This window comes from Alteribacillus iranensis, assembly GCF_900113025.1.
Taxonomy (GTDB): domain Bacteria; phylum Bacillota; class Bacilli; order Bacillales; family Marinococcaceae; genus Alteribacillus_A; species Alteribacillus_A iranensis.
In genome coordinates this window covers 1-57,671 of the sequence record NZ_FONT01000006.1, presented here as the reverse complement: position 1 = coordinate 57,671, position 57,671 = coordinate 1, and the positions used below count along the sequence as shown (strand labels likewise).

The following is a 57,671-nucleotide window of genomic DNA, read 5'->3' as shown; positions in this document are numbered from 1 at the left end:
AAACTTAACACCAGACCCATTAGGCAACTCTCCAAGTGGAATATCTACTTGAGACAATGCATTTCTGATACCGTCCGCGTCTAAACTTTCAGCATTTGGTAATACTTCGGTAAACATAACTAATGCTGCGTTAATAACCCTCCACGTTTGTCCTGTTAACTCCGTACCATGTTCTTCCTTCCATCTTTCTGTAAATTGTTCCTTTAATTTGATAGCTTCTTCTGTCAAAGCTTCTTCATTAGGATTTGAAGGTGCATCGGCTACATAAATCCCATTAGAATCCTCACCTAATGCTTCACCAAAATCAGATAGGGCATAACCACCTGACGTAGTGACAATTGCTTTCGGTTTGAAATTCAACTGCTTTGATTGTTGAATAAATAAGATGGCATCGTTAATGTAAGAAGTTGCAAAAACAATGTCCGGCTTCAATTCTTTATATTTATGAATTGTTGAAGACAAGTCATTTGTTTCTGAGTTATAACTATCAATTGATAAAAGTTCAATTCCCAAATTCTCTGCCTTTTCTTCAATTGACGTTGCTACTGCTGTCCCAAAAGAAGACTCTTCATGCATAATTACTGCAGTTAACTCATCAACCTTCACACCAAAATCAGGCGCCAAATATTCATTAGTGAAACTTACAGCTGCATCACCCTGCATCGAAGCAGATTCAGTAACCCGAAAAATATTTTCAAACCCTCTCTCCGTAATTTCATCTGAAACTGCATTTGACTCTACATATATTGTTCCGTTTCTTTCTGCTACCTGTGTTGCAGCAATTGATAACCCACTTGAATATGTCCCCATGATAAGAGGAACTTTTTCTTGGGAGATAAGACGATTTGCTTCACTTTGTGCAGCAGTCGCATCAGGTGCATCGGCTTTCACTAAAGATATTTGTTTACCATTTATACCACCGTTTTCATTCACAACGTCTGCTACAAGTTTAATGCCATCGTAAGATTCATTACCAAGCAAAGCTAAGGACCCTGTGAGCGGAAATAAAGCTCCAATTCTAATTTCATCACCATCTTTTTCTCCTGCGCTAGCTTCCTCATCACTCCCTTGTTGGGAACTACATCCAATTAGAAAAGCCCAAATAAACAGAGTTAAAAATATAGCTTTACTTTTCAAATCTTTTACCCCCATTCTAAATTTAAAATATTATTGTTCTTTGGATTATAAATCCACTTTCTTCACGATTATAATGATTATTTTGTCTGGATAGTATAAAAATAGAGTAAAATGTTAAAAATCGCGACCTCTAGCATGTGCCACTAACCAATAGTAATCAAATTATATATACGCCCCTCCTTTTTGAATTATTAGAATTTTTTATATTTTATATATTATAGTACTTTGACTATCTGGTCAACATTTATTTTAAAAATTTTAAATGTTTAATAATCTAGTAAAAGACCATCCATAGAAGAATATCTGTGGATGGTCTTATTAATAAGATAATTATTTTAAATACGTTCTCGGGTTCACAGAATTAGACTTAGCACCATTCCAAGGGCCTTCGTGCACCTCAAAGTGTAAGTGAGGTCCTTTCGACGCTCCCGTATTACCCATGATTCCAATTTGGTCTCCTTTTGAGACACGTTGGCCTGCTGAAACACTTGAGGATGACATATGAGCATATAACGTAGTAATTTGTTGGCCGTTAATGTTGTGAGAAATCATTACCGTATTGCCGTACCCATTCATATAAGATGCTTTCACGACGGTACCGTTAGCTGCTGCCACTATTGGGACATTTGAACGGCCACCTTGTCCAATATCAATCCCGTGGTGCATCCTTCCCCATCTCGGACCATATCCTGATGTGATAGATCCGGTTGCAGGTTTCATAAGCGTACTCCCATTATCATGAGGAACACTTGCATTTGTGTTAAAATCCTTTGTTTCTGACTTGCTTCCTTGAGATTGACGTTTCTTCTCACGTTCTTTACGTAATTCTTCTTGGCGCTTTTCATAGGCTCGTAGTTCTTGTTTTGCTGCTTCTTCTTGTTGTTTCAGCAATTCTTTTTCATCTTCTAATGTTAAAAGCACATCTTGCAGTACTGTTTCCTCTTCTTCCAAATCACCAAGTATGTCTTGTTTTTTCTTTCTCTTTTTTTCTAGTTTATTCTGTAACCCTTCCAGTTCATCTAAGTTTTTTTCTAAAGACTCTCGTTCTTTTTCTACTTCTTCTTTTGCTTCTTCTAAGCTTTCTTGATCACGAATATGGGCTTCAAGTATGTCACGGTCCTGCTCAGCGATTATGTTCAAGGCAGATACCCGGTCTAAAAAATCACCAAAGCTTTTGGCTCCCATTAGAACTTCTATGTAATCGACAGAACCCCCATTTTGATACATCGCCCGCACTCTATCTTTCAAGAGTTCATCTCGCTCTTCAATCCGCTCTTCTAACTTGGTTATACGATCTTCAAGCTCCTCTATCCGCTCTTCGGTATCTTCAATTTCACTTTCCTTGTCTGAAATATTATCATTCGTTTCGGTTATCTGTTCATCCAATTCTCTCATATCGTCATGGATTTTTTTAATTTCTTTTTCCAGCTGTTTCATTTCCTTTTTTGCTTCTTTTTTCTCAGACTCATTGCTATTTTGCTTTTCTTCCAGCTGCTTTAATTTATCACGTAAATCTGTGTTAGCCTCAGCATTGCTTCCAGTATAAGCGGCTGAACCAGAAACTACGATGGTTAGTGCCATAACTGTTTGTATTAACTTTTTTTTCATTCCTCCGTCTTCCTCCTCAGTACTATGAAAACTAGCTCTCTGTAACAATTGTTTTACTTAAACTTTTAGGAATTTGCGTACGGAAGTAAGACTTCCCCACACACCTACGAATACACCGATTGCAAGCAATATTAGTGAAACTTGCAGAGATAATGGAGAGGCAGGTAATAATTCTGCAAAATCCAAGCTTAGACGACTAGCATAATTGTTATAAACGTAATAATATCCGCCCGTCACCAGTGCTAATGGGATAATCGACCCAATGACACCTAATAAAATGCCTTCGATAAAAAAAGGCCAGCGGATAAACCCGTTCGTAGCACCGACTAATTTCATGATTTGAATCTCTTTTTGCCTGGCAACGATTGTTAGTTTGATCGTGTTTGAAATAAGAAACATTGCCGTAAACATTAAACCGAGGACTAGTACGATACCCATCGTTCTCATGACGTTTGTAACCTTGAATAATTGATCGACTACTTGTTTTCCATAATCAACTCTGTCAATGTCATTTAATTCTTCTGCCTGCAAAGCTACTTGCTCAGTTAGCTGCGGGTCGGTTGCTCGTAAAATAAACGCATCATTTAATGGGTTCTCATCACGGAGAGACTCAAATACTTCTCTATTGTCCTCTCCTAAACTATCAATAAGCTGATCCAATCCTTCGTCCTTACTTAAATATGTAATGCTTTCCACGTGATCTAGTTGTTCTAAGTCGTTTCTTAATTCTTCCTGCTCTTGTTCCGTTGCTGTAAGGTCTATGTATACACGTACCTCTACGTCTTCCTCTACACTCTCTAGGAAATGATTTAAATTTAAAATGAGCAGTAGGAAAACTCCAACTACCATGAGCATTACTGTTACCGCACTAATGGAAGCAAAGCTCATCCAACCATTTCGGCCAATATTTTTGAGCCCTTCTTTCCCGTGACGGACTAGAGTTCTACCTTTCATAACTGTAGGACCCCCTTAATTCGTCACGAACGATACGGCCTGATTCAATAACAATCACACGTCTTTTAATGGTGTTTACAATTTCACGGTTATGAGTTGCCATAATAACCGTAGTTCCACTGCGATTAATTGTCTCTAACGTCTCCATTACTTCCCATGACGTATCCGGGTCGAGATTCCCTGTAGGCTCGTCTGCAATGAGGACCCGGGGATCATTTACGATAGCTCGGGCAATGGAAACTCGTTGTTGTTCACCGCCTGAAAGTTCATCTGGAAGAAAACGTGCTTTGCTTTTTAATTTCACGATGTCCAATACTTCCATGACCCGTTTTCTAATGATGTGCCGGGGTTCTTCAATTACTTCGAGAGCAAAAGCAATGTTTTCATAGACAGATAGTTTTGGCAGCAGTTTAAAATCCTGAAACACGACGCCAATTTTCCGGCGTAAGTACGGAACATGCTTGCTCTTTAATTTTGTAATATCAGAACCTTGAATATGTATGGACCCTGATGACGGCAGTTCCTCTCGATAAATCATTTTAATAAATGTCGATTTTCCGGCACCACTTGGTCCAACTACATAAACAAATTCACCTTTTTCTATCAAGATGTCTATGTTGTTTAACGCATTCACCCCATTGGAATACGTCTTGGAAACATTATTCATTTCGATAATTCTCATCACGTCCTATTACTAGTAGGAAACTTTCATCCATTTAGTTGAAAAAAATCTCTTTATGTCGTAATCCGTCATTATTATATCATCTAATAGAGGAAGAATAGAGATAAATTGTATTACGTTTCTGTTTCAACCATTTTTCATTTGAAAACTGAGAACAGGGAATTTAATTTTTATTTACAAGGGAGTTACAGAAAGGTAACAAACTAAACGAGAGGGATATTGTGTGTAGAAAAAGAAGGAGAAAGGAAAATTTATGTTTCACAAAGCCATAGGAACCTAGAGCTGTGTGGCTAATAAAAACCACACATCTCTGGTTCCTTATTCAAATTACTGTTCAGATACCCATTGCGCAACCATGTCTTTTTCTTCGCCTTCAACAAGACCAGCTGGCATTCCATTTCCGCCATTTTCGATCATTTCTGCTACTTGATCCTGAGGTGTCCCTGCAATCGCAGGTCCACTAGCACCTTCCAAGTTTTCACCGTGGCATGATGCGCAGTTTCCTTGATAAACCTCTTCTGCAGCAGCCGCATCATACGTGCCGCCGCCTTCTCCACCATTACCAGAATCTCCAGCACCTTCATCTCCGCCGCCTCCACAGGCGCCTAAGATAAGTACACCGCTTCCAGCCATAGCCATAAGAAACTTTTTCATGATGAACTCTACCTCCGATCATTGTGTTTTAATTATTATTTTGATTGCTGGTTGTACGCCCCTATTATACCCTATCTTAAATGGATTAAAACCTTACCAAAACTTACCTAAGCCGTTGAGTCTCAAGGATTATGGTACTTATCAGGAAAAATGTTTCAATTTCGTGACTTTAATAAGCTTTCACCATACCGCCTTCAACTAAAACAGTTTGACCGGTCACATAAGTGTTTGCGCCTGAGCCAAGGAATGCTACATGCTTAGCAAATTCCTCTGGATGGCCATAACGTCCCATGGGTATAGACGATGCATTATTCTTTCTGATTTCTTCAAAGGTTCTTCCCGTTTTTTCTGCTTTAATTTCATCCAGGTCTCTTGTGCGATCTGTAGCAATTCGCCCTGGCCCCACTGTATTTATCAGAATACCATCCGGTGCAAGTTCTGTTGCTAAAGTTTTAGCTAAGCCGGCAATCCCCATTCGAAAAGTATTCGAAAGAATAAGTTGTTCAAGTGGTTCTTTAACGGAGGAGGACGTGATATTCACAATTCTCCCTTGGTTCTTTCGCAGCTCTGGCAAAGCAGCCCGTATTGCCCGGATCACACTAAATAATACTAACTCAAATCCGTATTTCCAATCCTCGTCTGCCATGTGATCAAAAGTACCAGCCGGAGGACCTCCTGTATTATTTACAAGAACGTCAATCCTTTCCATCTTTTTCTTTGCCTCTTCCATTAACCCTTGAATTTCCTCGGCTTTTGTGAGATCGCATACTTCCCAAAAAACAGGCTGTCCGCTTTTTTCTGTAATGTCCTGCGCGGCTTCTTTTAGTCTTTCCCTAGACCTGCCTGAGATCATCACTTGAGCTCCTTCTTTAGCAAATTCAAGTGCGGATGCTTTTCCCAATCCTTTACTAGAAGCTAATACGACGACTCCTTTGTCTTTTAACTTGAGATCCATTTTGCGCCCCCTAAACGGATTGTCATGTGTTCATCGTACGACGTAAATACTCATCAATAAAGCGGTTAATTTCTCCGTCCATAACAGCGGAAGTGTTACCTATTTCCACGTTCGTGCGATGATCTTTCACCATGTTGTAAGGATGAAAAACATAGGAACGAATTTGACTTCCCCAGCCAATTTCCTTTTGTTCCCCTCTAAGTTCATCCACCTCTTTTTGCTGTTCTTCAATTTTAAGCTGATACAGCTTGGCACGCAGCATTTTCATCGCTCGCTCTCGATTTTTAATCTGAGAACGTTCATTTTGACAGGTTACTACTGTGTTTGTAGGAAGATGGGTAATACGCACCGCTGAATCTGTCGTATTAACATGCTGACCTCCAGCACCGCTTGAACGATACGTGTCTATCTTTAAATCTTCTGAGTTGATTTCTACTTCCACGTTATCATCAAGTTCGGGCATCACGTCACACGACACAAAAGAAGTATGACGACGTCCTGAGGAATCAAACGGTGAAATTCTTACTAAACGATGAACTCCCTTTTCTGCCTTCAAGTAACCGTAAGCATTATGACCCTTGATGAGAAGAGTAACACTTTTAACTCCTGCTTCATCACCCGCTAAAAAATCGAGCGTTTCAACTTGAAAGCCTTTATTTTCTGCCCAACGTTTATACATGCGAAGAAGCATGGATGCCCAGTCTTGTGACTCTGTTCCTCCCGCTCCAGGATGTAGTTCAAGGATAGCGTTATTTTTATCATATGGCTCGCTCAGCAGCATCTGCAGTTCGTACTCATGCAGTTTTTTATGGAGCTCTTTTATTCCATCTTCTAAGTCTTGCATTAAATCTTCATCATTCTCTTCTTTTACGAGCTCATAGGACACTTCCAAGTCTTCAAGCAGTACATTTACTTCTTTGAAACCATTTACTGTTTCTTTCAACACGTTTGATTCATCGATTACTTTTTTTGAAATGTCCTGGTCATCCCAGAAACCTGGCTCTGTCATTTTTTCTTCTAGTTCAGCGATTCTTTCCTCTTTTTCAGAGAGGTCAAAGAGACCCCCTGAAATCCGCTAATTTTGCAGCCATTCTCGAAAGTTCATTTCTAATCTCTGCCATATCCATTTATTCATCACCTCGGAGTTATTACATGAATATACTTACTGAGCTTCCTGCCTGCCATGACAGTGCTTGAATTTTTTTCCACTTCCGCACGGACAAGGTTGGTTGCGACCTACGTTTTCCGTCTTCCGAAACGGGCGCTTTTTGGCATTTTGACGCTCCGTATTGTTACCGTGTACTGCTTTTCCCTCTGCTACTTCTTTTCGTTCTAAATTACTTTGAACCTGCGCTTTCATGACATAGGTAGAGACTTCCTCTTCTATAGCGTGAACCATTTCTTCGAACATATTGAAGCCTTCAAACTTATATTCACGTAACGGATCATTTTGACCATATGCTCTCAAATGAATCCCCTGGCGAAGCTGGTCCATTTGGTCAATATGATTCATCCACTTTCGATCCACGACACGAAGCATGATGACTTTCTCAAACTCACGCATTGTGTCGGGCGTCATTTCTACCTCTTTTTCCTCATATCGTTCGTTCACTTTTTCTAGAACAAGTTCGATTATTTCTTCAGGTTCTTTTCCTTTTATATCTTTTTCTACGATATCTTCCTCTGATAGTACCGTGCCTTTCAAATAATTTACTAATCCTTCCAGGTTCCACTCCTCAGGAACAATGTTTTCGGGCGTATAGGAAGCTACAGCACGCTCTACTGTTGATTGGACCATATTCTTTACGATTTCTTTTAAGTTATCTGTTTCGAGGACTTCCATACGCTGAGCGTAAATAATATCACGTTGTTCTCTCATTACGTCGTCATATTGAAGGATTTGTTTACGGGCATCAAAATTATGGCCTTCAACACGTTTTTGAGCTTGTTCGACCGCTCTAGTAACAAGTTTACTTTCTATAGGTTCATCTTCTTCCATGCCTAACCTTTCCATCATGCCTCGCATGTTGTCAGAACCAAACCTGCGCATCAATTCATCATCCATTGAAAGGTAAAACTGAGAAGCTCCTGGGTCACCTTGACGGCCGGAACGACCTCTAAGTTGATTATCAATCCTTCTGCTCTCATGACGTTCTGTCCCTAGTACGAATAATCCTCCCAAATCTAGTACAGCATCACCAAGCTTTATATCCGTTCCACGTCCAGCCATATTTGTTGCAATCGTAACGGCTCCTCTTTGACCAGCATTTTCAATTATTTTGGCTTCGTTTTCATGATTCTTCGCATTTAAGACGTTGTGTGGAACTTTACGCTTCTTTAATAAAGTGGACACTAGTTCGGATGTCTCCACACTTGCGGTCCCTACAAGAACAGGCTGTCCTGATTGATAAAGCTCTTCAATCTTATTAACTACCGCCCGGAATTTAGCTTCATTTGATTTATAAATCAAATCAGGCTTGTCATCCCGAATAATTGGTTTATTTGTAGGTATGGCGGTAACATTCATTCCATAAATATTACGAAATTCTTCCTCTTCCGTTTTTGCCGTACCCGTCATACCTGCTAATTTTTTATACATGCGAAAATAGTTCTGAAAAGTAATCGAAGCAAGTGTCATGCTTTCTTTCTGGACTTCAAGCCCTTCCTTAGCTTCAATAGCCTGGTGAAGGCCGTCACTAAACCTTCTCCCTTTCATTAAACGTCCTGTGAATTGGTCTACGATGACTACTTGACCTTCTTCAATAACATAATCATCATCACGATGCATAGCCGCATGTGCTTTCAATGCCTGATTAATATGATGAATTAACTGAACGTGTTTTTGATCGAAAAGGTTTTCAACTTTAAAAGCATGCTCCGCTTTATTTACGCCTTCTTCCGTCAATTGAACGTTTTTTGTCTTCTCATCATACGTATAGTCTTCTTCTAATTTCAAGTGACGAACGAAAGCATCCGCAGCTCGGTACATTTTTGTAGATTGTTCTACAGATCCTGAGATAATGAGAGGCGTACGTGCTTCGTCAATTAAAATCGAGTCTACCTCGTCGACTACCGCATAGTAGAGGGGGCGCTGTACCATTTGCTCTTTATAAAGGACCATGTTGTCTCGTAAGTAGTCAAACCCAAACTCATTATTTGTACCATATGTGATATCCGCTTGGTAAGCTGCGATTTTCTCCTCTTTGCTCATTCCTTTCTCGTTCAAACCAACCGTTAAACCTAAGAAACGGTAAACTTCTCCCATCTGTTCACTGTCACGTCTAGCCAAGTAGTCGTTCACTGTGACAACATGCACGCCTTTCCCTGTTAAAGCGTTTAGATAAACTGGCATTGTTGCCACTAATGTTTTCCCTTCACCCGTTTTCATCTCTGCAATATCACCTTCATGAAGGACAATTGCTCCCATAAGTTGCACGCGAAACGGAGTGAGTCCTAACACACGAGTTGCCGCTTCCTTTACCACTGCATATGCCTCGGGAAGAAGCTGGTCTAATGTTTCATTGTTTTGGTACCGCTCTTTAAATTCTTCTGTTTTCGCACGCAGGTCGCTATCAGACAGCTTTGTCATTTCGTCTTGATAGCTCTCTATATCATCTACTTTCTTTTGAAGCTTTTTAATATTCCTTTGGTTGGTATCACCGATCACTTTTTTTAATAAGCCGATCATGTTTATATCATCGCCCTCTCTTAGCGTATCATTTAAATCCATGTTCAAATGGCCACTTCACCTTCATGTCCATTCAAGGGTGATACGTATCATGTATCCGTCAATTTTTTTGGAAATAAATATCGTATTCGTTGTTTATTTTATCAGTTTCCTTACATGCTTACAAACGAGGAAAGGCCCTTACACGTGGTAATAGAAAAGCTGCCTGCTCACGCAGACAGCTTTTCTATTACGGATTTTTTGTTTAAACGAGCAACCTTCTTACTCTGGTTCAATTAGCCCATAGCGCCCGTCTTTTCTTCTATAGACAACGTTTGTGTCCCCACTCACCGCATTAGAGAACACAAAGAATGTGTGACCTAACATATCCATTTGCAAAATAGCCTCTTCCGCGTCCATTGGTTTTAAATTAAAACGCTTCGTACGGACAATAGAATAATCATCGATCTCACTCTCAGGAAACTCAGCATTGGTGGGAGCACCGTTTACAATTTCATCATTTAGATCTTCAATATTATCTTTAAACATGTAACGGACACTGCCTTCTTGACGAAACTTGCGATTCACCTTCGTCTTATGCTTACGAATTTGTCGTTCAAGCTTTTCGACGACTAAGTCAATTGCAGCATACATGTCCGGGTGAACTTCCTCAGCTCTCAACAATAGTTGAGGCATCGGTATCGTCACCTCTATAATATGTTCCGTGTTTTGTACTTGCATCTTCACATGTACATCAGCCACGGGAGTCGTATCAAAATAACGCTCTAATTTTCCTACTTTCTTTTCCACGTAATTCTTAAGAGCCGGAGTCACCTCTAGGTTTTCGCCACGAATATTGTATTCCATATAAGTAAACTCCTCCTTTCGATGTTTATATTATTCTCTATTCTCCTTATTAATCCCTTCTAAAACCGAAATTTCGTCAAATTTTCTTCACACTCTCTCCTCTTCCTCATACTAATTTTCATTTTTCAACCAACATGAGAGTCATGTTTTTGAATTTCGATGTTATTTGACAGAAAAGGTTGAAAATTTTTATAACAATTATACAATATGAAGTATAGTCATCATACCTTCCAAGCAGCTGTTTCAGCGATTTCTTATTTCCTCACACATATTGCTTAAGCTGCTTACACTACCTCAAGTATTGTCACACAAGCATGGATCTAAGACTGACCCATGCTTTTCCTCCTCTATCCATAAGTTCCCACTTATGATACTATTTTTATGATGTCTCATCTTTCTTGAGACTGAGCATCCAATTAGTATGCTCCTAGAGGAGGAAATTTTCCATGCGCCCTATTTTAGCGGTCTTGCTGGGGTTCACTCTCACCTTCACTCTTTTAGGCTGTGAATCTGAGGCAGAAACGGAAGAAAGTGGCCAAGATTCAAATCCACCAATAAGTCAGGATAGCCAAGAAGAAGAGCAGATCAGCAGAGGTCAATTAATTAATAACTCCATTCAATCAATGAAAGCGATGGAGAATTACACGATTGAAACGAATATGAACCAATATATTCAACTAGATGAAAAACAATTTTTATACAACAAGTATCGGTCTACGACAGACGTAAATTTAGATCCTATCCACTACCATGAAAAGGCAAGCATCTACACACTCGAACGTAACCATGATACAGAGACTGCCGATGACACTACTCGTTTAGAACGTTATTTTACAGACAAGGGCATCTTTATTTTTGATTCCAATGAAGCACGCTGGATCAAATTTCCAGATGAGTTCGCATCTGATTTACAGTCCCTTGACAAGTCTTTTGAGAGTCCAGAGCGAATGTTAGAAATCATCGAAGCATACGCAGAAGATATGCATATCGAGGAAGGAAAAGACCATTACCGAATTACTGCCGGTGGCAGCACTCAACAAATGCAGGAAATCGCTATCGAAATGATGGGATTAATAAATACAGATTTTTCTTCAGGAATGGAAAATCTTATGTACATGTCTGGGATTAAGCAATTAAATTATGAAATACACATTGATAAAAAGACGTTTTATATGAAGAAAATCAAAATGAATCTTCGTTTAGATATAAATAGTGAGCAAGAAAATACTTATGCCTCTGATTACGTGTTTGTCACGCGATTCTCATCTATCAATGAAACCGAAGAGGTCACACTTCCTCCAGGTGTTCTGAAGGAAGCTGAAGAAATGGAGTTAGAAGAGTTTCAGGGCTTTGAAGACATGGAAGAGTTCGACACTATTGAAGGAATGGAAATCGAGAAGTTTCAAGAAGAGATAAAAGAAGCCGATCCTGCTTCAGAAAAAGAAGAAAACAAGTGAGACAATCTAATAGAAAGTAAATCAAAGTGTGAATAGTAGTGATCTGGCTCGCGAAATATGCGCTGACTTCCACGTTGATATGTGTATCATGAACAGAACGTCTTTATACTTGGCAAAGGAAACCTATCCTATCAAAGGGTGTCCAAGCTGCTACATGCTGACATGAGATAGTCTTCCATGAACACTGCAAAGTTGTAATCGAGTAGGAGGGGGTGACTAACCCCCGACCTCTCACACCACCGAGCGTACGGCTCCGTACTCGGCGGTTTCATCTAAGTCCAACGATGAGTTTGATATCTTTTCCATAGACTCTTTAACCCTTGACTTGCCCAGTATTGGTCATCAAGGGTTTTGTGAAGAATGGGACTTCCGGCAATTCGCCAATAGGCTTTCCGTGAGTTTGCCCATTCCCAGGCCTTAGGCCTTGGGACACCGAATCTCCGAAGCATCTTCCCTTTTGTCTTCACTTTCTTCCATTCCTTCCACCGAATCATTCGGAGCCTGCGACGAATCCAACTATCCATGTCTTTCAGAATACTCGGGGCATCAGTCAATTGATAATAACCTAGCCAGCCAACGAGGTATTTATTGAGTTTCTCCAAACGGTTTTTCATCGCGATAGATTTCCTCCGGCTTGTTAATTCCCGGACACGTGTTTTGAACCGTTTAATACTCTCCTTAGCTATTCGTATCTTTGGACTCTTTCGGTGGCTAGTGAAACTAAATCCTAGAAACTTTCGTTTCCAGGGGCGGTCCACTGCACTTTTTTTTTTTCTCATGGTTCACCTTTAGCTTGAGTTTCTTTTCAATAAAGCGGGTAATGGAATTCATCACCCGTATTCCAGCTCGTCTGGAACGCACGTAAATGTTACAATCGTCCGCATATCTTACGAAACGCAGACCTCTTCTTTCCAGTTCTTTGTCCAATTCGTCCAGCACAATATTGGAGAGAAGCGGGCTTAATGGGCCACCTTGCGGGGCACCTTCCGTATTTGGACGAACCAGTCCATCTTCCAATACTCCTGCCTGTAAATAGCGACGGATAAGACGTAGAACCTTCTTATCTTTAACGCGTTCACTAAGCGTTCTCATCAATCGATCGTGATTGACTTTATCGAAAAATTTCTCAAGATCCATGTCTATAACCCAACGGTAGCCTTCTTTCATATAAGACTTCGCTTTCCTTACCGCATCATGCCCTCGTCTGTTCGGACGGAATCCATAACTGTGGTCGGAAAAGGTGGGGTCATAGACTTTGGTGAGAACCTGTGCAATGGCTTGTTGGAGGAATCGATCCGTCACCGTTGGGATACCCAGTTTCCTTTTACCTCCGTTCGGTTTAGGTATTTCTACGCGACGGACGGGTTCAGGAGCGTAGGTACCCTTTGCGAGCTGATCCCGAAGGGACGACCAGTGGTTCATGAGGTGCTCTCGCAGGGATTTTGCGGGCATTCCATCTATTCCATGGCTCCCTTTATTTCTTTCCACTCTTTCGAGTGCTTGATGTACATTGTAGTAATCAAGGATTTCCTCCAACATGATATCTCTCCTCGTGAATGACCGATCTTCTTGTGTGGTACCATCTTTCGGCCCTTCTAACGTCCCCCGCGGGATTCACCGCATCCTCCGCTAGGAAGGTTTTCATGTTTCTGCTTCATCAAGTGGTACGTACGTAAAGTTGTCATTCTCCTTACATGATTCAGCCCTTCCCTGTTCTCTAGAATAACAGGTACTATGGCCTCGGCTGACTTCTGATCGTTCAGCGGCCTCTTTCGAAGCCGGTTACCGCAAGAGTACAGCGTGCCGATCAGACCTCCCCGGGTAGGTGCACAAACTTCCTCTCCATGTACCCGCCTCATTTACTGCCCTTCCCTTTGGTCGCTCGGACTTCGACTTGTTTTGCAGCCTCACCCAAGAAGGACAGCCTTTTATGAGATTCGTGTTCCTCGGGTCGGAGATTTGCCTCCAGCTTCCTTCAGATTCCACCTCACGGTGGACACCCTTGCCTTTGGCTAACGGCTACAGCAACCTTCACCGTTCGGGACTTGAACCCTAAAGCGTGTGCGCATGCCGGGCACACAAAAAAGACCGAACTTGAGGAATATCTCAAGTCCGGTCTTTTTAGTTTCCTGTCGACTTAGGTTCAAGTGTGTCCCCTGTAGCAACAAGCTGACACAGGGCGACCTTTTCTATTTAATTTTTCTTATCAAAAAAAACGCCATCAACGGTGGGACCTTCATATGGTAATTCATACACTCGCTTCGATTTCTTTTTCTTCTTTAATTGCTGTATATCCATCCTCATCTCATTTTTGGTACCTTGCATCCTTTGATGGATTTCCTCATTCATTTTCACCAATTCACGCCCTAATTGCATCTCCGCATCGCTATATTGAGCGCCGCTTTTCATTTTAGTCAACAGAGTAGCTCGCTCTTCAAGCAAAGCGTTCATCCGAGATAGGTAAGACTCCCTTTCTTCTAGACTGTCAGCTAGAGGAACAGATACATGTTCATGGAGAGCCTTCGTAACAAGATACAACTCTTTAAGCAAAGCCATACTACACTTGATCCTTCTGCCCGAAGCGCTGCTGACGATCCAATTTAATAATTTCCTTCCAAGTATCCCTGAAATCCAGCGTCAAATCACGTGCTTCTTGTAATGCTTTCTTATCATTGTTGATATTTGCGTCAATTAACCTTCTATGGATAAAATCATAAAGCTGATACATATTCTTCCCTGTATCTGTATCTGTCTTCAATGTGATCATTAACTCTCTAATAATATCTTGGGCCCTCATGATGAATTTATTTTTATGTTCCATATTCTTATCTGATAATGCTTTGTCCGCTTTATCGATAAATTTCAAACACCCGTTATACAGCAATAATGTCAAATCCCCACGAGATGCTGTCTGAAGTGCATTCTGCTTATAAGCATCTGTTTGAGAGATAGAGGTATGAGGGCTACCTTTTACACTCGGCTCGGGAGTCCTCTCGTAGTTGCGATAAGTTTCAGTGGCGGAAGGGGGTTTATTATGTTGTGTGTGTTTTTTATACTCTTCGGCTTTCTGCATATTTTGTTTATAGATAGTTTGCGCTTGATGTGAAGCCATTTTACTCTCTCCTCACTTTGTCTGGTGTGCTGTACCAGGAGTTAACAAAAGCCTGATTGAAAGACGCTTATTGATAATGTTAAGATCCGTTACCTAACATTTGCTGCTGAAGAAACGACGCTTGTTCATTCGCTCGCGCCATTGCCTTTTCCATAGCTGTGAATTGTCGCCAATACCTATTTTCAATGTCCGTTAAGCGTCGTTCAAAATCTGTTATTTGGTCTTCTATATTGTTCAAATTTCGTCCTAAAGTGAATTGATGGTTTTGTATTTTCCCTTTCGCACCACCTGCTCGTTCTGCAACTCCTTCTATTGCTTGGTCTAGAGAATTACGTAACCGGCGAGCAATACCCTGTTCCTCTCGGCTTTCCCCGTCTGCCGCAAACAGCTGATACATAGCATCTGGATCTGCCTCAATTGCATCTTTTAGTTTTGTTTCATCAATTTCCAGCTTCCCGCGATCCATATAATTACGAGTGGTTGTAATTCCAATGGTAGTGAGCTGTTTAAAATCCGTTTCGTAGTTATGCTGCACAGCTCCATAGAGGTCTAACCGAAAGGTGTTCATAAAGCCTGAAAGAAGTCGATCATTACGGACAAGTCCACTTTTTGCTTTTTCTTCCCATAGTTCAATTTCTCTATCACTCAGCTCTTTTTTTTGATCATCTGTAAGTGGCGGGTAGTCACGATGACGTTTCTCCCCCAACTTTTCGTTAATGGTGTCGAGCATTTCATTGTATTCATCCACGAATCCTTTGATCGTTTCATATACAGTATCCGTATCAATAGATGACCCAATGGTTACTGCTTCATCCTCATTAGCGTCAAATGTCTCTTTTAAAGTAATCGTCATTCCATCGATCGTAAACGTGTTACTATGACGTTCCGTTCTCAAGCCATTAACAGTAAAAATCGCATTTTTTCCCTCTCTTTCTTCCACGGGGTCCCCTGTACTGTTGTACATATTGATGAGCTCATTAAAAAGCGTCCCTTCAAAAACCATTTCATTTCCATTTTGGTTAAAGTCCCCTGTCTCTGAACGGGTGAATGCAATTTGACTTGTATGTTCATCGTAGAATCCACTTACTCCTACTGAAGAACGGTTTATGCTTTGTAATACGTCTTGCATTGTTTGATTTCCTTGGACAATGATTCGATCACGTACGGCGTTTCCGTCTTTGTCATAGGTAGTCACGTCACCACTCATATAATAGGAGTTTTCCTCTGCGTCCTCCGTAAAATAAGTAACTGATACCTTGTCATTTATCCCGAGCGCTTCATTAAAATGGAGAGTTATTTCATCGTCTTTTATTTCTACTTCCCCATCTTCTGGTTCATAAAGTTCTCCGTTCACTTTGATGACCATGTTATCTATATCATCGATTATCGCTGATCCTTCGCTTTGTATCTTATAAGTGTTCGTGTCTTCACCTTGTATAGTCTCTTTTTGTACTTTTCCTGTCTTCCACATCGTCGAAGATGTAACAGAATAAAGTTCTTCATTCGGTGGAAGTCCTTCTAGACTTCCGCTTGTTTGAGAAGCTGCTGTTGCTAATTGTTCTACGCTCGACACACGGTAATTTGCATTACTCGCTGTTGCTGAAGCTGTAACAGAAACTCGATCTTCGTTAGAGGAAGAACCCGTACGTGCGCCCATATTCGAACGTCTCATGACAGAATCAAATATATTGTTTCTAAAACTTTCAAATAAGCGATTCACCGAACGATATTCTTCCATTTGCCACTCAATGGTCTGTCTTTTTTGGACCATTTTATCCATTGGCATCCGTTCTGCTCTCATTAAATCGCCAACAATCTGTTCAATATCCATTCCTGACGCAAAGCCTGAAAGTCTCACTCTTCCTTTACACCCTCTCTCACACTATCGAACTGCAATATTATAAATGTATTTATTCATCAGTTGTTTTCTAGCTTAGAAATTATATCGGCATCATGCTATAAAACCTTTATACAACAAGATACAAAAAGAGGCATCTTCACCTCTGAAAATATATCTTTATATTTTTTCGTCTATAATAAGCCCTATATGTTCGAGCATAGAAGCTATCATATCTAAAAATTTTTCAGGAGGAATTTCCCTTATTACTTTTTCCGTATCTCGTTCAAGCACTTGTACATAGATTCGATCAAGATCTTCATGAATGTGAAACTTCAACTGAGTAAAAATCGACTCCATCATTTGGTTCATGCTCTCCACTTGTTCCTCAAGATTCTCTTTGTTAATTCGTATGTTGTTCTCTGTCTTATTTTCCGCAATTTTATTTAAAGGCATCGTTGTTACCATTATATCTTCACGTTGATGAAGCGCTCCTGTGTTCTGTACTGTTTGCATTCTATATATCTCTCCCACAAACATTTTTGTTATTTCTATTTATATCGGTATTTACCATGGAAGATGTAAGAACTTCTTTGCTTATTAGCAATAATCAGTACAAAAGTAGATAGAATGTTATAAATAATCTAATATAAAGGAAAATTGTAGTGGTTAATTCTACCTATTGAGGTATAATTATAGTTAAAGAAAAATTTTAAACAAAAAAAACAGAGGAAGAAGGGGTAAAACATGGAATCAGTAATGGTAGAAGATTATATGGTAAATCATCGAACAATGGCACTTATCCCTGTTTTCAAAGGGGAATCAAAAACGAAAATTTATGAAGTGGGAGGGAGTGTGCTCACTACAAATGTATCACCTATTCATATTATGAAAAAAGCGTGCCTTGAAAGAGGGTCTTCCTTACAAGGGAGATATGATGCAGTGAAGCACAAGCTCGGTTTCAGACAAAGGTTGCCGGTTCCTGTCGACCAACAGGAGGGGATTTATGCTTTCCCGATTATGTCAGCAAAAAAGCCTGAAAATATATGGTTATTTTATGATCATGTGGATCGAACCGTCTGCGATGAGAACGGATCTATCATCATTTTTTATGATGGACAGCAGCTTTCTACTAGTATAAGCTCTTACATTATTGAACAGCAGATTTTAAAAACAGGACGCTGCAAAACCATTTTTCAACAAAAGTTTCGAAACCCCATCCATTAAATATTACAATTTATGTAGAAATAAATAATTATTTAAAGATAACCCAATCCTCTTCGATCGCACGCTTGACAGTATGAGTGCGATCTTTTGCATTCATTTTTTTAGCTATATGGCTAACATGATTGTTGACCGTGGCTACTGATAAAAAATATTCTTCTGCTATTCGTCTGTTACTCTTTCCCTCTAGTATCTTTTCAAGGATGCGAGCTTCTGCCTGCGATAATACAGTTAAAGCTTTTTCAGTGTCCAGTCGTAGATCTTTTTCCTCACTTTCATGCTCAACCTCACTTTTCATCTCTCGATATTTTTCGATAAGATACGGCTGAAATAAAGGGTCGACATACACATGAAACGATTGAGCTCTTTCAAAATGCTTTCCCCACTGTTTCCGTTCACGATCTGACGCTAATATAATAGATACGGCTTCTTCTCGAAACAAACTGTCTACAACTTGAATGTCGTTCACAGAGACATTCACAGCGAGCCGAAAGGAAGACGGGACACGCCTGAGTTCGTAGGCCTTTTGTATGAGTGTGTCTTCATCACAGACACTATAATAAACACAATCTTTTTTTAATCCGAACTCTACACAGGAACACACTTGTTGTGAAGTAATTTCCTCTACTTCTTTCCCATGTTGGTTACTAAGTTTTGATAGAAATGAAGTGTTATCTTTTGTATCCAGAAACAAAATCGGTCGTTTAGCTACAGTACTCTTTGTTAAATTAGCTTGTATCACAGATAAATCCCCCCGGTCAAAATTACATTTAGTGAGAAAAGATATAAAAGTAACACTTCCCTTTCAGCCTATTGTTTGTAAAATATTACCTTTATTTAAATCGAATAACAAGGAACAAGAGTACCTATTTATGTCTTACTTCCAACTAGGTCCTTGTTATTGGTGTGAGTCGAATAGATCACTCTCTAATTTTAATACAAAAAAACCGGAGTCTGGCTCCGGGCTACGAATTGTTTATTTGATTGGTGAGCTGTTTTAAAATGTCAAGATTACCGGTTTCCGCAGCTTCACTATTCTCTTTCTGAATACCCAAATAAATTTCTTTTCTATGGATGTCTATATGCTTAGGTGCATGTATCCCCAGCTTTACTTGGTCACCTTCGATATGAAGCACTTTTACTTCAATCTCTTCGCCGATTTTAATCGATTCATTCGTCTTCCGTGTTAATACTAACATTATCTGTCCCCCTCCATTCCCGATGCTGACCTTTCCTCTTGTGGGAACAGATAATGTTTGGGACTGTATATAGAGTCATTCATCACATATTGTTTCGCAATTTTTTTTGGGGAATTTAATATAATTGGAGCTTGTAAATTGGCTGTTGTTTTTTTAAAAGGATCTTGTACCGTTAATACGGATAACACAGCCACATCCTCTTCCTTCTCGAGGGAGAGCTGCTCAATCACGTTATCAGATAATACCACCTCATAATCAGGGAAGAAAGAAAAGGGATCTGTCACAATAAAGGCTAGTGGTGAAGTATGTATGGACTGTAAAATATGAAAAGCAGTTTCTTGTCCAAAAGGCAATAAAACAAACTCTCTTTCCTCTTCAAATGCTGGAAGTCCGTACTCGAAAACAATAATGTCTTCCTCTCTTATATTCACTTCTCCAAAATGTTTTGTATGTAATTTCACAATGAACCACCTTTAAATACGTTTATTAAAAAACTCCCCACCGACATGGAATTCGATGCTCGCCCTTTGTCTTACATCATATGATACGTCCCAGCGCGGCACGTGAATCTCAGGTTCATTTTTACGCACGTGAATCGTTGGTTCCTTTCGCTCTGTTTGTAAAGTAACATCACCTTTCTGTACATGGAATGATACCTTAAAAGCATGCTCAGGAATAAATCCAAGGACCGTATCATGTTGGAATAATACACTTCCTTTACTCGCCAATCTCGTTAACCCTTTGCCGCCGCCAGCATTGTTTTCAATGGTCTTCAAAATTTCGGCTTCCTTCATTTGTTTACTTATATATTCTTGGGCCGAACGCATTCCGTTTTGATAGAAAGAAGCTGCATTTTTTAATACCGGAACAAGACCTGCATCCTCACGTGCGTCTGTTTGGTCTATAAAAACTTTCACAGCATCGGTGGATATTTCTATTGTATCTGCGTCCTGATGTATCTGAAGGTCAGCTTGAGGCTGTTTTATTGTCAGCGAAGGAGTGCTTATCCGGAAGCCGAGTTTAGCGCTTTCTGTCATAACTGAAACTTTTGCCAACTCCACTCTACTGCTTCCTTTCTATATCCGAGTATTACTTTTACCTTAGAAAATCCAGAAGTGTTGGTTGTATAATGCGTGCCCCTGCCCCTAGGGATGATCGTAATACATTTTCTTGCGACATTAAATCCATAATTACTTTTTCCATATCTGCATCTTCATTTTCAGACATTATTCGCTCAGCCATCACTTGCTGTTCACCTAATCTAGATTCCATCATTTCCAAACGATTGACTCTTGCCCCGATCTCCGCGCGTTCATTGACAATATCATTTATTCTATCATCCATTTTCTGAATAAGCCCTGTGAATTCTTCCCCGCTAGCGCCTTCATCCTCTAATGTACTTTTCACTTCCAACAGATCAGTAAACAACGTATCACTGAAAACACGAGACGGACGAGAATTTACTGGTATCTCAATTCCTTTCATTAATTCAATAGACACATCTTCCTCATTGTTTGATGTGGTTGCACCATCATCATGTAATGTAACAGGAGGCTCTGTAGTATTTGTCCCATTGAAAATAAATTTATTGTTAACTTTTGTATTGGCTACCGATTCTACATGTTTCATTAATTGATTGACTTCTTTAGCAATATTGCTTCTTTGGCCTTCTTCATACGTATCATTGGACGCTTGTACAAGCAGCTCTCTGACTTTTTGAAGCGCTTGAGTGGCCTGATTTAACGCAGAATCCGAGGAATCCAGCCAATTGTATGCTTCTCCTAAGTTCCTTTGAAACTGCTCTACTTCTATATGTTGTGTTCGGTAACGAATACCATTCATCGCCACTACGGGATCTTGAGACGCTCTAGTAATCTTTTTCCCAGAAGAAAGTTGATTTTGAAGCTGACTTATTTTTTCATAGTTTTGGCTCATATATTGTAGAGACCTTTGTGCCAGCATAGACTGGGTTACCCGCATACTCCTTACCTGCCCTTCTCATTATCTTCCGACGATACCCATGTTATTTATAATACGATCCAACATCTCATCAACCATGGTTATATTCCGTGCTGCTGCGTTAAACGCATGCTGAAATTGAATAAGATTAGTCATTTCCTCATCGAGCGAGACGCTGCTGACTTGCTGGCGGTTAAATTCAATACTTTCTTTTAAGTTTCCCGTGTTATCTCTCATCTGTCCCGCTTCCATTGTTTTTACTGCCAAATCTCCAATGATTCCTTGATATGTACCCTGCACATCCACTTTATCCTTTACAGCCGCGAGGTTTAGTGCGTTGGAACCATCACCTGCGTATCCTTCATCACCCTCGGCAGTCTTAGAAGCTGCGGCGATGTTTTTCAAGTCTTCCATAATCTCTTCAGAAACTCTAATAGTTGCTGATGCATTCGTTGCATTGTCCGTATTAACCATATCAATTCCAGAATAAAAGTTAACTTCATCACTTCCGTCCAATCCAACTCCGGATTGGTGTACTTTATTAAATTCAACGGCGAAATCATGAACCATCTCATCAAGATCTTTCAATAATTCCGGATACACACCAGATACACCATCACCAAAATCATAGCCGTATCCTTTTACTAAAGCCTGTATTTTTCCTGGAGAACTATTTATCAGATCATCCAATTGCGTATTACCAAAAGCAACTTCACTGACAGAAGTCGCGTCTTCACCGAATGTAATACTTAGAGACTCATAACTTCCTGACTCACCATTGATAACCATGACCTCCTGTGTTTCGCCGGCACTTTCTGTTGTCAACCTGTCCCCTTCTTCATTCAAAAGAAAAATATCTACCGTACCTTCTGCAGCAGCGACAGCTTGTCCTTTACTTTCATTTCGTTCTACTTCAATATTTATCATTCCTGACAATCGGTCGATCAGTAAGTCACGCTCATCGTACAGTTTATTCGGTAAATGACCATGAGGTTCAACGCGCGCAATCTGCTTATTTAGTTCGTTAATCTGTTCAAGCATCGAATTAACTTCTTTTTGAGTAGTATCCATCTCTTTTTTCAAATCTTGTCTGTTCGCCTCAAGAGAATCCGAGATATAATTGAACGTATCAGCTAATGCAACGCCACGCTGTCTAACTACAGATCTTGCTCCTTCGTCCTCTGGATGGACAGAAAGATCTTGAAGAGATTGCCAGAAACGATCTAGAGTCCGCCCGATACTATTATCTGACGGTTCATTCATCAAATCTTCGATACGTGTGTAAATATCGTGACTCTTCTCCCAATAACCGGCCTGTGCGTTTTCTCCGCGAAATTGAATATCGAGGTAATTTTCACGGATGCGTTGTACAGAATCTGCTTTCACGCCAGTACCAATTTGCCCTGGAATACGTGGAGCATTCCGTCCAGGATTAGGGAATGGGGTTTCTTGAGTGAAATTTACCCTTTGTCGAGAGTAGCCTTCTGTGTTTGCGTTTGCAATATTGTTTCCGGTCGTATGAATAGCAGCTTGATGAGCATTCATAGCCCGTCTAGCTGTTTCTAACCCGTGGAAAGTGGAATACATAAATGTTGTCCTCCTGAGAATAAAATCCTTTTTAAGCTTTCGAATCAAAGACAGAGTATCCTTTTACGTTTTCTCCTCCCTTTGATTCCGGATGAGTATAGTGAACCGCCTCTGGATCTGGCTGAATCATATCCATCGTCATTTGAACAAAATGAAGGGAGTCCTCAAGTAACATCCGATTCATTGCTTCTCTTTCTCGCAATCTAGTCATTTCTAAAAGCAGATTCTCTTGCAGCTTCACTAGAGGATTCCGGTATCCTTCAGGGAGATATTTCACGAGTTCACTCACTGTGCCTTCAGGGCAGTTATTATCTCTTTCCTCTAAATATCGAAGTGTTGCTTTGTGCCTGGCCCTTTCTGTCTCTTCCATTTTCCGAATAAGTGTACTCTCTTCTTTTAATAGGGAGTGTAACTGGTGGATGTCATTCCTCTTAATTAGATCCGTTTTTTTTAGAGACAGTTGATGGAGTTCTTTATGCTGCTGAATCAGGAGGGCCATCGATTCAAATATTACTTTTACCGACATACATTCCGCGCTTCCTTCCCTCTAGGTATGGCTAATTCTATGACATAAAAGTCCCAATAAACATGTGAAACAGCAATAGCTCTTACGCTTTTCCATTCCAATATTCATAGAATTTACGCGCTGTTTCCTTCGTGTCCATCTTATATTCTCCGGCTTCAATTTGTTTTTTCAGCTCTTCTACTTTGTCTTTTCGCTGTGTTGAAAAATCACTCTTTTGCTGCATTTGTTGAGCTTCTTTGGATATCTCTACCTTATCTGTTTGTTTGGAAGTAGGATTGTCATTAGTACGATAATGATCCATACGTTTTTGGTACAAGTTACCTGCAGAACCGAGTGGATTAATTTTCATTTGCTTCACCTCCAAAGATCTTACCTTTTAGCGAAAACCGAACTTCACTCCTAGTTACTCATTATATCGGATGACAATTAAGTTATTTAACCCCTACATTCGACTCATTTCAGTCGATCCTGGAGAGAGTGATACGTTTTGTTTTTCTGTTTTTCCCTTTCGTTTAAGCGTCTTTTTCGTTCTTTTTCTATTTCTTCTCTTTTTAAAGTTGACTGGATCCCCTGGCTGCATGTATCGCAAATTCTTCCTTCTTGTATTTCTCGTCCGCATGATTCACATGGGTATGCCATGTTTGGAAGGTGATGAAGATGAAGTCGTCCTTCTTTAATAAATTGGATAATATCTGTTTCAGCAACTCCCGTTTCATTAGATACTTCCAACATGGTCGCCTTTCTGTTTTTCTTTTTTCTTATATACGTATATACGGTTTGAAATTTTTCTTCTCTCTCTTTGAAACATGACTGGCATATGGGGCGAATCCCCTTCACAAATAGCTTGCTACAGCGAGGACAATTGTCTAGGTCATTCATTGTTCTCTTCCCCCTCCCTACGAACCTCTAAATAGAGTAATAGCACGTACACTTCTAGCTCCATGAGATTTTAATTCAGTTGCTGCCCTTCTCAATGTAGAGCCTGTGGTATATATATCGTCCAATAACACTATGTTTTTAGCTTTAATTGTACTCGAACATTTCGTGTTCACCCGAAAAGGATTTTCTGTTGCCATCATTCGTTCATATCTTGTTTTTTTGCTTTGCTTTTTCTCATCCATTAAACGCAGAAGCATCGAGGATGCAGCAGGGGGTATTTCCTCCCTTTTCTTACCTTTCATACGGGTCAGTATCATAGAAAGTTTTTCTACAAGACTTAAAGGCTCTAATAAAAAGGAAAGGAGAAGTTCAGATTGATTAAACCCTCTTTCTAACATTCTTTTATCACTAATAGGGATAGGTATCGGCAAGTGATCCCAATACTTCTGTAAGTATAGACGCCGTAATTCAGTTCGGAAAATTAATGCCAATATTGCATCGCCACGGTATTTCCATCGACTAATTAATTCTTTAGCACTTTCATTGTACACGTAAAGAGACAGGTTATGCTCAAGAGTGTCTCCCATGTTGTCCTTTTCTCTCCACCTTCTACAATCCAAACATTCCACATGTTCTCCACCTATCGATAACGGACGAGAGCAACGAACACAACAATTTTTTGGGAGCGGCTGAAGTAAGCTTTTGCACGAAAAGCAGAGATATTGGTGAGAAGCATTAGAAATGAATGATTGCCAACTAGTTCTTGTTTCTACTTTTTTACTGCACCATAGACAATGATCGATTCTTCCATCTAGACTTGCTTCTAAGTTCATCGGCTTTTTGTATTTCACTTTCCTTCCTCTCTCCTATTCATTTTCACTATATGTTGGCAGGCTTTTTTCATCGCTTTTGTTTTACCAAAGTGGAAAAAAACTACATCTCCATGTGGTTTACTTGAGCTCCTCCCTGCTCGTCCCGCAATTTGGACCAATGCACTCTCTGTAAATATGTTATCTTCCGAACCAAGCACAGCTACATCCACTCCCGGAATCGTTATCCCGCGTTCCAAGATCGTGGTAGTTACAAGTAATGGTACGACCCCTTCCCTAAATTCCGACACTTTTTGGTGTCGCTTTATGTCTTTGCTATGGACTCCTTGGATATGAGGGTTTTTACGCTTCAGTATGCTAGTTACTTTTTCTAAAATTTCAATTGTTGGAACAAAGAGAAGAGCAGGAATACCATTTTCTATTCGGTGAGCACACCATTTTTGTAAAGATTTCGGAAGGCGCATATGGTTCAGATCTTTTTGCCAGGAACCAGACCATTGGAAGCGAGGAACAGGGAGTGGGTGACCATGGAAGCGGCGTGGAATCACAACGGAAGAGAGATCCTCATTTGCTACCCGCTGCTTTATGTCCTCAGATGGAGTGGCCGTCAGATAAATAATCGATGCTTTATTTTTCTTAGATTTATAAACAGCGTGCAAAAGAGAGTCATCAGCATGAAAGGGAAAAGCATCTACTTCATCAATAACAACCACATCAAATGTGTCAGTGAACCTCATCGTTTGATGGGTAGTGGCTATAACAAGAGAAGCAGGAGGATCTTTTTTAGTTCCCCCTCCATATAAACCATTGATCGGTATATTAGGAAATGCCTTTTGCATTCGCGGCATCAATTCAAGGACTACATCGGTCCTAGGAGAGGTTACTAACACTCTTTTCTTCTTTGAAAGAGCAAACTGTAATCCAGGAAACAAGATTTCTGTTTTCCCCGCCCCGCAAACAGCCCAGATCAATAGTTCTTGTTCTTTTTCAATTGAATCTTTTAAAGCCTGAGCCGCTTTCAGTTGTCCCTTTGTCAAAGTCCCTTCCCATTTCAGGTGGGGGTGGGGGGAATTTACTGGAGATGGACCGTTCCATCGTAACAACGGTGTGCAAGTGCTAATCTTTCCCATCATTATGCAATGACGACAATAAGTACACAGCGAGCCGCAGGAGGAACAGGGAGCTCTTCCAAACATTTTTGGATTGTCTGTATAACAACGATGGCAGCGGAATGTTTTATTTAGAGGAAGAAGTCCGGACCGGATGGAGACAATGCCAGACTCAAGCAGGGGGTGAAGGTCTTCCCATGTCACTTCTAATTCATTTAATAACAATTCTTTTCCGTAGAGCTTGTTTTGAATGGAATGGTAGAGAGGATCGTTGAATGAACCGGTAGAATGGTCACTGTCAGGGAGAGGAAGTTGCGGAAGTGAACTAATAACAGAAGGTCCTCGAATGACTTCCATTGACTCTTTGCTACATGTCTCAGGTAAACATATCGTACTGTTAAGGGAAGGTTTAAATACATGGACAAAACGTATCGATATCACTCCTTTTTATGTACCGCCAGTAGCCGTAAAGAAAACGAGCTAAAGGCTGCATCTAAGAATTTTCTTCCGTCGAACTACAGGCACGAAGAGGATCCGTTTACTCTTCAGTATGCATGCTCTTACCGTGTCCAAGAATACATCAGAATCAGCTTGTAAACGAGAAATCTTTCTGTTTTGGATACAGCTTCCCGCATAAGCTATTCTTTGTACCAAGCAATTCCAAGACTTCCTTCCCCGACATGTGTACCAATGACCGGTCCGAATTCGCCTACATCTATAGTTACATTGTCGTATTGATTTAATAGCCTTTTCTTTACATCTTCTGCTTTCTCCAACCGATTAGCATGAATTACGGCAGCTCGTATGGGGACGCCGGTACCAGCATCCTCTTCAAATAGCGATAAGATACGATTGATGGCTTTTTTCTCTGTGCGGATCTTCTCAAACGGTGCAATGGTCTTTTCTTCAATATGTAAAATGGGCTTAATTTTTAATAGACTTCCCACTAAAGCCTGAGCGCCATTTAATCGACCACCGCGTTGAAGATGGGTTAAGCTGTCTACCATAAAATAAGCTCTCATGCTCTTTTTCATTTCTGTAAGTCGTTTTAATATCTCATGAACCGTCGCTCCCTCTCTTGCCATTTTAGCAGCTTCTACTGCGTAATATCCTTGAGGAGTACAACTAATCTCGGAATCAAATCCATATACTTCCACTTCCGGTACTTCTTGTCCTGCCGTCAAAGCTGTTTGATACGTACCGCTCATACCGCTAGATAAATGGATGGTAATAATTTCACCATAAGACTCACCAAGTTGAGAAAAGACTTCTATAAATTTCCCTATCGACGGCTGAGAAGTAGTTGGCAGCTGATCCGTTGAGCCGAGTTTCTTATAAAACTCCCCTATTGATAATTCACTTCCTTCTTCATAAGCATTATCCCCGAACACTATGCTCAACGGGACAACCGTGATGCCATATTCATCAATGATTTCTTTCGGAAGATAAGCTGTACTGTCTGTAACTATCGCTATACTACCCATTCGTTCAGCCTCTTTCTATATTTAAATAATTTCTCTTTTACTTTCTCTCCTATCTTTCCTCTTATCATAATTTCTAACGCATAGAACTTCAAGAGATTTCCTCTTTGAGAAAACATTGCTGTGGGGTGCATCATAAGTGCTATTTTTAACTATTTCCCGCATTGCTGGTTAATAGCCGAAAGCAGGCGGGTAAGGAAACATATAAAAAGATGAAAGAGAGGTGCCAAGATGGCTGGCAATGATAAACCTTCCACTCCGTCAGAGAAAGGAACACTTAGAAATTATGTCATAGCAGGCAGTCTAGTCGGTGGAAGCATAGGATATTTGTCGAGTGGCGAGTCTGGAAAAAAGATCGTCCAAAAAATTAGTGAATCAAAAGCTGCTCAAGAAGCAGGAATACAACTCCGTCAGACTGTCCAAGAAATCGCAATCGAACAGCTAACAAATGGCCTGCGGACTTCTATAAATGGGTATATGAATGGCAGCTTGAATAAAAAGCTTCTTTCATCACAAGGAATAAGCCACACGAGCGAAAACGATCCCAATACAAGTGCCCAGGGGGAAGACAGTATGGAATACAAAGAAATGAAAAATAAAACAGATCAAATGGAGGACAGACTCGACCGTATTGAAGGTATGTTGTCAAAGCTCCTAGAAAATACACATTCATAAATCAGGAGGCGAAAAAACATGGCGCAGGAACAAACGAGAGATCTCTCCGAAAATCAGAAGCAAACAAGTCAAAACAATGGAAATGCAGTCACTCGGACTATTGCAGGATCGGTAATAGGAGCAGCCGCTGGATATATAACCAGTCCGGAAAACCGAAAAAAGATGAAAGAACAGTGGACGGGCTTGGATCAAGAAAAACTGAAACAAACAAGTAGGAATATTGGACAAACAGCTAAAACAAAAGTATCACAAGCGACAGGATCCATAAAAAAATCAGCTGGAAATTTATTTGAATCCCCTTCTAATGGTAGTCAATCAAACAATAAAACCGAACATGAAACAACTCGTTTAGAAGACAATGCACCTGACAACCCAGAAGATGAGGAAAATATGGATGCTTTGCTCGATACACTCCAAGAAGAAAATGATCAACTGAAAGAAAGACTCGATGCAATTGAAGGAAAGCTTACAAAATTAGTGGAGTCAGAACAAGAGAAAACAAGTAAGAGTTCCACTGCTAAAGAACGACAAAAAAATACAAACCAAACCTCAACTAAACAAAACAATCCTTCCAACGATGATAGCTCAGCCAGCAACGATAACACAAAAAAAGCGGAGACAGAGGTAGATCACACCAAATCATCTTCGAGTCAGAAGAAAAAGTCTGACAAAGAAAATAAAGACACGAAAAATGAGAAACAAGCCGCTTCAAACAAAGGGTGATTTTGAAATGACATCTGGAAACAAACTGGAAAAGGATAGCATCTTACAGTTGCTTATAGAAACGGTTAACGCTCAAGATGATTATTTTCTTGATATTACATTAAATGTAAACGGCACACACGTAAGTGGCACGATGATACCAGCTAGCGACTACTTATCAGAGCTTGCAAACGAGTTTACAGATGATGAAACGGAAAGTTCCATTCATGAACAACTTGTTCGTGCCAGTGAATCACTTGATTCTAACAGTCATACGGAGGCAAATTATATTCATTTAAAAGAGGCAAATCTATTTAGCGAATCAGGGGCTTCCTTTCCTTCGAAAGGCTCCGTTTTATGGAGGGGGCGGCTTAGTGAAGTGGATGGCTTCTTCTTAGGGAAAATAAAAGAATCCTAGCTGGAAAGGAGGATAGCTTGAATGGCCGCTGAAGAATCCCACCCCCCTGTAAAAAAAGCGGTAATAGCCGGGGGCGCAAGCCTATTAGGCAGTGCTGCCTTGATGGTGAATAAAAACGTTCGATCTACCATTAAAAATTCTGTTAACACGTTAAAACAAGAAGTGAAGAAAGAAACAGAGGATGTTGTTGAAGATCATCCGAAAGCGAAAAACGCTGCTTCTGCTGCACTTGTTGGTAAAAAATTTTATGGTACATTTGAAAAAATAAGGGAAGCCAAAAATGAAATGGAAGAAAAGTTTGCAGAAACAGGTGAACAGCTGAAGGACAAAGGAAGAGAAGCTAGAGAACGATTTAATGAAGTGAAGTCAACGTTACAAGAACAAGCAGAAAATGCAAAAGAAGAAATCAAAGACAATGAACTAACAAACCCAGGAACATCCTCGAAGGATGGAATTAAAAAAGCCAGTGATATTAAAGGTTACTCTAATATCAAGGGTGCTAGTGATATAAAAGGTGTCAGTTATATTAAGAAACCTTAAATAAAGGAGCGATTCTCAATGGGTATTCAGAAAAGTACCGATTCTTCAAGTTTAGCTGAAGTTGTAGACCGTATTTTAGATAAAGGAGTAGTCATTGATCTCTATGCCAGAGTATCACTAGTAGGTATCGAGTTAATCACTGTGGAGGCTCGAGTGGTCATTGCCAGTGTCGACACATGGCTTCGCTATGCTGATGCAGTCGGTTTATTACGAGATGAAGTGCAAGGAGAACTTACAGATGATTATATAAATGATGATCGTGAACAAATAAACTTTGCATAAAGATTGATTCAGTTTCAATCATAGGACTGCCCTTAGACATTCTTTTGTTACTTCGAAGCATGTGACGAGGCTGGGACAAAACTAGAATAGTCAACTCTAAAGACGAACGATCACATGTTGAAGGAGTCACCCGTTTCATAAACGCAGTGTATCAGCGTAGTCAAAATACGTAGACTCCAGCGGGAACAGCACGAGCTGAAGATCCCGCTGGAAAGCCGTTTTCGCTTTCCGAGGAAGCTGAAGCCGTGCCCGCGGAAAGCGAAGTATTTTGACAAAGCGACAACATAAGTTGTTCGGATTTATCTTTCATTTAAATACTTTTGTCCCAACCTCCTCTTTGTCAAAGGGGCAATCTTTCTTATTAAAAGTCAAAGCAACGAAGTTTGTGAAGACAGCCTATTAAAATGACGGTGGTGAAAATTAGTGAGCATGGAAGACATTATACAATCACTCAATGTATTTTTTGAAAAACATATATCTCCTATTCATCGAATTACTTCCATTGTAAAAAAAGAAGAGCAATGGGAGGCACGAGTAGAGGTCATTGAAGAAAAAGAATACATGAAAAAATATGGACGGGATCAAATTATAGGAGTTTATGTCGTACAACTGGACGAGAATTTGGACATTATTTCATTTGAACGGATCCACATGCGTCCGCGTACAGCAACGCGAGTGGAAGAAATAGAAAGGGGGTAATCAACCTTGAATGGCAACAGGATCAGTTCCTCTCCCACTAGTCGACAAACTGCAATCAGAGGAAATAATCATCGAAAATCCATGTCAAAAAATAGAAAAGTATCAGCCCCCACGAAACACTCGAAAAAACAGTATACAACGAAAAGTAAACATCCTTCGTTCATTCGCACAGAGGAAGGAAATGACCTGATTGCCCGTGCCAAACGTTATTTAAATGGAGGTTATCCTGTACATTTTACCGGTGCGTCCGGAACAGGCAAGACGGCTCTTGCCATGCAGGTAGCAGCAGAATTGAACCAACCAGCTACTATCATTCACGGAAATCACGAAATGAATAACGTTGATTTAATTGGCGGCACAACAGGGTGGTCCAGCTCTAAAACAATTGATAATTTCGTTCGCCAAGTATATAAACAAGATGCAAATGTGAAGGAAAACTGGACTCCCGGACGACTAACGGAAGCTGTCCAACATGGTCATGTTCTTATTTATGATGAGTTTTCACGTTCTACCCCAGAGACCAACAATTTATTTTTATCCGTTTTGGAAGAGAAGCTCTTGCCTCTTTATGGAACGAAACAAAAACAGCCTTCTGTTGCTGTCCACCCGAATTTTAAACTGATACTTACTTCTAATCCAACGGAGTATGCTGGCGTTTTTCAGACACAAGATGCTTTGGCTGATCGTCTCATCACGTTAGAAATCAATTTGTCACAACAAACAAAAGAAACCATCCTTCGAAAATCAGAGAACTTATCAGAGCAAGAATCTAACACAGTGTGGCAATTAATAGAACAAATTGAACATGAAACAGATGATGAAAGCGTCGGGCTTGGGTTGCGGGCCGCTTTTATGATTGCGAGGATTGCAAAAAACTCAAAAGCATCTTTCTCAAGCGAAGATTCTATTTTTAGGCAAACTTGTTCTGATGTCCTTTCCTCCTATTTAGTGAGGAGCGGGCGCTCAGGTACCATACAAGAGGCCCAAAATCTCATACGAGAAATACTCCAAGATTCCCATTGATTTTAATAGAAAAGGAGCAATGATTGTGCAAAAAGAAGAGGGTTTATATTTATTTGCAGTGATCCCTAAAGCAGAAGAACGGAGTTTTGGAACGACAGAACTAGATGGCAGAGTGACAGAAGTTTTCACGGTCCCTTTCCATGATATGTCTATGGTGACAGCATCCGCTCCTATTAAAATTTATGAACCTACTCGAAAAAATGCACGGAATCACCAACAAACGATTTCACGGGTTATGGAAGAATTCTCTGTTATTCCAATGAGCTTTGGTAATATTCTTGAGGACCGAGAAGATGTGCACTTATTTATGGAACAGCTTTATGAGCAGTTTCAACATATATTCCCCAAAATAGAAAATAAGATTGAAGTGGGCCTAAAGCTGATGGGCAAAAAAGAGTGGATAACAGAGCAAGCAAACAAGAACCCATCTTTGCAACGTTTAAAAAGAAATGCAGCATCCGCAAAACCTCATTATTATGAACAACTGAAATTAGGAGAAGCCGCTAAGTCATTTGTCACCTCTCTCCATTCTCAGTTTGAACAAGAGGTGTTTCAACCGCTGGCTGAGCTGTCGGAAGCAGCGAAGAGTAATGAGGTCATCAATGAGAGAATGCTTCTGAACGCCTCTTTTCTAATTAGTCTAGAAAATGAAGAGGCTTTTGATGCTCGGGTCAATGAAATATATGAGAAATGGAAAAGTTGTATTGACTTCACATATACAGGTCCATGGCCAGCCTACAATTTCATTAACCTTAAAATTAAAGCGGGTCAAACGTCATGATTCATAAATTATTTACGTGGCCGCTCGATACCGTTTTAGCGGTTGCTAATAAAGTAAAAGACGAAGCAGATAAGGAATTGTATGATATAGAACACATTCAAAAAAAATTGGCTCACCTTCAAATGGTATACGAAATGGAAGAGATATCAGAAGAGGAATTTGAATCGCAAGAAGAAGATTTACTCCGGCGTTACCGCATCGCAAAAGAACGGGAACAAGAGTATAATCAGGCTACCAAGGAATGAAAGAAGTACCAACACAGGCGAGAAGAAACAATGAAAAGATAAAGAAGAACTGGAGGCGTCGCACCTCCAGTTACCCAATCACAGTGTTTATCTTACTTTTACCCAGCCTTTTTTTATTGACTCTACCACAGCTTGGGTCCTGTCATTCACGTTCATTTTTTGCAATATATTACTTACATGGTTCTTGACTGTCTTTTCACTAATGTAAAGAGATTCTCCAATCATTCGATTGCTGTAACCATCCGTCATAAGTTGTAGAACCTCGCATTCTCTCCGTGTTAATAAATGCAGCGGTTTCCGGTACTCTACTTCTTTATAGCCTACTTCCGTTGACCCGCTTTCTCCCTCTCCTCCTGTCGCCAAGCGGCGATATTCGTTAATGAGGTTGTGGGTCACCTTTGGATGGATATAGGCTCCTCCATTCCCCACTACTTTTACTGCCTCAATTAATGCATCAGCATCCATTTCCTTTAACAAATAGCCAGAAGCTCCGGTCTTCAATACATGAGTTACATAGGATTCATCATCATGAATAGATAAGATTAGAATTTTCACTTCGGGAAACTTTTCTATTAGGTTTCTTGTTGCTTCTACGCCATTTGTTCCTGGCATATTGATGTCCATTAGAACAACATCCGGCTCATTCTCTTCCACTAGCCGTAGAGCATCTTCTCCATCGTCCCCTTCCGCTACTACTTCAAAGTTGGGTTCCATATCTAAAATACGTTTTACCCCTTCTCTGAACAGCTGGTGATCATCTATAAGAATTAATCTAATATGTTTTTCCATCTTATCTGGCATGCTTTCCATCCTTTCGCATTAAGTTCCTTTGCATAGATCGTTGCTGTATAATAAAGTTCGTTTCTAACGTTAGACATTCCTACTCTTCAGTAACTCTTTTTTTTGGGGCTGCCTCCTGTTTGGGCTTCCTTTAAAACCTTCTACAGGAACTTGGATAATAATGACGGTACCTTTATTAGGTATGGAATCAATGGTTAATTGACCTTTTAAAGCATTAATTCGTTCTCTCATGCCCAGCAGCCCGAACGTGCATTCTTCTGATTTCTCTGATTCAAAACCTTTCCCATCATCTTTTATGACGATATTAACTTGAGAAGGTTTCATCTCCAGTTTTACTTGAACTTCATTCGCTTCCGCATGCTTATAAGTGTTCTGTACAGCTTCCTGAATGAGGCGGAACAAACCAACTTCAACGTTTGCTGGAAGTCTTAAGTCTCGCCCCAGGTGAGAAAAGCGAATAATTAAACCGGTTCTCTCTTCCATGTTTTGTAAGTATTTATTGAGTGTAGGAATTAGACCTAAGTCATCAAGTGCCATTGGGCGGAGATCATAAATGATGCGCCTTACTTCTGCCAGGCTGGAGCGTATCATTGTTTTTAAGTCTTTTATTTCATCGATAGCAGCATCTACCCCCTGCTCATTGCTTACCCTCTCTACAATTTCCGAGCGAAGAAGGACATTCGCAAGCATTTGAGCTGGGCCATCATGAATGTCACGAGCCACTCTTTTTCGTTCTTCTTCTTGTGCTTCTATAATTTTAAGACCGAACTGTTGTATTTCTTTTGCGTCCTCTACCATTTCACCTACTTCTCTTAGATCACCTGCCAAAAATTGATGTACGATTGAAACCTGACTAACTAATGTTTCAGCTCGTTCAATAGTACCCTCGAGTTGGATCAGACGACGTTCAATTTGATCTCTGCGCTGGCGAAGCTGTGATTCCTCTTGTTGAAGAACTGCAAGTTTAATTTGCAGCTCATTTGCATTTTCATACACTTTTTTCACTTCATCATTACTGTAACTTCTAAAATGACGGCTGACTTCTGCTAAACGATTTCTAGCAAAACGGGCGTACATTTCCGTCTGTTCCGATTTATCAATCACTTTGGCTACATCTTCACGCACTTGCACGAGCTCAGCTTTCAATGATTCATATTCATCCCTTGATTGTTCACTTATCTCAAAAATCTGTTCTTTGCTCTGCTCTACAGTATGTACCATTTTGTTGATAATTTCATCAAGGGTCATTTTATCCGCCAACTATATCACCACGCTTTTCTCCAGTTCAGTTCATTCGTTTGACAGGAAACTACGATTCGTTATGATTATTTTAGCATATTCTAATCAAATAGGACGGATAAATAGGTTTCTATACCCTCTTTTATACAGCCGTCTTCTCTAGAATACCATGCCTCAGACTTTTGTAGTTTTACAAAATGATTATAGTATAGTTACATTAGGAAAGGAGACTTATTACATGCTCGACTCGTACTATACAGTCCATGCTCATGGGACTAGTGAAATAACAATTAACAAATCAAGGTTTATTAGCCATGTAAAACGTGTAATATCGGAAGAGGAAGCTCAAAATTTTATTCAATCCATCAAGAAAGAACATTGGAATGCTACGCACAACTGTTCAGCATATATGATCGGTGAAAAAGACGAGGTGCAAAAAGCAAACGATGATGGGGAACCAAGTGGAACAGCGGGAATTCCTATGCTTGAAGTTTTAAAGAAAAGACAATTAAAAGATACATGCGTCGTAGTCACACGTTATTTTGGCGGCATTAAGCTAGGTGCCGGCGGCTTAATTCGCGCTTATTCTTCTGCTGTCACAGAAGGAATCAAGGAAACAGGTGTAGTGGAAAGAAAACGTGTGAATGTAATGGGAGTAAAAGTAGAGTATACTTTACTTGGCAAAGTGGAAAATGAATTAAGAAATTCCTCTTATCCTTTGAAGGATATTCTCTATGAAGAGGCTGTAGTATTCTTCGTATACGTTCCTGTTAAAGAATCCTCGAGGTTCAGTGAATGGATAACCAATGTAACCAATGGACAATGCAGTATAGAAGAACTGGAAACAACTTATTTGGAGACTGATATTTCATCTTCCTGATTTCTTCATTTTTAAACATATCATTGGTTTTATTTCCATGATTTTATTTCCAAGGAAATAATTTGTCACCACCCTTCCAGGAATAATGAAGGTATTGGCGACGAAAGTTGATGGAAATCGGTGTTCCTCTAATAATTGCTTGTAACATTTTCATAAGAATATCGACTTTACTTGTTAGCAGGAGAACACAACGCAAGCTTGTTCAAGATTTACCTTATCTCCCTTTAAGTGTTAGTGTATGAGTTCGCTTCCCCCTTCACTTCTGGGGCTAGCTTTCTTATCGGCCTCCTAGTGCCTGTTGCTAGCTGACAGCCACCTTGACTTTTTAAGTATAACCTATTCACCACCCCCATTCTTAAAAATTATTTACGAATGGTCATTGTTTTTGTAAAATAAGTTGGACACCCTAAATCACTTAAACTTTGAAACAAGGAGTATGTAATCATGGCTAAACAGCAGCCTAGATCGCGGATGCGACGCCGTAAACGAAGACAACGCCGTATTTTTAGCATATTTATGTTGATTGGTCTTCTTTCTTTTGTAGTACTGGGAGGCGCTATTGGGTATTTTGCTTGGAAACTAACCGATGTAGCAGCCGACACCCAGGAAACGCTAGAACGTGGGGAAAAATCAGAATTAAGAGAGGTAGCTGTCGATCCAAAAGAAGACAACATTTCTGTTCTCTTCCTCGGTGTAGACAACCGCGATGGAGAGTTAGATGGTCTCTCTGATGCCATGCTTCTTGCTACGTTTAATAAACAAGAACACTCTGTGAAAATAACAAGTATTCCACGCGACTCTCTAGTTACCATTCCTGGGCGGGGAGAAGATAAAATCACCCATGCTCATGCATACGGAGGAACAGACTTAGCAGTTCGAACGGTAGAAGAGTTATTTGACATTCCTGTTGATTATTTTGTTAAGCTCAATTTTGAAGCTTTCATAGAAATCATTAACGCTCTCGACGGTATAGAAGTCGATGTTCCTTTTACTTTCACGGAACAGGATAGTGAAGGAAATAAAGGCGCGATAACGATAAATGAAGGTACCCAAGTATTAAACGGCGAAGAAGCTCTCGCATACGTCAGAATGAGAAAGAAAGACCCTCGAGGTGATCTAGGACGAGGAGAGCGGCAGCAGCAAGTGATAGAAGCTCTTATCCGAAAAAGTGCCTCTCTGTCATCGATTCGTAACTATGATGAGGTATTAAACAGTATTGAAGAGCATATGTCCATGAATTTAACATTTGGAAACTTGCTCTCTCTACACGGTTATGCCAGCTCACTTGAAAGCATTGAACGCCTCCAGCTTCAGGGCGAAAACACGTATATTAATAATGTATACTATTACACCCTACAGCAGGAGTCAAAAGACAGCATATCCAATGCTTTGCGTGCCCATCTCGAAGTTGGAGAAAATGATACGCGGCAGCCTGGAACTTCGACCGCAACACAAGATAGTCAGGCTTTAAATGAGACCGAATATGAATAGGAGTTAACTTTCTTGTCAGAAAGAGCTGTTCTCACTTGCAGAACAGCTCTTTTCTTCTGATCTCATTTTAAGAACTGCTGCAACATCATAAAGGAAGATAATAAACAAACGTCCTCGCGAAGGATAATGCCATCTTCGGTAAGTACCAAGAGACAGAAAAAAGCTGCCAGAGGGAATTTCCCTGTGACAGCCCTTTTTATGAGCGCTTAGGTGTATTAGAGAATTTATTCATTAATCTAAGCATGGGTCTGTAATCGTGACTCACTAAACCGATACGCTCTGCCATGAGCTCGATTCCAATGAGTAACAACATCAAAATGACTAAGGAAACCCATAGTGTTGAGATGGTAAATATAACAGCAGAAATTCCGAAGAATGCACTGACTGCATAAATAATTAGTACGGTTTGTCTGTGCGTGTATCCAAGGCGTAACAAACAATGATGCAAATGAGACTTGTCTGGAGCAGAAAGAGGCTGCTTGTTGACAAAACGTCGTATAATGGCAAAAAAAGTATCCGATATCGGTACTGCAAGTATAATGACTGGTACTACGAGAGAAAATATAGTTACATTTTTGAATCCTAATAATGCAATTACCCCAATCATAAAACCAAGGAACAGCGCTCCTGTATCCCCCATGAAGATCTTGGCAGGGTTAAAATTATGAACTAAGAAGCCTAATGTTCCACCAAGCAGTGCAATACCCATTGCCACAATAAAAATATCGTTTTGAATGATGGCTAACACTGAGATCGTTGCCAACACAATGGATGAGACTCCGGCGGCAAGACCGTCTAGACCGTCAATTAAATTGATAGCATTCGTTATTCCAATAATCCATAACAACGTAATTGGAATACTGAACCAACCTAATTCTAACCTGCCATCAAAGGGTAGGTTTATAAACTGAATTTCCACTCCACCGACCAAAACAATGATCGCTGCCAGGATTTGACCTAGTAACTTCCATTTCGCTGAGAGTTCAAATAAGTCATCTAAAAAGCCGGTAATAATAATAATTGTTCCCCCGGCTAAAATATACGGCATATATTCATTATTAGGCTGGAGGATAAGAAGGCCTGCTAAAAAGGCAACATATATAGATAGGCCACCTAGTCTTGCCATGGCGCCTTTGTGTACTTTTCGATGGTTTGGCTTATCTGTTGCTCCGATTTTAAAAGCTAATTTTTTTACGAGAGGTGTTAAAAATAGTGATAATAAAAAGCATGTAATCAATGCCAGTGCGGTTATCATTTTGGCCCTCCTCTATTACCTTGCCCATACTTTTTTATTTTATTACTTGCGATAACATACTTCTTTTTTTTAAAAATTGTATTATTCGTCTGTGTATTAACACTAGAAATCTATGAATCATTGGAATGATTATACTCCCATCGAATTATATCATAATTTGTGAAAAGGGGAACTCTTTTCGAAAAAATTACATATCTATTCATAATTCTTTTCAAAAAATCTTTAGCCAAATTTCTAGTAATCTTTCACTACTAGTAAAGGGGTGATATAATACACTTGAATAAATTTCTAGTAATCTCTCCTATTTCCTGTATTTCCACAATAAGCATGATAAAAACTAGATTTTTTTGTAAAAAGGAGGTAAAACACGTCATGAAAAAATGGTTTTTAGCAGGGATGGCATCTGCCGTACTCGCACTTGGGGTAGTAGTAAAAACACCAGCAATTGCTCAATCTGAACCTGTTCTTGCAAGTGTTGAGTGGGTTATTTCACAGATCGAGCCGTTGGACGAGCGTATTACGTCTCTTGAAAACCGCGTAGAGACTCTCGAAGCAGAAGTAGAACAAATCAAAAACGAGCAATAGCAAACTTTCTACATAGAAGGAATGATGTGTAACTATGTATAAAAAACTGACCATGTTTCTTCTTGCCCTCTGTGTTATTCTGTGGCCTGCAGCCAAGGATACGGAAGCGTCTGCGCCAGAAGACTTATATACAGAACCGATTACTGTCAAACTGGTACCTTCTTCCATTTTTAATGCTTCGATCCAAGGCTCTTATGAACTTATTGACCTGAAAGACGGCAAGAAAATAAACATAGACAGCAGTGTTCAGTTCAGATATGCAAAAGATAAAGTCGTGGTAAAGATTACTGACGATAACATGATAGAATCGACGACAGGTTATGTCCTGCAAGAGTCTCCTCGTTCTACCAATAATTATGTAAACCTGACTTCTGTATTAAGGGCAGGAAGCTCCTTTCAAGAGACCTCTTATCGCGGCTCTTTTGTCATCAAGCCTGCAGAAGAAAACAAGGAAGAGAGGCTTCAGCTTTTTAATGTACTAGACATCGAAGACTATTTAAAAGGCGTAGTTCCTCGGGAAATGTCGGCATCTTGGCCGAAGGAAGCATTAAAAGCTCAAGCGGTAGCCGCTCGTAATTATGCAAAAGTTAATATGGATTCGAATCGTTTCCTATACGACACCGTGCAGCATCAGGTTTATCATGGCCGCTCTGGAGAAGATAGCCGCTCAAATGAAGCAATTACTGAAACAAGAGGATTATATGCTACATATAACGGCTCATTGATTAACGCCTATTTCCACGCTAGCTCCGGAGGTTACACGGATAACAGCGAAAATGCTTGGTCGAGCAAAGTTCCATATATTCGAGCAGTGAAAGACCCTTACGATAACCATAGTGCCAACCCTAATACTAGCTGGACTACGACGGTTACTAGAGATGCGGCTGACGAAGCGATCTTCCCTTCAGAAGACTGGGAAATGGCCAGTTTAGAAATACTAGAGAAAAGTGAAGCTGGCCGTGTGCAACAAATGAGAGCAACTGCCATTCATACATCAACCGGTGAAGAAAAAGTAAAAGTTCTTCCCGAAGGCTCTTCTCCAGACTCGATTAGATGGGCGCTTGGAACCAACCTAAAAAGCACAATGTTTACTATAAAGGAAAACAACCCTGGGTCTGTTAAAGTGAAAATGTCGGATGGATCAGAACAATCATTTGAAAGTGTTATGGGCATGAATATGCGTCAAAAAGATGGTTCAGATCAACCAATCGCTTATGAAAACCTAGCTGTTCGCACCCCCGATGGCATTGAGTATTCCAATACAGCTCCAGCTACTTATGAGTTTAACGGTAAGGGATGGGGACACGGGCTGGGCTTGAGTCAATGGGGAGCTTACAAAATGGCTCAAGAAGGAAAAACATTCCGAGAAATATTAAAACACTATTATACTGGAATAGAGATAGTAAATAGGTAACGGTTACGATCGAATAAAATTTCTGTTAAACCAAATGAAAACCGGATGTGAGAGGCTGCTCTGCCTTTCACATCCGGTTTTTTATGGTCGAAAGTAGTCATGTATAGCTCGTGACATAAAGAGTGAAAACTGGGCTCTTGTCGTTGTTTCATTTGGCCGGAAAGCTTTCCCTGTTTCGGTCGTGATGCCTTGGTCTGCAATAATGTTGATCTCTTCAAAGTTTGGATAATCTTCATCTATGTCAGTAAAAGTATGTTGCTTGTCTGCTTCAGGTAGTTCATAGGCTCGTACTAACAACGCAGCCATTTGTGAACGTTTAAGACCTGCAGAAGGCATTAACCTTCCGTCATTCCCTGTCATAATACCATGGTACTCCAAAGCAGCTAATGAACGGTAAGCGTGATGATTGTCGCTAACATCAGTGGCTTTAATTTGATAATCTTCGGGGGCATCCAGGTCGAGAGCAGCCCTCAGCATCTTGGCAGTTTGTGACCTGGTTATCGTCTCACCGGGCCGGAAATGACCATCTGGGAATCCACTAATAATTCTCTGTCCGGACAAAAATTGTATTTCTTCAAAAGCAAAATAATCATCATTCACATCCGGAAAGACTGGTTCTTCACTAAATTCAGGAACACCGGACAGCACTCGAATATCTTGAGCCAAATCATCTACACGTTCACTAACGGCATCCAGATCTTCTTCTGTTTCTCCCAGCTTCTCTTCTGTCCACTCGGCACTTGCCGCTTCTTCTGATGGATCTGCAGAAGCTTGTGAACAACCGGCAACAATAACAATGAATAACATAACGCTCAGTAGGAAGCCTGCATTCTTGCTTTTCATCTATTTACCCCTCTCTCCAACTTGGTTAGAATATTACTTCCTTCCAATTCCATGGTAAATAATTCCATTTTCTTTAAAGAGATCTCGATCAAATACATTTCTTCCATCAATTACAACCGGCTGCTTAAGAAGCCTCTTAAAGTCGTCCGCAGTAATTTTCTTAAATTCATCCCATTCTGTTACTAAAAATGCGGCATCTGCGTCTTTGATTGCTTCAAGTGCATCCTCTACAATGTGTACATCTTCAGGAAGCAGTGTGCGAGCATTGTTCGCTGCTATCGGATCAACAGCTCGAACAGATGCACCTTTTTCAGTTAGTTCATGGATAATTTTAACAGATGGTGCTTCTCTCATATCATCCGTATTCGGCTTAAAAGCAAGTCCAAGAATAGCGACTGTCATCCCTTTGATGTCTCCATCAAAAATACGGTCTAGATGTTCCACCATCCGATGGCTTTGCTTCTCATTTACATCCATGACGGCCTGTAAAATATCTGGCTGATAATTTCTCTCTTCTGCCAAATGTTTTAATGCTTTTACGTCTTTGGGGAAACAGGATCCGCCATATCCAATACCGGCGTTTAAAAACTTAGGGCCAATTCGGTTGTCAAGTCCCATTCCTTCCGCCACCGCTTTGATATCGGCATCGTAAGCATCGCAAATGTTGGCTATTTCATTTATAAATGATATCTTCGTGGCCAAAAAGGCATTAGATGCGTATTTTATCATTTCAGAACTTCGCGGATCCGTAACAACAATTTGATCGGTCAAAGGTGAATGTAGTTCTAATAACATGCTTTCCGCTCTTTTATCAGACGCGCCTATAATAATCCGATCGGGATGGAATGTATCTTTTACCGCTGACCCTTCCCTCAAAAATTCAGGGACCGAACAAACATTAATGTTAGCATTCGGCTGCTGTTTTTTTATCAAGTCTTCTACTTTTTCGGCTGTGCCTACAGGTACGGTCGATTTATTAACGATGACTCTGTATTTATCGTCCTCTATTGACTCGCCTATTTCCTCCGCTACTTTATAGACGAAAGACATATCTGCAGCCCCTGATTCAGTTTCTGGCGTCCCCACCGCGATCAGTACAATATCGGCATGGTGAACAGCTGAATGAATATCCGTAGTGAACGACAATCTATCCCTTTGGTGATTCTTTCTAACAAGTTCTTCTAATCCTGGTTCATAAATAGGAATGTCATATCGATTAAGCCGTTCTACCTTATCCTCCAGCTTATCAACACATATCACTTCATTACCTAGATCTGCAAAACACGTACCAGAGACAAGGCCAACATAGCCCGTTCCTATAACGGCTAACTTCATCTTTGTTTCACAACCTTCTTTTTCACTTTTTCTATTACTTCATTGATTTCCCGAAACTGAAGCAATTTCATTAAGACAGGAAGCACAACAATTGCAAAAACCCCTGCAATCAGCAAAGTTATGTAAGGACCAACATCTGTTGCTAACCACTTCCATCCATATAATGTTAGACCGAGCAAGAATAATAGTAAAAGAATTTTCACAACGTCCAGGAACTTCTTGCCCGCCTTCCCATTCTGCTCCAATTTTAACACATAATTTATACCTGCATAGAGAAGGATGAAATTACATATTGAACTTATTGAAGTTCCCCAGGCTATGCCTGCTGCTCCGAATGGATTGACCAAAAGTACATTAAGCCCTACATTAATACCTAAAACGGAGATCAAACTCATTGTGACCGGAAAAATCGATTTCTCGTAAGCATAAAAAAAACGAGTGACATATAAGTTCGCAGCATGGAAGAACATACCGATCACAAGAATTTGAAGAAGGGGTGCCGCCATTTGAGTCGACTGCTCATCGAACGTCCCATACTGAAAGATGACGCGGATAATCTCCTCAGCATATATGATGACAAACACAGCTGTCGGTAATATCGTTAACCCCATTAACCGCAGACCTCGGCTATACAATCCACTAATTTCATTCGTATCGCCGGCTGCCACTTTTTTTGAAAGGATAGGATATATAACCGTAGTGACCGCCATCATTAATACGCTTTGCGGAAGCTGAACGATTTTAGAAGTATAGTTAAGTGCAGCGATATAACCATCTTCAAGCCATGAAGCAAACACGCGATGGATTAAAAAATACAACTGAAGAGTTGCACCGCCAAGTAAAATAGGTATAGCCATCTTCATTGTTCGCCATGTTTCAGGACTGCGGCTCAATCGCGGACGAAAATGAAAAAATCCACCACGACGTATCAAATATATGAGAAAGACACACATGAGAACAGCACTAACTATGGCTCCCCAGGCATGTGCATAAGCTCCTAACAATGGATAAAACAATACCGCAATACTTAGAAAAGAAGCATTCAAAATCAACGTGGAAACCGCTGTCCATTTAAAGCGATTATTTACATTTAATAGGCCCGTGAACCACATAGAGATAATAAGGAAAAAAGTTGCCGGTGCCATGATTTGAAATAAGTCTGCAGTAAGCAGAAACTCTTCTTCTTCCAGCCCTGGAAATAAAAGAGCAACCACTTGTTTGGAGAACAATATTAAAAACACACTAAACACGATAAGGACGAGGGACAGCCAACCAAATATTCTTTCTAGGTACTCTCTTCTCATGAGCGGGTCTTCCATTTTCGTATAAATGGAAATAAACGCTGTTGTAATCGCCCCTCCTGCTACGACGTAAAAAAAGTTTGGGAGTGTGTAAGCAGTAACCACACTGTCTGCTTCAAAGCCTGTCCCAAATTGGTAACCGATGACCACCTCTCGAAAAAAACCAATCAATCGTGACAGCAGGTTAATAACCGCTACAGCGCCAATAATTTGAAGCAGTGACTTGCCTTTCATACATTTACACTTTCCTTTCAGGGTTTGTACCCTGCCAACTGTTAAGAATGGTCAATAAAGTCTTCGATCAATTGCATAATTTGATCTCTTCCACTTTGAAATGGTACGGGACGAAACGTCTCCGCTTGTTGAAGGGCCTGGTCTAACTTTTCCGGGCTATCAATTCCGATAATATGACCGGTTTCCCGAAACTGCTCTACAATCTCCAGTTGGTGATTGTCATTGTGTTCCCCAAATTCCGCTAGTCTCGGTACAGCTATGACTGGTTTGTTCTTTTTCACGCCAGTAATAATAGAACCGGTGCCTCCGTGTGCAACAATGACTCTTGCCCGATCGTATAATTCATTCATTTTCTCAAAACTCATGAATGGAATCATCTTCATGTGCTCGGAAGCAAATTCGGTATGACCTGCTTGTACCACGACTTCCTCTGTAATAGTTTCACTCTGACGAAGTTGCTCCATTTTTGTAAGAAGTCTCTTAAATGGGAGTTCATGAGTTCCTAGCACCACAAATATCAATAGATGGACCCCCCGTATACTGCTTTTGGATAATGTTCAAGCATCGTCTCCCATTGCACAATAAACAAGTCTGCAATAGGGTACACTAAACGTCCAGACAATGTTGGAGAAGAAGTTTTCGCAAAGCTCTCAATGAAAATAACTTTTTTCCCAAACAGCTTAGCTATGTAACACATCGGCACAGCTGTATGCACTCCCGTTGTCACAACCACGTCCGGCCTCTTCCTAATAAATAAGCCGAGAGATTTTAAACAGTTGAAAGAGAACTTAAATAAATAACTAATCGGATAGTTACGGGCTCCATATACTAGAAACGCCATAGGGTGATCTTTTTTCATTGATTTCGTAACTTCTGTTTTTTCCGTTACTAAAAAATAATTGTATTTCTCGAATAGCGGCTTCAACTGCATAAGCTGCGTTAAATGGCCGCCAACGGAAGAAATAAACATTACTTTTTTTCGTTTTTGCTTCATTTGCTCTCACCTGTCTTCTCCATAGCCTCTTCATAGATAGTAATCACACGGTCAGTTATTGTAGACGAATCATTTTGTGCTGCTTTTTGTTTACCATTACTAATAAGGTGCTGACGATAATTGTCATCTTCCGTTACACGGTTGATGGCTTCCGCGATGGAAGAAGGAGATTTGGGCACCGCTAAAGAACCTGTGTCTCCTTTTAATAAATAGGAGAGTCCTCCTGTGTCTGTGCCAACAACCGGCGTCCCGCAAGCCATCGCTTCCACAGCTACGAGACCGAAGCCTTCTATGTGAGAAGGTAACACAAAAATGTCAGCGGCATTCATCCACTCAGCTACTTCTTTTTGTGTCTTCGGGCCGTGAAAAGTGACCGTTTCCTCTATTTGTAATTCCTTTATCCTCTCATGGAGAAACTGCAAATAACTCTCTTGTTTGGCCTGCCCTACTACATGGAGATGAATAGTAGGATCTTGCTTTTTTATGATAGATAGGGCTTGAATTAAGTCTTCCATTCCTTTTTCTTTAATAATGTTACCGACAAACAGGAGGTTCGTCAGGTTTTCATTCACATCTAATTTGTTGCGAATGGCAGTCTTTTCTTGTGAAAAAAAGACATTCCTGTTCACTCCCATACTCAACACTGACACTTTCGTCTTTGAGAGGCCATACTCTTCGGTAACTTGTCTTTCTAAATCGTGTCCTACTGTAATGACATGGTCTGCGTCTTTCAAGATTTTTTCCGTCTGTTTACGAAAGAACGGACCTTTTTTTGCCATTTTATTTAAGTCGCCACCATGACAGGTGACCACATAAGGAACATTTGCCCATTTTTTAAACCAACGTGCAATCATTCCAGATGGAAAAGCGTAATGAGCATGTACCACATCATATGATTTTCCTGCTGTCAGAAGGCGCCTCATGCTTCCAAGTAACCAGCTGCTATATTTTTTCAGCACATGGAACTTTCCCATCTCTGGATCTTGGATTGCCGCTACATGAACTGTATATCCATGTTCTATTAAGGAAGTCACTTGGTTTTTCACAAAAATCCCAAATGCGGGCGTTTCTTTCGTCGGAAACATGTTGCTGATTACAAGTATGCGCATGTTTACTCCTCCGTCTCTTTACGTTTATACCAATTCATCGCAATACCGAGGAACAACCAGAAAAACAGTGCAATCTGGTGATTCTCCCATGCAGTTGAGAGAAGACCCATCAATACCCACGCTACTGAAAAAGCAATAATAAACAAACCTACCCATCTATGTTCAGCCACAGAAGAAACTGTCATTTTTCCCACTACTTTCAAAACTGCCACAGCTATTAGAGCAAGGAGAACAACACCGACAACCCCGTATTCGACTAGAACATAAAGAGCATTATTATCAACGGTCGTCATGGTTGACGGAAGATCCTCATGCATGAACTGATGAAATTTCGATTGAAACACAAATGCAGCATTGCTTCCAAACATACCAGGGCCCACTCCAAAGACAGGACTGAAGGTAAATACGAGCAACCCGCTCAACACGATTAAGTAACGATAATTTTTAGACAAATCCAAGGTATATAAATTCCGCTGGGCAAACCCTTCAAAAAAGATAAGCGCTAATGCGTAACCCGCCACGAAAACGACAAATAAACCAATTGCCGTGTATAGCATGATACGAAACGCCTTGTTTTTGCGAAAGATAAGCCCGATTAATCCAAAGCATCCAATTAGGGCCAAAAAGGCTTGACGGGAAAACGTAAGACCTAAGCCCACTAATAGGATCAAGCCGATACCGCCGTAGATAAGAAGTTGTTTACGATTCAACTCCTGACGAAACACGAAAACATAAATAGCAAGCAAAAGCAGAATACCTACCAAATATCCACCTAGCGTATTACTAGAGTCCATCAAGCCAAATGCCCGTATTTCCTCGCCTATAGAAATACTTCTACGCTGCTCCGTATTTCGAAGAGGGAGCGGTATTTTTAATATAATTTGAAAAATACCAATGACGGCCTGCATGATCCCGAGACCCAAAATAAGATGAAATAAATTTTTCACCCACTTTGCCGGAATATCGAGGGTCAGCAAAATAAAAAATAAAATAAGAAACTGAAAAATAGCTCGAACCCCAAAAACCCCTTGAGCAAAAGGTACATTATTAACAAACATACTAAATAAAATAAACACCATAAAAACAAGCAAGCTTTTGTTTAATGGGTTCTTCAAGCGTTCAATCAGATGCTTCCTTCCAATCTCGGGATGAAAAATAACAATACATACCATAAGAAGCAGCAGTCCTTCTGCTGCATATCCGAGTAATGAGGGCACAATCGGAAGCCAATTGTCCCAAATTCTTGTAAATAGCAATTCAAATGAAGTCCAAATTACTAATAGGACAGTTGCCATTAGTAACAGATCATTTGTCCTCTCACGCGGCAAATACCGATTCCACATATTGATTGTCACACCATTCATTTACAAATTGAGCAGTTCTATTCCTTCCGATGCTGTTTCTTTTAACCTCTTCGAATCATCAGCAGTATCTGTTTGGAGCGCATCCCAATTTTCAGATGCTCGTTCAAATACTGCTGCTATTCCCTTAGATGGGTCTGTTATTTGATCAATCGCTACTGAATATTGCTCTTTTTTTATTACGCCCATAAAATCTTTTACTTTTTTATGGTACTCCACTCCAATGACAGGTGTCGCTGCATTCACGGCTAATATCAAAGAATGTAAACGAGTACCAATAACAAGATCCTGTGAGCCGGCAATATTTACAATTTCCTCCGGCATCAAATTATCTTCAATGATTTCTACCTGTTCTTTTGTTTCCATTAACTTAAATATATCCCTCGTAACCTGAACATCTTCGGGATATTTTGTCGAAAAGAAAGTAACACGGACTCCCTTTTCTTGTATTAATTGATCTAAAGATAAAGCCATTCCTTCAATGTAATCCTGGTATTTTCTTTTATCAGGTACAGGCCAATAGGCTTGGCTAAAGTAAGGAACGGCAGTAACACCAACTTTTTCTATTTTCTTGGAAGGTTGATGAGAGTGCGTAACTGGAACAGAGAAAGCCGGATCAAAAATGACGTGAACATCACGTTTTACTCCAATATGTTTAAGTAATTCTTTCGATTTCTCATCTCTGACCGTTACAGAAGAAGCGACAGAAATTAGTTTCTTAATGAAAAATTTCCCCAACCTGGTCTGTATAGGTCCTGCTCCAACCCCGTGAACAGCAACTCGACAGCCGCTGTAATTCCCTGTTAAGCCTAGGACACTGTATAAGGGAGCATCTCTTTTATACATATCCATTAACAACCCCCCACCTCCAACAATCAAAAGGTCGAGTTGCTTCATTATTTTTCGGCTTTTCAATACAGTGGTTAGGCCAGAAAAAATTATATTCCCTTTTTTATACAAGAGCGGATAAGCAGCTACACCATGACGTGCCGTTGTATTAGAAGGATTATTGCTAAACACAACTATGTTTTCTTTCTTTATTCCTCCTTCTGCCATCAATTGATGCAGAAGTCCAGATAATATGGCTTCATCCCCATTATTATTGTGACCGTAGTTTCCAATAATTCCTATTCTCATATGTAAATGTCCCTGACCTTTACTGTATGTATTTTTAGTATCATCTGTCTCATCGTGCCTTGTGAAAACTGCAATACCTATTATACACCCCTTCTAGGAGATCGACTAGTTTCGATTTCGTTACACTACGGAGAGAGCAATGACTGTCTTTTTTCTAAATAAAAGACGTGAGATTATGGTTTGGTTAAGGCAAGCGAAAACCGCTGGTTCCCCATTTAGGAGTCAGCGGTTCAGCTTCATTATCGAGGGGTATAAAAATTCTGTGTGTAATACGGCTGTTTTCTGATTTCATGGAAAGCAACACCAACACCAAGTCGACTGTAATCTCCAAGTAGAGCTTGGCGGTGGCTCTCAGAATTCATCCAGCTTTGATGAGCATAGAGAGGGCTCACTTGGCCATAAGCAATATTTTCAGCCGCATTATAAAACCTCACCCCATCACTTGCCATTCTATCAAACGGATCTTCCCCGTCTGGGTTCATGTGATCAAAGAAGTTAGATCCTGACATGTTTGCACTGTGGCTCCGTGCTGTTCCGGCAACCACATCATCCCACTGAAGCAGAGGCTTACTGAATCTTTTTCTTTGTGCATTAGCTAAATAAAATATTTGCCTTTCATAGCTTTCTTTTAATGCTTTCGTCGGTTCAGCATAAAATTGACGGAAGGCTCTTTCCTCTTCTTCATTCACGAGTAAAATAGCAGTAATTTTATTTCCGCGATGGACGTCATAGAAAAAAGTAGTGTAGCGACCTCCGACAAGATAAGTTCCCGCCGTGCTTGATTCTATAGAAAAATTGTCTCCACCTTTCTTAATGGAGGAAAGAGGATCCCCATATTTCTCTATAACATCCGTTTTCGTTTTATCAAGTCGTAAGCCCTTGTCGCCTATCCACGTATCTTGATTGCTGTAAATGGCTACCACTTTGTCATCTCTAAAACCATATTGTACATAGTTTGAATAATTGTCATGGTAAATATGCCATTTGAACCCATATCGACTAACTTCCACTTTTTCCGGTTCACCGAGTTTGTCTATCACACTTTCTTTCCTGTCACCCATGGTTATGCCACGAAAATGCCATGCTTTTTGTTCACTATCTACATCGGATGGAGGCGTATTTATTTCCTCTACACGAAACGATTCATTTAGACAACGAGCGAGAAAAACAGAGAAATGAGCACGAGTTGTATGGTCGCTCGGACCAAAATTCCCATTCACATAACCGCTAGTGATTCCATTGTTGACGAGTCTCTGAATAGAAGAGTGCGCCCAGTAATCATTAGAAATATCCGCAAAAGATATATCTGTTTCTCCTTTTAATCGAAACGCTCTCGATAAAACGACTGCCATTTCTGCTCTGCTCAATTCTTTATTTGGGCGAAACGATCCGTTACTGCCATTCATAATGTCATTTTTTGCAACCGCAGCGATATAAGGATAATAGGAATGATTACGGTCCACATCGTTAAATTCAACGTCAGAGTCGTCACTAGTAGAAAGACCTAGCGCCGATACAATCATTTTGGCCGTTTGTCCTCGAGTCACATTTTCTTTCGGTCTGAAGGTGCCATCCTGATAACCATTCGCGATCCCATTTTCTGTAATATATAGAATCTCTTCTTCAGCCCAATGAGAATCTCCTATATCACTAAATGTAGATTCTGCTTCTATGTGTGGCGATATAAATAGCATTAATGTAAGTAAAAACAAGGAAATAATGAATCTCTTGTTCATAGGTCCAACCCCCATCCATTTATAGTAGCATGTAAGTTATTACTCATTTATATTCCTTTTGTATCTAAATTATAAACAAGGGTGAAGGAAAAAAATAGTATTTTTCTATAAAAAACCACCTGGAAGTCATCCAGGCGGTTTATCATTTATCATTCAGAATAGTAATCTTTTATACCATTATAAACGGCACGCGCTGCTTTGTCGTAATAACCGGACTGTTTCATCCGATTCGCATCTCCTCTGTTGGTGAGAAACCCAAGTTCAATTAGCGTGCTTGGCATCGTAGTGTTTCTGATGACATAAAAACGCGCATCCGCGACGCGGCGATATTTCATCCCTGTATCTTTCACTAGACGATTCTGGATGGCTGCCGCAAGCTTTCGACTTTCTCTTGCCTGATAGTTGTTATTGTAGAAAGTTTCTGCTCCCTCCGCGGCCGGGCTTGCTGCGTTTGCATGAATACTGACAAAGGAGTCCGCATTCGCTCTCTCTGCAATCGCTACTCTTCCGCTAAGAGTGACGAAAGTATCGTTACGACGGGTCATCACTACATCTACTCCCGCATCTTTTAATAGCTTTTCTACTCTTAAGCCAACTTGTAAATTAATCGTTTTTTCAACTAACCCATTTGCTTGTGCACCAGGATCATGATCTCCATGTCCCGGGTCAATTACAATCGTTTTTCCGCTCATCCCTGCTTCTTCCAAGTGACCGCTATGTGTGTAAGCCCACTCGCCTTTATACTTCACTAACACCCAGCTTCCGTTTGTTTCTTCGTATACTTTTACAGTATCTCCTCGACTGAAGCTACCTACTTTATCATAGCTTGAGGCAGGTCCAGAGCGTACTAATAGTTTAGAGGAAGTAACTTTTCCTGTGTAAATCGGCTCAGCCTTCCCTGTGTCTGCTTGAACGTCGTCCGCCCTGACGACATAATTTGAATGGACATATCCTTTCTTTCCACCAACGCGGACTTCATACCAATTGCCTTCCGTTCCGTAAACATCCACTTTTTTTCCATTGTTGAGGGTGTTGATCACAGAATAATCCGTGCTTGGGCCTTTTCTTACATTTAACGGAGTGCTTGCTTGCACCGTCCCTTGAAATAACACGTTCTCAGAAGCAACATCTTCATTTGATGCTTCATCTGAATGTGAATCGTCCTTACCTGATACTTGTAAGCTCTCGTTCATTGCTCTAGCTATGTAAGCAGAGAGCTCCGCACGTGTAGCTGATTCATTTGGGTTAAAGCTGCCGCCATCTCTAATGATATTGTTATCTACTAAAGTCGCTATGTAGCCTTTTGCCCAGAATGAGTTCGATATGTCGCTAAAATTCACATCTCCTCTATGGTGCTCTGCGTCTTCTCCATAAAATGCTCTAGCCACGATGGCAGCCACTTGCGCTTTTGCGATATTATCTCCAGGATGGAATTTTCCATTTTTTCCTTTAAAAATGTCCATCTCAGCCGCTCTCTCAATACGAGAGTAAGCCCAATAATCTCGAGACACATCTTTAAATGTTGGAGTGGTACGATCCAATCCCGAAGTATTTAACGCATGTGTCATCATTACGGATGCTTGCGCGCGAGTTAAAGAATCATCCGGGCGAAATTTTCCAGAATCATCACCTGTCGCAATCCCTTTGTCTGCAACAAACGAAATCTCTTTCGCTGCCCAATGATTACTACTTACATCCGAAAACCTGTCCGTTGCTTCAGCTTTATCCACACCAAGCATCGGAAATACTGATAGTATTACCGTCAATGCAAGCAGTACGTATGAAATTTTCTTTGTAAAAGACAAAATTCTCTCCTCCTCTTTCTTGTTGCCCCTAGTCCCCCTGGGGAAGTCTTTTTAAAGGAAAATTTCGGTTGGTGCCCTGCAGCATTATTTATTTTTAACATGATATCTATAGTGCAAATTCTACATCCTCAGGCAAATTTACCCAGCCTTTTCCTTCTTCTGATAGAATACCACGGTGTAATTTAGTAAACTAGCTTTTTTCACCGATCGATTAAAAAATAGGTCATTCATATTATTTTAGTTTACAAGTTGGTTACGAAGATATTTCGGTTGTTACAATCTCCCTTATACAAATCGCTCTCACCTTTCCTTTCTTGATTGTTTCAAGTAAAATACAGAATGGAATGGCATCGATAGAACAGGGGTTGAATATATGGGTAAATGGAAATTTGTTTCGTTATTATTTGCTATCACTCTTATTGCTTCAGGGTGTTCCACCTATGGAATGGATCGTTATTTAGCTGAAGAAAAATCAATCGATACAGAAAAATACGCGTATCAGGATGAAAATTTCACATATAGCTTGGATGGTTTGCGGACACTCACCGAACGATTTCGTTTAGAAGAGTTATCTACGAATGATATCAATACGTTGATGGAAGAAGAAATCAAAAACGGCAGATATAATGAGATCATTATCTATCTTCGTCACCTGCAAGATGAAGACGCAGAAGAAGCTGCCTCTTATTCTGCTCGTTACCTTGAAGCCCTGGAGGCTCACGTGGAAAGAATGAATGAACCATCCGAACCTCTCGTCCGTGACGCTGTACAGCTTATGAAACAACAGTACGAACTTGATCCAGAAGACGAAGAAAGAACCATACGTTATGCCACACTACTCATACATTCGGAAGCAAATGTCGAAAAAGGGGCTGAGCTTCTGTTTGATTTAGAAACTCATATAGAGGAAATGGAAGAGGAACCGGGTTATGAGCTTCTATTAGCTTTAGCTCAGGCATATTATGCCATTGGCGACTATGAGAGCAGTTTAGCAAGGTATGAAGCTCTCACCTCCCTTGACCCAAGTGATCCTACAAACTTCTACCGCATGAGCAAAGTATACGCAGCCATGGGAGACACAGAAGGAGAGAGAAACGCTCTGACCCAAGCTTTTGAACCGACTTCAGAATTCCTTGGTCAGTATGGAGATGAAAGTTACAGTTTGTATAAAGATTACTTAGACACTTCTATTGAATAAAGGAAAAGCAGCTGCCATGTGAACGGCCGCTGCTTTCGTTTATGGACAAACTTCTCCACAAGCCTCTGTCTTCTCCCACTAAAGATTAGCTTGTTTTATAATAGGAGAAAGATGGCAGTTACCCCAGGCGCACTTTTTTTATAGAGTAATGAAAACATGCATGCAAAAATGATATACTGTACAAGTATTCGAAGACTCCCGTAATGGATAAGGAGAGAAGTAGTACATGATTGCTTCCTTAAAGAAAATAATCGGCGATGAACAACAGCGTCGAATAAAAAAATACAATAAAATAGTAGAGAAGATTAATAGACTTGAGCCACAACTAGAGAAGCTCACCGATGAAGAGCTTCAAAAAAAGACAGATGAATTCAAAAATCGACTTCAAAATGGGGAGAAGATTGAGCAATTAACGGAAGAAGCGTTTGCTGTCGTACGTGAAGCTTCACGGCGTGTCCTTGGCCTTCGCCATTATGACGTCCAGCTTCTTGGCGGCCTTTCGTTAAATGATGGTGATATCGCAGAGATGGCTACTGGTGAAGGTAAAACCTTAGTTGCTTCTCTTCCTAGCTATTTAAGGGCGTTGGAAGGGAAAGGCGTCCATGTTATCACTGTAAACGAATACTTAGCCCGGCGAGACCGAGATTTAATTGGGCAGGTCCATGAATTTCTCGGCCTCACCGTCGGTTTGAATGTGCCTCGCCTTGCTTCTGATGAGAAGCGCATTGCCTATTTAGCCGACATCACTTATGGAGTAGGAAATGAATTTGGATTTGATTACTTAAAAGACAACATGGTTTATAACACTTCGGAGAAAGTGCAGCGCCCGTATCACTATGCAATTATAGATGAAATAGATAGCGTGCTCATAGACGAAGCGAAAACACCACTAATTATCGCCGGCAAAACACAAGTTAATCCTAGTTTGTATCAAATCTGTGCGAAGATGGCACGCAGCTTTGATAATGAAAAAGATTATTTATACGACCCCATTTCAAAATCTGTTAGTCTAACAGACAATGGAATTACGAAAGTAGAACGAGCATTTGGGGTTGATAATTTATATGACTTGGAGCACCATACGCTCTATCATTTTGTCCTGCAAGCTTTACGAGCTCGAGTAATGTTTAAAAAAGATGTGGATTACATCGTTCAAGAAGGCGAAATAAAATTAGTCGACATGTTCACAGGCCGCGTAATGGATGGTCGTTCATTAAGTGATGGACTTCACCAAGCGTTAGAAGCCAAAGAAAATCTCGAGATCACAGAAGAAAACAAAACTCAAGCTCAAATAACGATTCAAAACTATTTCCGGATGTATCCACGCCTATCCGGGATGACAGGAACGGCAAAGACCGAAGAAAAAGAGTTTCAAAATTTATATGGGATGAGTGTCATTCAAATTCCAACAAACAAACCCAAAATTCGCGAAGACAGAGAAGACATTATTTTTGCTACAGCGGCCGACAAATACCGCGCCGTCGCGAAGGAAGTAGAAAAGAGATATCAAAAAGGACAACCTGTATTGATTGGTACTTCTTCTATTATCCAGTCAGAAACAATGGCTAGTTTCTTGGATGAGCAAAAAGTTCCTTATGAACTCTTGAACGCCAAAAGTGAAGAAAAGGAAGTTCAACTTATTTCATTAGCCGGTCAAAAAGGTCAGATCACCATTGCAACAAACATGGCAGGAAGAGGAACAGATATCATGCTCGGCGAGGGTGTAGCTGAAACAGGAGGATTGTTTGTCCTTGGTACCGAACGACATGAAAGCCGACGTATCGATAACCAATTAAAGGGACGTTCCGGACGACAAGGGGATCCTGGTGAAACTCAGATGTATATCTCTCTTGAGGATGAAATGCTTCTTCGTTTTGGACGTGAAGATATTGAGGAATTACAAGAGAAGCTAAATACCGATGAAGACGGAAAAGTACTAAATGAAGAGGCACTAGAAATAGTAAACAAAGCTCAACAGATGTGTGAAAACGCGAATTCTTCTTTACGAGAATATACGCTGAAACTCGATGACATATCAAACGAACAACGAAACGTGATTTATACGCTTCGCAACCGAATTCTTGAACAAGAAGACCCCCTCCAGACGTGGACGGAAATGGTAGAAGCAAGTACTAAAAAGCTTGTAGAAGCCTATTGTGGGGATGAGTATGTTCCTGAAGAGTGGAATGTGTCTGAGCTTGAAAGTCGTCTTAATCATATCGTTACATTCCCTGACATCAAAATCCCCAAGCAGGCAGAGAGCCGTGAAGATGTACTCGAAGAAGTAGAAGCCCGCACTCAACAATATCTGGAAATCATTCATTCTTTCCGGAAAAAAAGCGGCGTTCAAACACAAGCACGTAAAGTTCTGCTTACTAATATCGATCGTCACTGGTTGAGTCACTTGGAAGAAATGACAAGATTAAAGGAAGGTATTGGTCTGAGAAGCTACGGACAGGAAGATCCTATGCGCGTTTATACTCGTGAAGGATTTGAGTTATTTTCGAGAATGTATGACATGATTGAACACGATGCATCTGTACATTTATCAAAAATGTTACGACCATATACGTTAAAGTCCAAAGAAGAGGTGAAACAGTAATGCTCCCTTTTTTTAAAAGGAAAAATAACGATAAACCGAAAATGACAGGGAACGAGTCTACTGTCTCCTCAGAGGAATTATTAAATGAAACCTCTGAGCAAGAAGCAGAACAAAACCAAATTCATACAGAGCTTTCCATACATCCCGAATGGACCCTTTCAAAAGAAGACCAATATTCATTTCAGTTTTTAAACATGGAGTGCCCTCCCCTTCTCCCTAATCAAGTGTCCTTATCGGGGATAAACTTGCAAGAGGAAAAGGAAGGAACGTACCAAGTCACTGCTTTTATACGTAATAGTTTAAGTAAAGCAATCACCCTTCACGAGACTACTCTTGTGTTGTTGGATAGCGAAGATCAAGTCCTTGGACGTAAAACGTTCGACTTGTCAGATGCTGGAACAATTCCTGGACAGAGCAGCAGACCATGGAACTTTCTTTTCACGGATAAAGATTTATTTACCACTTCCCTGCCCGAAGAAGGATGGAAGCTGGCATTCCAGCTGAAACCAAGCTCACGGAAACATAGCCTGGATTTAGAAAACAGCTGGGACCAAACATTAGCGGACAAAGACAAAGAAAAATTGAAAGAAATGGTTGAAAAGCTCGACCCGCCAAAAGCAGGAGAAGTTAATTTCATGGGTCTGCAAGCTTCTAAAAAAGATGATGGGAATTTACACGTGACTATGTTGATACGGAACGGAAATGAAAAGAACATTAAGTTGGAGCAAATTCCTTTGCAAGTCGAAGATGCAGAAGGAGATATGGTGGCTAAAGGCGGCTTCACTTTAAACGATTTCGAAGTCAAAGCCAATACTAGCAAGCCATGGACATTTATTTTTCCGAAAGAATTAATCCAAAAAGAAAACGCTGATTTAAGCCATTGGAAAGCATATCCAATTCAAAAGCAAACGAAATAAAAAAATGCCTGACATTCGCCTATCGGTGACAAGCTTTTTACCGTTTTACAAAAGGGGCTGTATCAAAAGGTCATAAAAAATGACCTTTTGACAGCCCTTTTTTCAATTCTGTAAGCTTCGTTGTTAAAGTTAAAATGAAATTCTCCCCTTTCGTATAAATGGCTCTTCAGGTTCGCTTGCCGCGGGCAAGGCTTCAGCTAACCGACGGAAGACCGCCGTCGGTGGATCTTCAGCTCTTGCTTTTCCCGCAGGCGTCTCACCTGATCGCCAACCAAAAATAAGGGATGAAAAAAACTTCAACATTCTTTTTTTATATCAAAAACACAAAAAAATCGCCGCTTTCAG

General features: G+C 40.3%; 58 protein-coding genes and 1 pseudogene (1 of these 59 running past the window's edge). 19 read left to right on the top strand and 40 right to left on the bottom strand.

Annotated elements, in window-relative coordinates:
• The 9 genes from BM095_RS13055 to hpf form a co-directional block, all read right to left on the bottom strand.
• A protein-coding gene (locus BM095_RS13055; protein ID WP_177194820.1) for an ABC transporter substrate-binding protein crosses the window boundary here: on the bottom strand, positions 1-1,137 show its 5' portion. 141 nt of this gene lie to the left of the window's left edge; 1,137 of the gene's 1,278 nt are visible here — the first part of the coding sequence; its start codon is at positions 1,135-1,137; its stop codon lies beyond the left edge, outside the window.
• Positions 1,138-1,467: 330 nt separating this feature from the next.
• A complete protein-coding gene (locus tag BM095_RS13050) occupies positions 1,468-2,745 on the bottom strand; it encodes a murein hydrolase activator EnvC family protein (RefSeq protein WP_091662676.1) in 1,278 nt (425 codons plus the stop codon).
• Between the two features lie 57 nt (positions 2,746-2,802).
• Entirely contained in the window at positions 2,803-3,699 is an 897-nt protein-coding gene (gene ftsX, locus BM095_RS13045; RefSeq protein ID WP_091662675.1) for a permease-like cell division protein FtsX, read from the bottom strand.
• Complete coding sequence (gene ftsE, locus BM095_RS13040) at positions 3,689-4,375, bottom strand: cell division ATP-binding protein FtsE (protein WP_091663057.1); 687 nt, start codon at positions 4,373-4,375, stop codon at positions 3,689-3,691. The genes ftsX and ftsE overlap by 11 nt, the downstream gene beginning before the upstream one ends.
• Before the next feature lie 333 nt (positions 4,376-4,708).
• A complete protein-coding gene (locus BM095_RS13035) occupies positions 4,709-5,035 on the bottom strand; it encodes a c-type cytochrome (protein WP_091662673.1) in 327 nt (108 codons plus the stop codon).
• 169 nt (positions 5,036-5,204) lie between these two features.
• On the bottom strand, positions 5,205-5,990 hold the full coding sequence (locus BM095_RS13030) for an SDR family oxidoreductase (protein ID WP_091662672.1): 786 nt from the start codon (positions 5,988-5,990) through the stop codon (positions 5,205-5,207).
• A gap of 22 nt (positions 5,991-6,012) precedes the next feature.
• Positions 6,013-7,117 (bottom strand): peptide chain release factor 2 gene (gene prfB / locus BM095_RS13025; RefSeq protein WP_143083230.1). Its coding sequence is split into 2 segments (ribosomal slippage): positions 6,013-7,044 and positions 7,046-7,117, totalling 1,104 coding nucleotides; the frame shifts between segments, so codons are not numbered across the junction.
• Between the two features lie 35 nt (positions 7,118-7,152).
• Positions 7,153-9,678 carry a preprotein translocase subunit SecA gene (gene secA / locus BM095_RS13020; RefSeq protein WP_091663055.1) on the bottom strand — a complete coding sequence of 842 codons (2,526 nt, stop codon included), beginning with the start codon at positions 9,676-9,678 and terminating at the stop codon, positions 7,153-7,155.
• 261 nt (positions 9,679-9,939) lie between these two features.
• Entirely contained in the window at positions 9,940-10,524 is a 585-nt protein-coding gene (gene hpf / locus BM095_RS13015) for a ribosome hibernation-promoting factor, HPF/YfiA family (RefSeq protein WP_091662669.1), read from the bottom strand.
• 446 nt (positions 10,525-10,970) lie between these two features.
• Between hpf and BM095_RS13010 the strand changes: the two genes are divergently transcribed.
• On the top strand, positions 10,971-11,981 hold the full coding sequence (locus BM095_RS13010; protein ID WP_091662667.1) for a DUF6612 family protein: 1,011 nt from the start codon (positions 10,971-10,973) through the stop codon (positions 11,979-11,981).
• A 272-nt stretch (positions 11,982-12,253) separates the two neighbouring features.
• Here the strand turns inward: BM095_RS13010 and ltrA are convergent.
• The 6 genes and pseudogenes from ltrA to BM095_RS12980 all read right to left on the bottom strand — a co-directional run bounded on the left by ltrA (position 12,254) and on the right by BM095_RS12980 (position 17,446).
• Positions 12,254-13,523: pseudogene (ltrA, locus tag BM095_RS13005) on the bottom strand (group II intron reverse transcriptase/maturase).
• Positions 13,524-13,576: 53 nt separating this feature from the next.
• Positions 13,577-13,840: a hypothetical protein gene (locus BM095_RS16420; RefSeq protein ID WP_143083229.1), complete on the bottom strand. Its 264-nt coding sequence runs from the start codon at positions 13,838-13,840 to the stop codon at positions 13,577-13,579.
• Positions 13,841-14,174: 334 nt separating this feature from the next.
• Positions 14,175-14,537: a hypothetical protein gene (locus tag BM095_RS12995; protein ID WP_091662662.1), complete on the bottom strand. Its 363-nt coding sequence runs from the start codon at positions 14,535-14,537 to the stop codon at positions 14,175-14,177.
• Position 14,538: 1 nt separating this feature from the next.
• Complete coding sequence (gene fliS / locus BM095_RS12990) at positions 14,539-15,093, bottom strand: flagellar export chaperone FliS (RefSeq protein WP_322787616.1); 555 nt, start codon at positions 15,091-15,093, stop codon at positions 14,539-14,541.
• Between the two features lie 79 nt (positions 15,094-15,172).
• Entirely contained in the window at positions 15,173-16,951 is a 1,779-nt protein-coding gene (gene fliD, locus BM095_RS12985; protein WP_245757906.1) for a flagellar filament capping protein FliD, read from the bottom strand.
• Positions 16,952-17,110: 159 nt separating this feature from the next.
• Complete coding sequence (locus BM095_RS12980) at positions 17,111-17,446, bottom strand: flagellar protein FlaG (RefSeq protein ID WP_245757905.1); 336 nt, start codon at positions 17,444-17,446, stop codon at positions 17,111-17,113.
• Positions 17,447-17,677: 231 nt separating this feature from the next.
• On the opposite strand from BM095_RS12980, the gene BM095_RS12975 reads away from it, so the two are divergent.
• The gene (locus BM095_RS12975; RefSeq protein WP_091662656.1) at positions 17,678-18,157 is read left to right on the top strand and encodes a competence protein ComK; all 480 of its coding nucleotides are present in this window, start codon (positions 17,678-17,680) and stop codon (positions 18,155-18,157) included.
• A 28-nt stretch (positions 18,158-18,185) separates the two neighbouring features.
• Here the strand turns inward: BM095_RS12975 and BM095_RS12970 are convergent, their stop codons facing one another.
• The 11 genes from BM095_RS12970 to BM095_RS12920 all read right to left on the bottom strand — a co-directional run bounded on the left by BM095_RS12970 (position 18,186) and on the right by BM095_RS12920 (position 26,600).
• Positions 18,186-18,896, bottom strand: a complete 711-nt coding sequence (locus BM095_RS12970; protein WP_091662653.1) for a response regulator transcription factor — start codon at positions 18,894-18,896, stop codon at positions 18,186-18,188.
• A 223-nt stretch (positions 18,897-19,119) separates the two neighbouring features.
• Positions 19,120-19,353 carry a carbon storage regulator CsrA gene (gene csrA / locus BM095_RS12965; protein ID WP_091662650.1) on the bottom strand — a complete coding sequence of 78 codons (234 nt, stop codon included), beginning with the start codon at positions 19,351-19,353 and terminating at the stop codon, positions 19,120-19,122.
• Positions 19,353-19,814, bottom strand: coding sequence for a flagellar assembly protein FliW (gene fliW / locus BM095_RS12960; protein ID WP_091662647.1), 462 nt, complete (start codon positions 19,812-19,814; stop codon positions 19,353-19,355). The genes csrA and fliW overlap by 1 nt, the downstream gene beginning before the upstream one ends.
• Positions 19,815-19,826: 12 nt before the next feature.
• A complete protein-coding gene (locus BM095_RS12955) occupies positions 19,827-20,414 on the bottom strand; it encodes a DUF6470 family protein (protein WP_091662645.1) in 588 nt (195 codons plus the stop codon).
• Positions 20,415-20,448: 34 nt separating this feature from the next.
• Positions 20,449-21,333 (bottom strand): flagellar hook-associated protein FlgL, encoded by an 885-nt coding sequence (flgL, locus tag BM095_RS12950; RefSeq protein WP_091662642.1) that lies wholly within the window; start codon positions 21,331-21,333, stop codon positions 20,449-20,451.
• 21 nt (positions 21,334-21,354) lie between these two features.
• Entirely contained in the window at positions 21,355-22,899 is a 1,545-nt protein-coding gene (flgK, locus tag BM095_RS12945; RefSeq protein WP_091662641.1) for a flagellar hook-associated protein FlgK, read from the bottom strand.
• 31 nt (positions 22,900-22,930) lie between these two features.
• Positions 22,931-23,425 carry a flagellar protein FlgN gene (locus tag BM095_RS12940; RefSeq protein WP_091662638.1) on the bottom strand — a complete coding sequence of 165 codons (495 nt, stop codon included), beginning with the start codon at positions 23,423-23,425 and terminating at the stop codon, positions 22,931-22,933.
• A gap of 82 nt (positions 23,426-23,507) precedes the next feature.
• Positions 23,508-23,774, bottom strand: coding sequence for a flagellar biosynthesis anti-sigma factor FlgM (flgM, locus tag BM095_RS12935; RefSeq protein ID WP_091662635.1), 267 nt, complete (start codon positions 23,772-23,774; stop codon positions 23,508-23,510).
• 104 nt (positions 23,775-23,878) lie between these two features.
• Positions 23,879-24,304 carry a TIGR03826 family flagellar region protein gene (locus BM095_RS12930; RefSeq protein WP_091662632.1) on the bottom strand — a complete coding sequence of 142 codons (426 nt, stop codon included), beginning with the start codon at positions 24,302-24,304 and terminating at the stop codon, positions 23,879-23,881.
• Positions 24,305-24,321: 17 nt separating this feature from the next.
• Positions 24,322-24,933, bottom strand: a complete 612-nt coding sequence (locus BM095_RS12925) for a ComF family protein (protein WP_177194819.1) — start codon at positions 24,931-24,933, stop codon at positions 24,322-24,324.
• Between the two features lie 218 nt (positions 24,934-25,151).
• Entirely contained in the window at positions 25,152-26,600 is a 1,449-nt protein-coding gene (locus BM095_RS12920) for a DEAD/DEAH box helicase (RefSeq protein WP_091662627.1), read from the bottom strand.
• Here BM095_RS12920 and BM095_RS16630 point away from each other — a divergent pair.
• A complete protein-coding gene (locus BM095_RS16630) occupies positions 26,590-26,727 on the top strand; it encodes a hypothetical protein (protein WP_177194818.1) in 138 nt (45 codons plus the stop codon). The genes BM095_RS12920 and BM095_RS16630 overlap by 11 nt on opposite strands.
• A gap of 154 nt (positions 26,728-26,881) precedes the next feature.
• Here BM095_RS16630 and BM095_RS12915 read toward each other — a convergent pair whose 3' ends face one another.
• Entirely contained in the window at positions 26,882-27,727 is an 846-nt protein-coding gene (locus tag BM095_RS12915) for a DegV family protein (protein WP_091662625.1), read from the bottom strand.
• A 228-nt stretch (positions 27,728-27,955) separates the two neighbouring features.
• Here BM095_RS12915 and BM095_RS12910 point away from each other — a divergent pair, with 228 nt between their 5' ends.
• The 9 genes from BM095_RS12910 to BM095_RS12870 all read left to right on the top strand — a co-directional run bounded on the left by BM095_RS12910 (position 27,956) and on the right by BM095_RS12870 (position 33,089).
• A complete protein-coding gene (locus tag BM095_RS12910; protein WP_091662622.1) occupies positions 27,956-28,399 on the top strand; it encodes a YtxH domain-containing protein in 444 nt (147 codons plus the stop codon).
• Positions 28,400-28,417: 18 nt separating this feature from the next.
• On the top strand, positions 28,418-29,122 hold the full coding sequence (gene gvpT / locus BM095_RS12905; RefSeq protein WP_091662620.1) for a GvpT/GvpP family gas vesicle accessory protein: 705 nt from the start codon (positions 28,418-28,420) through the stop codon (positions 29,120-29,122).
• Positions 29,123-29,129: 7 nt separating this feature from the next.
• Positions 29,130-29,519, top strand: a complete 390-nt coding sequence (gene gvpU / locus BM095_RS12900) for a gas vesicle accessory protein GvpU (protein ID WP_091662617.1) — start codon at positions 29,130-29,132, stop codon at positions 29,517-29,519.
• Between the two features lie 21 nt (positions 29,520-29,540).
• On the top strand, positions 29,541-30,059 hold the full coding sequence (locus BM095_RS12895) for a YtxH domain-containing protein (protein ID WP_091662615.1): 519 nt from the start codon (positions 29,541-29,543) through the stop codon (positions 30,057-30,059).
• An 18-nt stretch (positions 30,060-30,077) separates the two neighbouring features.
• A complete protein-coding gene (gene gvpA / locus BM095_RS12890) occupies positions 30,078-30,341 on the top strand; it encodes a gas vesicle structural protein GvpA (protein WP_091662612.1) in 264 nt (87 codons plus the stop codon).
• Positions 30,342-30,770: 429 nt separating this feature from the next.
• A complete protein-coding gene (gene gvpO, locus BM095_RS12885) occupies positions 30,771-31,040 on the top strand; it encodes a gas vesicle protein GvpO (RefSeq protein WP_245757916.1) in 270 nt (89 codons plus the stop codon).
• A 6-nt stretch (positions 31,041-31,046) separates the two neighbouring features.
• Positions 31,047-32,063, top strand: coding sequence for a gas vesicle protein GvpN (gvpN, locus tag BM095_RS12880; protein ID WP_091662607.1), 1,017 nt, complete (start codon positions 31,047-31,049; stop codon positions 32,061-32,063).
• Between the two features lie 25 nt (positions 32,064-32,088).
• Positions 32,089-32,844, top strand: coding sequence for a GvpL/GvpF family gas vesicle protein (locus BM095_RS12875; protein WP_177194817.1), 756 nt, complete (start codon positions 32,089-32,091; stop codon positions 32,842-32,844).
• Positions 32,841-33,089: a gas vesicle protein GvpG gene (locus BM095_RS12870; RefSeq protein ID WP_091662601.1), complete on the top strand. Its 249-nt coding sequence runs from the start codon at positions 32,841-32,843 to the stop codon at positions 33,087-33,089. Before BM095_RS12875 ends, BM095_RS12870 begins: the two co-directional genes overlap by 4 nt.
• An 87-nt stretch (positions 33,090-33,176) precedes the next feature.
• Here BM095_RS12870 and BM095_RS12865 read toward each other — a convergent pair whose 3' ends face one another.
• Both BM095_RS12865 and BM095_RS12860 read right to left on the bottom strand, forming a co-directional pair.
• Positions 33,177-33,890, bottom strand: a complete 714-nt coding sequence (locus BM095_RS12865) for a response regulator (protein WP_091662599.1) — start codon at positions 33,888-33,890, stop codon at positions 33,177-33,179.
• A gap of 69 nt (positions 33,891-33,959) precedes the next feature.
• Complete coding sequence (locus BM095_RS12860) at positions 33,960-35,150, bottom strand: sensor histidine kinase (RefSeq protein WP_281243899.1); 1,191 nt, start codon at positions 35,148-35,150, stop codon at positions 33,960-33,962.
• Between the two features lie 217 nt (positions 35,151-35,367).
• Between BM095_RS12860 and BM095_RS12855 the strand changes: the two genes are divergently transcribed.
• Positions 35,368-36,009 (top strand): YigZ family protein, encoded by a 642-nt coding sequence (locus tag BM095_RS12855; protein ID WP_091662594.1) that lies wholly within the window; start codon positions 35,368-35,370, stop codon positions 36,007-36,009.
• Positions 36,010-36,453: 444 nt separating this feature from the next.
• On the top strand, positions 36,454-37,500 hold the full coding sequence (locus BM095_RS12850; RefSeq protein ID WP_091662591.1) for an LCP family protein: 1,047 nt from the start codon (positions 36,454-36,456) through the stop codon (positions 37,498-37,500).
• 196 nt (positions 37,501-37,696) lie between these two features.
• Here BM095_RS12850 and BM095_RS12845 read toward each other — a convergent pair whose 3' ends face one another.
• Positions 37,697-38,752 (bottom strand): glycosyltransferase family 4 protein, encoded by a 1,056-nt coding sequence (locus BM095_RS12845; protein WP_407639175.1) that lies wholly within the window; start codon positions 38,750-38,752, stop codon positions 37,697-37,699.
• Positions 38,753-39,127: 375 nt separating this feature from the next.
• On the opposite strand from BM095_RS12845, the gene BM095_RS12840 reads away from it, so the two are divergent.
• Together BM095_RS12840 and BM095_RS12835 are read left to right on the top strand one after the other, a co-directional pair.
• Complete coding sequence (locus tag BM095_RS12840; RefSeq protein WP_091662586.1) at positions 39,128-39,340, top strand: hypothetical protein; 213 nt, start codon at positions 39,128-39,130, stop codon at positions 39,338-39,340.
• Between the two features lie 34 nt (positions 39,341-39,374).
• Positions 39,375-40,754 (top strand): SpoIID/LytB domain-containing protein, encoded by a 1,380-nt coding sequence (locus BM095_RS12835; RefSeq protein WP_091662583.1) that lies wholly within the window; start codon positions 39,375-39,377, stop codon positions 40,752-40,754.
• A gap of 81 nt (positions 40,755-40,835) precedes the next feature.
• Here BM095_RS12835 and BM095_RS12830 read toward each other — a convergent pair whose 3' ends face one another.
• The 10 genes from BM095_RS12830 to BM095_RS12785 form a co-directional block, all read right to left on the bottom strand.
• Positions 40,836-41,597, bottom strand: coding sequence for an S-layer homology domain-containing protein (locus tag BM095_RS12830; protein ID WP_091662581.1), 762 nt, complete (start codon positions 41,595-41,597; stop codon positions 40,836-40,838).
• A gap of 33 nt (positions 41,598-41,630) precedes the next feature.
• Positions 41,631-42,932: a UDP-glucose dehydrogenase family protein gene (locus tag BM095_RS12825; RefSeq protein WP_091662578.1), complete on the bottom strand. Its 1,302-nt coding sequence runs from the start codon at positions 42,930-42,932 to the stop codon at positions 41,631-41,633.
• Positions 42,929-44,467: a murein biosynthesis integral membrane protein MurJ gene (murJ, locus tag BM095_RS12820; protein WP_091662575.1), complete on the bottom strand. Its 1,539-nt coding sequence runs from the start codon at positions 44,465-44,467 to the stop codon at positions 42,929-42,931. Before murJ ends, BM095_RS12825 begins: the two co-directional genes overlap by 4 nt.
• 41 nt (positions 44,468-44,508) lie before the next feature.
• The gene (gene pssE / locus BM095_RS12815; RefSeq protein ID WP_245757915.1) at positions 44,509-44,979 is read right to left on the bottom strand and encodes a PssE/Cps14G family polysaccharide biosynthesis glycosyltransferase; all 471 of its coding nucleotides are present in this window, start codon (positions 44,977-44,979) and stop codon (positions 44,509-44,511) included.
• A gap of 5 nt (positions 44,980-44,984) precedes the next feature.
• Positions 44,985-45,461, bottom strand: a complete 477-nt coding sequence (gene pssD, locus BM095_RS12810; protein ID WP_091662570.1) for a PssD/Cps14F family polysaccharide biosynthesis glycosyltransferase — start codon at positions 45,459-45,461, stop codon at positions 44,985-44,987.
• The gene (locus BM095_RS12805) at positions 45,458-46,570 is read right to left on the bottom strand and encodes a glycosyltransferase family 4 protein (protein ID WP_091662567.1); all 1,113 of its coding nucleotides are present in this window, start codon (positions 46,568-46,570) and stop codon (positions 45,458-45,460) included. The genes pssD and BM095_RS12805 overlap by 4 nt, the downstream gene beginning before the upstream one ends.
• Before the next feature lie 2 nt (positions 46,571-46,572).
• The gene (locus tag BM095_RS12800) at positions 46,573-47,913 is read right to left on the bottom strand and encodes an O-antigen ligase family protein (RefSeq protein ID WP_177194816.1); all 1,341 of its coding nucleotides are present in this window, start codon (positions 47,911-47,913) and stop codon (positions 46,573-46,575) included.
• Positions 47,914-47,934: 21 nt separating this feature from the next.
• Entirely contained in the window at positions 47,935-49,068 is a 1,134-nt protein-coding gene (locus BM095_RS12795) for a polysaccharide pyruvyl transferase family protein (RefSeq protein ID WP_091662562.1), read from the bottom strand.
• Positions 49,069-49,307: 239 nt separating this feature from the next.
• On the bottom strand, positions 49,308-50,804 hold the full coding sequence (locus tag BM095_RS12790) for an S-layer homology domain-containing protein (RefSeq protein ID WP_177194815.1): 1,497 nt from the start codon (positions 50,802-50,804) through the stop codon (positions 49,308-49,310).
• A gap of 149 nt (positions 50,805-50,953) precedes the next feature.
• Positions 50,954-52,609: an N-acetylmuramoyl-L-alanine amidase gene (locus tag BM095_RS12785; RefSeq protein ID WP_091662557.1), complete on the bottom strand. Its 1,656-nt coding sequence runs from the start codon at positions 52,607-52,609 to the stop codon at positions 50,954-50,956.
• Positions 52,610-52,982: 373 nt separating this feature from the next.
• On the opposite strand from BM095_RS12785, the gene BM095_RS12780 reads away from it, so the two are divergent.
• The 3 genes from BM095_RS12780 to BM095_RS12770 all read left to right on the top strand — a co-directional run bounded on the left by BM095_RS12780 (position 52,983) and on the right by BM095_RS12770 (position 57,326).
• Positions 52,983-53,807: a tetratricopeptide repeat protein gene (locus BM095_RS12780; RefSeq protein ID WP_091662555.1), complete on the top strand. Its 825-nt coding sequence runs from the start codon at positions 52,983-52,985 to the stop codon at positions 53,805-53,807.
• A 226-nt stretch (positions 53,808-54,033) separates the two neighbouring features.
• Positions 54,034-56,409: an accessory Sec system translocase SecA2 gene (secA2, locus tag BM095_RS12775; protein ID WP_091662553.1), complete on the top strand. Its 2,376-nt coding sequence runs from the start codon at positions 54,034-54,036 to the stop codon at positions 56,407-56,409.
• Positions 56,409-57,326, top strand: coding sequence for an accessory Sec system S-layer assembly protein (locus tag BM095_RS12770; protein ID WP_091662551.1), 918 nt, complete (start codon positions 56,409-56,411; stop codon positions 57,324-57,326). The genes secA2 and BM095_RS12770 overlap by 1 nt, the downstream gene beginning before the upstream one ends.
• Positions 57,327-57,671: the final 345 nt, after the last annotated feature.

Excerpts from the sequence above, each read along its gene's own strand:
- BM095_RS13050 (WP_091662676.1), bottom strand. The coding sequence starts at position 2,745 with ATGAAAAAAAAGTTAATACAAACAGTTATGGCACTAACCATCGTAGTT.
- ftsX (WP_091662675.1), bottom strand. The coding sequence starts at position 3,699 with ATGAAAGGTAGAACTCTAGTCCGTCACGGGAAAGAAGGGCTCAAAAAT.
- BM095_RS13035 (WP_091662673.1), bottom strand. The coding sequence starts at position 5,035 with ATGAAAAAGTTTCTTATGGCTATGGCTGGAAGCGGTGTACTTATCTTA.
- BM095_RS13030 (WP_091662672.1), bottom strand. The coding sequence starts at position 5,990 with ATGGATCTCAAGTTAAAAGACAAAGGAGTCGTCGTATTAGCTTCTAGT.
- secA (WP_091663055.1), bottom strand. The coding sequence starts at position 9,678 with ATGATCGGCTTATTAAAAAAAGTGATCGGTGATACCAACCAAAGGAAT.
- hpf (WP_091662669.1), bottom strand. The coding sequence starts at position 10,524 with ATGGAATACAATATTCGTGGCGAAAACCTAGAGGTGACTCCGGCTCTT.
- BM095_RS13010 (WP_091662667.1), top strand. The coding sequence starts at position 10,971 with ATGCGCCCTATTTTAGCGGTCTTGCTGGGGTTCACTCTCACCTTCACT.
- BM095_RS16420 (WP_143083229.1), bottom strand. The coding sequence starts at position 13,840 with ATGAGGCGGGTACATGGAGAGGAAGTTTGTGCACCTACCCGGGGAGGT.
- BM095_RS12995 (WP_091662662.1), bottom strand. The coding sequence starts at position 14,537 with ATGGCTTTGCTTAAAGAGTTGTATCTTGTTACGAAGGCTCTCCATGAA.
- fliS (WP_322787616.1), bottom strand. The coding sequence starts at position 15,093 with ATGGCTTCACATCAAGCGCAAACTATCTATAAACAAAATATGCAGAAA.
- BM095_RS12980 (WP_245757905.1), bottom strand. The coding sequence starts at position 17,446 with ATGCAAACAGTACAGAACACAGGAGCGCTTCATCAACGTGAAGATATA.
- BM095_RS12975 (WP_091662656.1), top strand. The coding sequence starts at position 17,678 with ATGGAATCAGTAATGGTAGAAGATTATATGGTAAATCATCGAACAATG.
- csrA (WP_091662650.1), bottom strand. The coding sequence starts at position 19,353 with ATGTTAGTATTAACACGGAAGACGAATGAATCGATTAAAATCGGCGAA.
- flgL (WP_091662642.1), bottom strand. The coding sequence starts at position 21,333 with ATGCGGGTAACCCAGTCTATGCTGGCACAAAGGTCTCTACAATATATG.
- flgK (WP_091662641.1), bottom strand. The coding sequence starts at position 22,899 with ATGTATTCCACTTTCCACGGGTTAGAAACAGCTAGACGGGCTATGAAT.
- BM095_RS12940 (WP_091662638.1), bottom strand. The coding sequence starts at position 23,425 with ATGTCGGTAAAAGTAATATTTGAATCGATGGCCCTCCTGATTCAGCAG.
- flgM (WP_091662635.1), bottom strand. The coding sequence starts at position 23,774 with ATGAAAATTAATCCACTCGGTTCTGCAGGTAACTTGTACCAAAAACGT.
- BM095_RS12930 (WP_091662632.1), bottom strand. The coding sequence starts at position 24,304 with ATGAATGACCTAGACAATTGTCCTCGCTGTAGCAAGCTATTTGTGAAG.
- BM095_RS16630 (WP_177194818.1), top strand. The coding sequence starts at position 26,590 with ATGACTTCCATTGACTCTTTGCTACATGTCTCAGGTAAACATATCGTA.
- BM095_RS12920 (WP_091662627.1), bottom strand. The coding sequence starts at position 26,600 with ATGGAAGTCATTCGAGGACCTTCTGTTATTAGTTCACTTCCGCAACTT.
- BM095_RS12915 (WP_091662625.1), bottom strand. The coding sequence starts at position 27,727 with ATGGGTAGTATAGCGATAGTTACAGACAGTACAGCTTATCTTCCGAAA.
- BM095_RS12910 (WP_091662622.1), top strand. The coding sequence starts at position 27,956 with ATGGCTGGCAATGATAAACCTTCCACTCCGTCAGAGAAAGGAACACTT.
- gvpT (WP_091662620.1), top strand. The coding sequence starts at position 28,418 with ATGGCGCAGGAACAAACGAGAGATCTCTCCGAAAATCAGAAGCAAACA.
- gvpU (WP_091662617.1), top strand. The coding sequence starts at position 29,130 with ATGACATCTGGAAACAAACTGGAAAAGGATAGCATCTTACAGTTGCTT.
- BM095_RS12895 (WP_091662615.1), top strand. The coding sequence starts at position 29,541 with ATGGCCGCTGAAGAATCCCACCCCCCTGTAAAAAAAGCGGTAATAGCC.
- gvpA (WP_091662612.1), top strand. The coding sequence starts at position 30,078 with ATGGGTATTCAGAAAAGTACCGATTCTTCAAGTTTAGCTGAAGTTGTA.
- gvpO (WP_245757916.1), top strand. The coding sequence starts at position 30,771 with ATGGAAGACATTATACAATCACTCAATGTATTTTTTGAAAAACATATA.
- BM095_RS12870 (WP_091662601.1), top strand. The coding sequence starts at position 32,841 with ATGATTCATAAATTATTTACGTGGCCGCTCGATACCGTTTTAGCGGTT.
- BM095_RS12865 (WP_091662599.1), bottom strand. The coding sequence starts at position 33,890 with ATGCCAGATAAGATGGAAAAACATATTAGATTAATTCTTATAGATGAT.
- BM095_RS12855 (WP_091662594.1), top strand. The coding sequence starts at position 35,368 with ATGCTCGACTCGTACTATACAGTCCATGCTCATGGGACTAGTGAAATA.
- BM095_RS12850 (WP_091662591.1), top strand. The coding sequence starts at position 36,454 with ATGGCTAAACAGCAGCCTAGATCGCGGATGCGACGCCGTAAACGAAGA.
- BM095_RS12840 (WP_091662586.1), top strand. The coding sequence starts at position 39,128 with ATGAAAAAATGGTTTTTAGCAGGGATGGCATCTGCCGTACTCGCACTT.
- BM095_RS12835 (WP_091662583.1), top strand. The coding sequence starts at position 39,375 with ATGTATAAAAAACTGACCATGTTTCTTCTTGCCCTCTGTGTTATTCTG.
- BM095_RS12830 (WP_091662581.1), bottom strand. The coding sequence starts at position 41,597 with ATGAAAAGCAAGAATGCAGGCTTCCTACTGAGCGTTATGTTATTCATT.
- BM095_RS12825 (WP_091662578.1), bottom strand. The coding sequence starts at position 42,932 with ATGAAGTTAGCCGTTATAGGAACGGGCTATGTTGGCCTTGTCTCTGGT.
- murJ (WP_091662575.1), bottom strand. The coding sequence starts at position 44,467 with ATGAAAGGCAAGTCACTGCTTCAAATTATTGGCGCTGTAGCGGTTATT.
- pssD (WP_091662570.1), bottom strand. The coding sequence starts at position 45,461 with ATGAAGCAAAAACGAAAAAAAGTAATGTTTATTTCTTCCGTTGGCGGC.
- BM095_RS12805 (WP_091662567.1), bottom strand. The coding sequence starts at position 46,570 with ATGCGCATACTTGTAATCAGCAACATGTTTCCGACGAAAGAAACGCCC.
- BM095_RS12800 (WP_177194816.1), bottom strand. The coding sequence starts at position 47,913 with ATGTGGAATCGGTATTTGCCGCGTGAGAGGACAAATGATCTGTTACTA.
- BM095_RS12795 (WP_091662562.1), bottom strand. The coding sequence starts at position 49,068 with ATGAGAATAGGAATTATTGGAAACTACGGTCACAATAATAATGGGGAT.
- BM095_RS12790 (WP_177194815.1), bottom strand. The coding sequence starts at position 50,804 with ATGAACAAGAGATTCATTATTTCCTTGTTTTTACTTACATTAATGCTA.
- BM095_RS12780 (WP_091662555.1), top strand. The coding sequence starts at position 52,983 with ATGGGTAAATGGAAATTTGTTTCGTTATTATTTGCTATCACTCTTATT.
- secA2 (WP_091662553.1), top strand. The coding sequence starts at position 54,034 with ATGATTGCTTCCTTAAAGAAAATAATCGGCGATGAACAACAGCGTCGA.
- BM095_RS12770 (WP_091662551.1), top strand. The coding sequence starts at position 56,409 with ATGCTCCCTTTTTTTAAAAGGAAAAATAACGATAAACCGAAAATGACA.